Source organism: Flavobacterium sp. JLP (assembly GCF_015350755.1).
Lineage (GTDB): Bacteria > Bacteroidota > Bacteroidia > Flavobacteriales > Flavobacteriaceae > Flavobacterium.
The window spans coordinates 115,343-173,013 of sequence record NZ_JADKPS010000003.1 but is presented as its reverse complement, the minus strand read 5'-3'; the positions used below and the strand labels follow the sequence as shown (position 1 = coordinate 173,013).

The 57,671-nt window shown below is 33.4% G+C and carries 57 protein-coding genes and 2 tRNA genes (2 of these 59 running past the window's edge); 19 read left to right on the top strand and 40 right to left on the bottom strand.

Features of this window, described 5'->3' with window-relative positions; all coding sequences use genetic code 11:
• From IRZ83_RS10215 to recF, 6 genes are all read right to left on the bottom strand, one after another.
• A protein-coding gene (locus IRZ83_RS10215; protein ID WP_194568506.1) for a GNAT family N-acetyltransferase crosses the window boundary here: on the bottom strand, positions 1-350 show its 5' portion. Its footprint begins 118 nt before the window's first position; only the first 350 of its 468 coding nucleotides appear in the window; it begins with the start codon at positions 348-350; its stop codon lies beyond the left edge, outside the window.
• Between the two features lie 546 nt (positions 351-896).
• Complete coding sequence (gene murB, locus IRZ83_RS10210; RefSeq protein ID WP_194568505.1) at positions 897-1,910, bottom strand: UDP-N-acetylmuramate dehydrogenase; 1,014 nt, start codon at positions 1,908-1,910, stop codon at positions 897-899.
• Between the two features lie 170 nt (positions 1,911-2,080).
• Positions 2,081-3,139, bottom strand: coding sequence for a glycosyltransferase (locus IRZ83_RS10205; RefSeq protein ID WP_194568504.1), 1,059 nt, complete (start codon positions 3,137-3,139; stop codon positions 2,081-2,083).
• A gap of 76 nt (positions 3,140-3,215) precedes the next feature.
• A complete protein-coding gene (locus IRZ83_RS10200; protein WP_194568503.1) occupies positions 3,216-3,890 on the bottom strand; it encodes a DUF2461 domain-containing protein in 675 nt (224 codons plus the stop codon).
• Positions 3,891-3,899: 9 nt separating this feature from the next.
• On the bottom strand, positions 3,900-4,601 hold the full coding sequence (locus IRZ83_RS10195) for a thioredoxin domain-containing protein (RefSeq protein WP_194568502.1): 702 nt from the start codon (positions 4,599-4,601) through the stop codon (positions 3,900-3,902).
• A gap of 73 nt (positions 4,602-4,674) precedes the next feature.
• On the bottom strand, positions 4,675-5,754 hold the full coding sequence (gene recF, locus IRZ83_RS10190) for a DNA replication/repair protein RecF (RefSeq protein WP_194568501.1): 1,080 nt from the start codon (positions 5,752-5,754) through the stop codon (positions 4,675-4,677).
• A 368-nt stretch (positions 5,755-6,122) separates the two neighbouring features.
• On the opposite strand from recF, the gene IRZ83_RS10185 reads away from it, so the two are divergent.
• The 6 genes from IRZ83_RS10185 to IRZ83_RS10160 all read left to right on the top strand — a co-directional run bounded on the left by IRZ83_RS10185 (position 6,123) and on the right by IRZ83_RS10160 (position 12,412).
• Entirely contained in the window at positions 6,123-6,902 is a 780-nt protein-coding gene (locus IRZ83_RS10185; RefSeq protein WP_194568500.1) for a tetratricopeptide repeat protein, read from the top strand.
• A 104-nt stretch (positions 6,903-7,006) separates the two neighbouring features.
• Positions 7,007-7,579 carry a 6,7-dimethyl-8-ribityllumazine synthase gene (gene ribH / locus IRZ83_RS10180; protein ID WP_029272226.1) on the top strand — a complete coding sequence of 191 codons (573 nt, stop codon included), beginning with the start codon at positions 7,007-7,009 and terminating at the stop codon, positions 7,577-7,579.
• A 221-nt stretch (positions 7,580-7,800) separates the two neighbouring features.
• Positions 7,801-9,693: a DNA mismatch repair endonuclease MutL gene (mutL, locus tag IRZ83_RS10175; RefSeq protein WP_029272227.1), complete on the top strand. Its 1,893-nt coding sequence runs from the start codon at positions 7,801-7,803 to the stop codon at positions 9,691-9,693.
• Positions 9,690-10,439 (top strand): rhomboid family intramembrane serine protease, encoded by a 750-nt coding sequence (locus tag IRZ83_RS10170; protein ID WP_029272228.1) that lies wholly within the window; start codon positions 9,690-9,692, stop codon positions 10,437-10,439. Before mutL ends, IRZ83_RS10170 begins: the two co-directional genes overlap by 4 nt.
• A 44-nt stretch (positions 10,440-10,483) precedes the next feature.
• The gene (locus IRZ83_RS10165; protein WP_194568499.1) at positions 10,484-11,347 is read left to right on the top strand and encodes a rhomboid family protein; all 864 of its coding nucleotides are present in this window, start codon (positions 10,484-10,486) and stop codon (positions 11,345-11,347) included.
• An 18-nt stretch (positions 11,348-11,365) separates the two neighbouring features.
• Positions 11,366-12,412 (top strand): endonuclease/exonuclease/phosphatase family protein, encoded by a 1,047-nt coding sequence (locus tag IRZ83_RS10160; protein ID WP_029272230.1) that lies wholly within the window; start codon positions 11,366-11,368, stop codon positions 12,410-12,412.
• Between the two features lie 46 nt (positions 12,413-12,458).
• Here IRZ83_RS10160 and IRZ83_RS10155 read toward each other — a convergent pair whose 3' ends face one another.
• From IRZ83_RS10155 to IRZ83_RS10130, 6 genes are all read right to left on the bottom strand, one after another.
• Positions 12,459-13,073 carry a WbqC family protein gene (locus IRZ83_RS10155; protein WP_029272231.1) on the bottom strand — a complete coding sequence of 205 codons (615 nt, stop codon included), beginning with the start codon at positions 13,071-13,073 and terminating at the stop codon, positions 12,459-12,461.
• Between the two features lie 93 nt (positions 13,074-13,166).
• A complete protein-coding gene (gene lepB, locus IRZ83_RS10150; RefSeq protein WP_029272232.1) occupies positions 13,167-14,747 on the bottom strand; it encodes a signal peptidase I in 1,581 nt (526 codons plus the stop codon).
• A 68-nt stretch (positions 14,748-14,815) separates the two neighbouring features.
• The gene (gene dapB / locus IRZ83_RS10145) at positions 14,816-15,544 is read right to left on the bottom strand and encodes a 4-hydroxy-tetrahydrodipicolinate reductase (protein ID WP_194568497.1); all 729 of its coding nucleotides are present in this window, start codon (positions 15,542-15,544) and stop codon (positions 14,816-14,818) included.
• Positions 15,545-15,585: 41 nt separating this feature from the next.
• Complete coding sequence (locus IRZ83_RS10140) at positions 15,586-16,146, bottom strand: DUF5683 domain-containing protein (RefSeq protein ID WP_051662742.1); 561 nt, start codon at positions 16,144-16,146, stop codon at positions 15,586-15,588.
• On the bottom strand, positions 16,146-17,048 hold the full coding sequence (locus IRZ83_RS10135; protein ID WP_029272235.1) for a ParB/RepB/Spo0J family partition protein: 903 nt from the start codon (positions 17,046-17,048) through the stop codon (positions 16,146-16,148). The genes IRZ83_RS10140 and IRZ83_RS10135 overlap by 1 nt, the downstream gene beginning before the upstream one ends.
• Before the next feature lie 5 nt (positions 17,049-17,053).
• Complete coding sequence (locus tag IRZ83_RS10130) at positions 17,054-17,821, bottom strand: ParA family protein (RefSeq protein WP_029272236.1); 768 nt, start codon at positions 17,819-17,821, stop codon at positions 17,054-17,056.
• A 333-nt stretch (positions 17,822-18,154) separates the two neighbouring features.
• Here IRZ83_RS10130 and IRZ83_RS10125 point away from each other — a divergent pair.
• A tRNA-Pro gene (locus IRZ83_RS10125) sits at positions 18,155-18,229 on the top strand.
• 229 nt (positions 18,230-18,458) lie between these two features.
• On the top strand, positions 18,459-19,406 hold the full coding sequence (trxB, locus tag IRZ83_RS10120) for a thioredoxin-disulfide reductase (protein WP_029272237.1): 948 nt from the start codon (positions 18,459-18,461) through the stop codon (positions 19,404-19,406).
• A 119-nt stretch (positions 19,407-19,525) separates the two neighbouring features.
• Here trxB and IRZ83_RS10115 read toward each other — a convergent pair whose 3' ends face one another.
• From IRZ83_RS10115 to IRZ83_RS10095, 5 genes are all read right to left on the bottom strand, one after another.
• Positions 19,526-20,389, bottom strand: a complete 864-nt coding sequence (locus IRZ83_RS10115; protein ID WP_317174561.1) for a GIN domain-containing protein — start codon at positions 20,387-20,389, stop codon at positions 19,526-19,528.
• An 84-nt stretch (positions 20,390-20,473) separates the two neighbouring features.
• Complete coding sequence (locus tag IRZ83_RS10110) at positions 20,474-21,208, bottom strand: head GIN domain-containing protein (protein ID WP_029272239.1); 735 nt, start codon at positions 21,206-21,208, stop codon at positions 20,474-20,476.
• Between the two features lie 11 nt (positions 21,209-21,219).
• Positions 21,220-22,959 carry a PspC domain-containing protein gene (locus tag IRZ83_RS10105; RefSeq protein ID WP_029272240.1) on the bottom strand — a complete coding sequence of 580 codons (1,740 nt, stop codon included), beginning with the start codon at positions 22,957-22,959 and terminating at the stop codon, positions 21,220-21,222.
• A gap of 2 nt (positions 22,960-22,961) precedes the next feature.
• Positions 22,962-23,294: a PadR family transcriptional regulator gene (locus tag IRZ83_RS10100; protein ID WP_017498072.1), complete on the bottom strand. Its 333-nt coding sequence runs from the start codon at positions 23,292-23,294 to the stop codon at positions 22,962-22,964.
• A gap of 127 nt (positions 23,295-23,421) precedes the next feature.
• Positions 23,422-23,877, bottom strand: a complete 456-nt coding sequence (locus IRZ83_RS10095; RefSeq protein ID WP_194568493.1) for a DUF4870 domain-containing protein — start codon at positions 23,875-23,877, stop codon at positions 23,422-23,424.
• 255 nt (positions 23,878-24,132) lie between these two features.
• Between IRZ83_RS10095 and IRZ83_RS10090 the strand changes: the two genes are divergently transcribed.
• On the top strand, positions 24,133-24,585 hold the full coding sequence (locus tag IRZ83_RS10090) for a DUF4442 domain-containing protein (RefSeq protein ID WP_194568491.1): 453 nt from the start codon (positions 24,133-24,135) through the stop codon (positions 24,583-24,585).
• A 75-nt stretch (positions 24,586-24,660) separates the two neighbouring features.
• On the opposite strand, the gene IRZ83_RS10085 is transcribed toward IRZ83_RS10090, so the two are convergent.
• The 7 genes from IRZ83_RS10085 to IRZ83_RS10055 all read right to left on the bottom strand — a co-directional run bounded on the left by IRZ83_RS10085 (position 24,661) and on the right by IRZ83_RS10055 (position 32,533).
• Positions 24,661-24,906, bottom strand: a complete 246-nt coding sequence (locus IRZ83_RS10085) for a hypothetical protein (protein ID WP_029272243.1) — start codon at positions 24,904-24,906, stop codon at positions 24,661-24,663.
• Between the two features lie 185 nt (positions 24,907-25,091).
• Positions 25,092-27,329 carry a multicopper oxidase domain-containing protein gene (locus IRZ83_RS10080; protein WP_194568489.1) on the bottom strand — a complete coding sequence of 746 codons (2,238 nt, stop codon included), beginning with the start codon at positions 27,327-27,329 and terminating at the stop codon, positions 25,092-25,094.
• A 9-nt stretch (positions 27,330-27,338) separates the two neighbouring features.
• A complete protein-coding gene (locus IRZ83_RS10075; RefSeq protein ID WP_194568480.1) occupies positions 27,339-29,867 on the bottom strand; it encodes a heavy metal translocating P-type ATPase in 2,529 nt (842 codons plus the stop codon).
• A gap of 190 nt (positions 29,868-30,057) precedes the next feature.
• Positions 30,058-30,618, bottom strand: a complete 561-nt coding sequence (locus tag IRZ83_RS10070) for a helix-turn-helix domain-containing protein (protein WP_194568478.1) — start codon at positions 30,616-30,618, stop codon at positions 30,058-30,060.
• Between the two features lie 2 nt (positions 30,619-30,620).
• Complete coding sequence (locus IRZ83_RS10065; RefSeq protein WP_194568476.1) at positions 30,621-31,148, bottom strand: DUF3347 domain-containing protein; 528 nt, start codon at positions 31,146-31,148, stop codon at positions 30,621-30,623.
• Between the two features lie 94 nt (positions 31,149-31,242).
• On the bottom strand, positions 31,243-31,629 hold the full coding sequence (locus IRZ83_RS10060) for a hypothetical protein (protein ID WP_194568474.1): 387 nt from the start codon (positions 31,627-31,629) through the stop codon (positions 31,243-31,245).
• Between the two features lie 70 nt (positions 31,630-31,699).
• Positions 31,700-32,533: an AraC family transcriptional regulator gene (locus IRZ83_RS10055; RefSeq protein WP_029272249.1), complete on the bottom strand. Its 834-nt coding sequence runs from the start codon at positions 32,531-32,533 to the stop codon at positions 31,700-31,702.
• A gap of 102 nt (positions 32,534-32,635) precedes the next feature.
• Between IRZ83_RS10055 and IRZ83_RS10050 the strand changes: the two genes are divergently transcribed.
• The 4 genes from IRZ83_RS10050 to IRZ83_RS10035 all read left to right on the top strand — a co-directional run bounded on the left by IRZ83_RS10050 (position 32,636) and on the right by IRZ83_RS10035 (position 40,965).
• Positions 32,636-33,802 (top strand): MFS transporter, encoded by a 1,167-nt coding sequence (locus tag IRZ83_RS10050; protein WP_194568472.1) that lies wholly within the window; start codon positions 32,636-32,638, stop codon positions 33,800-33,802.
• A 555-nt stretch (positions 33,803-34,357) separates the two neighbouring features.
• The gene (locus IRZ83_RS10045; protein ID WP_029272251.1) at positions 34,358-37,561 is read left to right on the top strand and encodes a SusC/RagA family TonB-linked outer membrane protein; all 3,204 of its coding nucleotides are present in this window, start codon (positions 34,358-34,360) and stop codon (positions 37,559-37,561) included.
• A gap of 16 nt (positions 37,562-37,577) precedes the next feature.
• Entirely contained in the window at positions 37,578-39,359 is a 1,782-nt protein-coding gene (locus tag IRZ83_RS10040) for a RagB/SusD family nutrient uptake outer membrane protein (RefSeq protein WP_194568470.1), read from the top strand.
• Between the two features lie 37 nt (positions 39,360-39,396).
• Positions 39,397-40,965, top strand: a complete 1,569-nt coding sequence (locus IRZ83_RS10035) for a DUF4957 domain-containing protein (RefSeq protein WP_194568468.1) — start codon at positions 39,397-39,399, stop codon at positions 40,963-40,965.
• 111 nt (positions 40,966-41,076) lie between these two features.
• Here IRZ83_RS10035 and IRZ83_RS10030 read toward each other — a convergent pair whose 3' ends face one another.
• From IRZ83_RS10030 to IRZ83_RS10010, 5 genes are all read right to left on the bottom strand, one after another.
• Positions 41,077-41,649 (bottom strand): pentapeptide repeat-containing protein, encoded by a 573-nt coding sequence (locus IRZ83_RS10030; RefSeq protein ID WP_194568466.1) that lies wholly within the window; start codon positions 41,647-41,649, stop codon positions 41,077-41,079.
• 42 nt (positions 41,650-41,691) lie between these two features.
• Positions 41,692-41,892 carry a hypothetical protein gene (locus IRZ83_RS10025; protein WP_194568464.1) on the bottom strand — a complete coding sequence of 67 codons (201 nt, stop codon included), beginning with the start codon at positions 41,890-41,892 and terminating at the stop codon, positions 41,692-41,694.
• 71 nt (positions 41,893-41,963) lie between these two features.
• Entirely contained in the window at positions 41,964-42,884 is a 921-nt protein-coding gene (locus IRZ83_RS10020) for a helix-turn-helix domain-containing protein (protein ID WP_194568462.1), read from the bottom strand.
• A gap of 25 nt (positions 42,885-42,909) precedes the next feature.
• Positions 42,910-43,317 carry a hypothetical protein gene (locus IRZ83_RS10015; protein WP_194568460.1) on the bottom strand — a complete coding sequence of 136 codons (408 nt, stop codon included), beginning with the start codon at positions 43,315-43,317 and terminating at the stop codon, positions 42,910-42,912.
• Positions 43,318-43,359: 42 nt separating this feature from the next.
• Positions 43,360-43,923, bottom strand: a complete 564-nt coding sequence (locus IRZ83_RS10010) for a DUF6642 family protein (protein WP_194568458.1) — start codon at positions 43,921-43,923, stop codon at positions 43,360-43,362.
• 323 nt (positions 43,924-44,246) lie between these two features.
• Here IRZ83_RS10010 and IRZ83_RS10005 point away from each other — a divergent pair, with 323 nt between their 5' ends.
• A complete protein-coding gene (locus IRZ83_RS10005; protein ID WP_194568456.1) occupies positions 44,247-45,506 on the top strand; it encodes a putative DNA modification/repair radical SAM protein in 1,260 nt (419 codons plus the stop codon).
• A gap of 4 nt (positions 45,507-45,510) precedes the next feature.
• The gene (locus IRZ83_RS10000; protein WP_194568454.1) at positions 45,511-46,296 is read left to right on the top strand and encodes a TIGR03915 family putative DNA repair protein; all 786 of its coding nucleotides are present in this window, start codon (positions 45,511-45,513) and stop codon (positions 46,294-46,296) included.
• 20 nt (positions 46,297-46,316) lie between these two features.
• On the opposite strand, the gene IRZ83_RS09995 is transcribed toward IRZ83_RS10000, so the two are convergent.
• The 3 genes from IRZ83_RS09995 to IRZ83_RS09985 form a co-directional block, all read right to left on the bottom strand.
• On the bottom strand, positions 46,317-46,679 hold the full coding sequence (locus IRZ83_RS09995) for a nuclear transport factor 2 family protein (RefSeq protein WP_194568452.1): 363 nt from the start codon (positions 46,677-46,679) through the stop codon (positions 46,317-46,319).
• A 102-nt stretch (positions 46,680-46,781) separates the two neighbouring features.
• Complete coding sequence (locus IRZ83_RS09990) at positions 46,782-47,864, bottom strand: serine hydrolase domain-containing protein (protein ID WP_228520678.1); 1,083 nt, start codon at positions 47,862-47,864, stop codon at positions 46,782-46,784.
• A gap of 50 nt (positions 47,865-47,914) precedes the next feature.
• Positions 47,915-48,310, bottom strand: a complete 396-nt coding sequence (locus IRZ83_RS09985) for a VOC family protein (RefSeq protein ID WP_194568449.1) — start codon at positions 48,308-48,310, stop codon at positions 47,915-47,917.
• A gap of 274 nt (positions 48,311-48,584) precedes the next feature.
• Here IRZ83_RS09985 and IRZ83_RS09980 point away from each other — a divergent pair, with 274 nt between their 5' ends.
• Entirely contained in the window at positions 48,585-49,244 is a 660-nt protein-coding gene (locus tag IRZ83_RS09980) for a GNAT family N-acetyltransferase (RefSeq protein WP_228520677.1), read from the top strand.
• Between the two features lie 44 nt (positions 49,245-49,288).
• Here the strand turns inward: IRZ83_RS09980 and IRZ83_RS09975 are convergent, their stop codons facing one another.
• The 3 genes from IRZ83_RS09975 to IRZ83_RS09965 form a co-directional block, all read right to left on the bottom strand.
• Positions 49,289-49,543 carry a hypothetical protein gene (locus tag IRZ83_RS09975; RefSeq protein ID WP_194568448.1) on the bottom strand — a complete coding sequence of 85 codons (255 nt, stop codon included), beginning with the start codon at positions 49,541-49,543 and terminating at the stop codon, positions 49,289-49,291.
• Positions 49,544-49,683: 140 nt separating this feature from the next.
• Positions 49,684-50,904, bottom strand: a complete 1,221-nt coding sequence (locus IRZ83_RS09970; protein ID WP_194568447.1) for a DUF763 domain-containing protein — start codon at positions 50,902-50,904, stop codon at positions 49,684-49,686.
• Between the two features lie 428 nt (positions 50,905-51,332).
• Entirely contained in the window at positions 51,333-51,938 is a 606-nt protein-coding gene (locus IRZ83_RS09965) for an FMN-dependent NADH-azoreductase (protein WP_194568446.1), read from the bottom strand.
• A gap of 187 nt (positions 51,939-52,125) precedes the next feature.
• On the opposite strand from IRZ83_RS09965, the gene IRZ83_RS09960 reads away from it, so the two are divergent.
• Positions 52,126-52,497, top strand: a complete 372-nt coding sequence (locus IRZ83_RS09960) for a winged helix-turn-helix transcriptional regulator (protein ID WP_029272268.1) — start codon at positions 52,126-52,128, stop codon at positions 52,495-52,497.
• A 278-nt stretch (positions 52,498-52,775) separates the two neighbouring features.
• On the opposite strand, the gene IRZ83_RS09955 is transcribed toward IRZ83_RS09960, so the two are convergent.
• Positions 52,776-52,849, bottom strand: a tRNA-Met gene (locus IRZ83_RS09955).
• Positions 52,850-53,000: 151 nt separating this feature from the next.
• Here IRZ83_RS09955 and IRZ83_RS09950 point away from each other — a divergent pair.
• Both IRZ83_RS09950 and IRZ83_RS09945 read left to right on the top strand, forming a co-directional pair.
• Positions 53,001-53,393 carry an START-like domain-containing protein gene (locus tag IRZ83_RS09950; protein ID WP_026984135.1) on the top strand — a complete coding sequence of 131 codons (393 nt, stop codon included), beginning with the start codon at positions 53,001-53,003 and terminating at the stop codon, positions 53,391-53,393.
• 54 nt (positions 53,394-53,447) lie between these two features.
• Positions 53,448-54,287: an aminotransferase class IV gene (locus IRZ83_RS09945; protein WP_194568445.1), complete on the top strand. Its 840-nt coding sequence runs from the start codon at positions 53,448-53,450 to the stop codon at positions 54,285-54,287.
• Here IRZ83_RS09945 and IRZ83_RS09940 read toward each other — a convergent pair.
• The 4 genes from IRZ83_RS09940 to IRZ83_RS09925 form a co-directional block, all read right to left on the bottom strand.
• Entirely contained in the window at positions 54,284-54,844 is a 561-nt protein-coding gene (locus IRZ83_RS09940; protein ID WP_029272278.1) for a YqgE/AlgH family protein, read from the bottom strand. The genes IRZ83_RS09945 and IRZ83_RS09940 overlap by 4 nt on opposite strands.
• Before the next feature lie 128 nt (positions 54,845-54,972).
• Complete coding sequence (locus IRZ83_RS09935) at positions 54,973-55,245, bottom strand: HU family DNA-binding protein (RefSeq protein ID WP_017498096.1); 273 nt, start codon at positions 55,243-55,245, stop codon at positions 54,973-54,975.
• 181 nt (positions 55,246-55,426) lie between these two features.
• On the bottom strand, positions 55,427-56,374 hold the full coding sequence (gene fmt / locus IRZ83_RS09930; protein WP_194568444.1) for a methionyl-tRNA formyltransferase: 948 nt from the start codon (positions 56,372-56,374) through the stop codon (positions 55,427-55,429).
• Positions 56,374-57,671, bottom strand: the 3' portion of a protein-coding gene (locus IRZ83_RS09925; RefSeq protein WP_194568443.1) for an ATP-dependent DNA helicase RecQ. Its footprint extends 598 nt past the window's final position; only the last 1,298 of its 1,896 coding nucleotides appear in the window; the start codon falls outside the window, past its right edge — the gene reads right to left on this strand; the stop codon is at positions 56,374-56,376. Before IRZ83_RS09925 ends, fmt begins: the two co-directional genes overlap by 1 nt.

Below are 57,671 nucleotides of genomic sequence, written 5' to 3'. Positions count from 1 at the left end.
TTTTTTACTCGTGTTTCTAAAACCAGTTTTGTATAGCCAATTTCAATTGCCTGCTGTTCTAAAAATGATAAAATAGTTTGTCCAATTCTCTTTCGAGGATATTTCGAATACATTCGTTTAACTTCTCCAATATTTTCTTTGATTGGCCTGATTGCACCACAGCCGACAATTTCATTATCTATTTCGGCTACAACAAATACAAATTTCGGATTATTGTGTTCCCAATCTGTGAAAGAATTTTTTCCATCGCTTCCAAAACGAAGATAAAGATTTGCCGACAATTCTTCGATAATTGCTGCAACTTTTTCGTTATTTGGATTGGTTATTTTTATGAAAATGTTTTCTGTCACTATTTTAAATTTCAAAGGTTTTTTCTGAAATTAATAAGTTTAAATTATAACTTAAATATAAAAGAATAAATCCAATACAACTAAAAGTTGTTCCTCCAATTAAATATCTTGTTTTAGAGTTATTAGAAAAAAGTAATCCAAAATCATTAAAACTGATCGAAAGCAGAGGTTCAAGTAAAAAGAAAAAAAACAAAGATGTAAATAGAGTGCTTAAAAAGGTATTTAGAATTGAGATTTTGTTTTTCCAATTAATTAAAGCAATTAATAATACTCCAATTAATAGCCCGTAATATTTCCAAAAAAATACACTAGATAAAAAATCAAACACATTTTCTTTACCAGCATATAATTCAAGCCAACATTGTGATTTTTGTCTCTGATACGAAAGATATTCATGGGCACAATTGTATTTCTCAAAAACAGAAAAAATTTTAATTTGAAAAAAGCCATTTAGAAGGAAAATTATTCCAAACACTTGTATTAAAATTATGGTGATATTAAATTTTTTCATTTATGAATTTAAATAAGATCAGTAAAGTTTCTGTTTTAAATCACATTCACTTCAGCCTCAATATGAATTCCAAAAGTTTCAAAAACAGTTTTTTGAACATCTTTCGAAACAGCTAAAATTTCCTGGCCGGTTGCATTTCCGTAATTCACTAAAACCAAAGCTTGATTTTTATGAACACCAGCGTCGCCAAAACGTTTTCCTTTAAAACCAGCTTGTTCTATTAGCCATCCAGCCGGAACTTTTACTTCGGTTTCTGAAACTTCATAATATTTCATTTCCGGAAACTTTTGATGAATTTTTTCGAAATCAGATTTTAAAAGAATCGGGTTTTTAAAGAAACTGCCACTATTTCCTAGTTCTTTCGGATCTGGGAGTTTGCTTTGTCTGATGGCGATTACAGCATTGCTGACATCTTTTAAAGTTGGAATTGCAACATTATTTTTCGCTAATTCAGCTGTAATATCTCCATAAGAGGTATTTATTTTATGATTGCGTTTCGTTAATTTATAAACTACAGAAGTTATAATGTATTGATCTTTAACTTCATTTTTAAAAATACTCTCACGATATCCAAAATTACATTCGGCATTTACAAAAGTTTTTATTTCTTGAGTTTGAATATTTATAGCTTCGCACGAAACGAAAGTGTCTTTTATTTCAGTTCCGTAAGCACCAATATTTTGAACGGGAGTTGTACCAACATTTCCTGGAATTAAAGACATGTTTTCTAATCCGCCAAAATTATTTTCAATAGTATAAAGTACGAAATCGTGCCAAGTTTCGCCGGCCTGGCTTTCGACCCAAACAAAATCATCGTCTTCTTTAATGATTTTTTTGCCTTTTAAATCGATATGAATTACCAAAGCATCAATATCTTGGGTTAAAAGCATATTGCTTCCGCCGCCAAGAATAAATTTTTTCTCGTTTTTATTATTTTCTAAAATAGTTTTCAGTTCATCAACAGTATGAACTGCAACAAATTGTTTTGCTTTGGCTTCAATGCCAAAAGTATTGTAGTTTTTTAAAGAAAAATTGGATTGGATTTCCATATAAAAGGCTTTTTTAATCTGAGTTCAAAAGTAAGGATTATAATTTTTGGTTTTACTGCAAAGGCACAAAGTTTGCGCAAAGTTCGTTAAGTTTTTTGCCACAGATTAACACAGATTAGAAGAATTTCTTGAAATCTGTTAAATCCTAATATCTGTGTTTGAATTTTAGGTTAGCCGTTTCGCGAATCTAGTAGCTCATGATATTTATCTGCAATAATCTTCATATTAATGTCATAATTAGCATTTTCCTCCACAAATTTTCTATTTCGAATAATAGCCTGATTTCTGGATTCAGTATTTTCAAAAGACCATATTAATTCTTCTGCCAGCATTTCAATATTGTCAATTTCAATTAATTGACCGTTTTCGCGATGTTTAATCCAGCTTTGATTTCCTGCAATATCTGAAACCACAGGATAACAGCCGCAAGCCATAGCTTCGAATAAAGATGCAGAGACGCCTTCGGTAATCGGCATGCTAATATAAACGTTTGATTGCTGTAATAATTTTGGAAGCTCGGTATTAGGAATTCTTCCTGTAAAAATCACTTTATTTTCGATTTGTAAATCTTTGGCTAAATCTTTTAAAAATTGCAGTCTGGTTCCGTCGCCAACAATTGTCAATGAAAAATCTATTCTTTTTTGATACAAAATTGCAAAAGCCTTTAAAATAGAATCGTGACGATATTCGGGTTGCAGAGAACGCGTAACAATCGCTTCAATTTTATTTGAATTATTAATGGAATAAGAAAAAAGCGATAAATCAATTCCTTTTGGGAGAACTAAAACTTTGGTCATATCAACTCCAATTTCTCTCATCGAAATTGTCATTACAGGTCCCCAAGCATGAATTAAATCGGCTTTTTTGAAAGCGTGTTTTTGAATGATTTTTTTAAAAGGCAATAAAACAGAACCTTCTGGCCACAAATCAGTTCGGCCTTGCTGTGCAATTGCAACTGGATGCATGCCTGAAATTCCTGCAAGAAAACCGTAACTGGTTGTTCTTTCGGCAATAATCATATCTGGTTTTTGTTGGCGAATTATTTTTCGGATCGAAATAGGAGCGAAGACATATTCTAAAATACGCTTGAAACGATTCATTTTTGAATTATTTGGCGTTTGAAGTTCCCAGGTTGTAATTTCAAAATTGCCAAATTCTTTAAGGCCTTTCATCCACGTAATCGCATCAGCGCGATACGATTCTCCCAGAAAAAGTATTTTTCTTTTCATTTGATAAATGAATTTTGTCGCCACGAATTCACAAATTAGTAGTGAAAATTTGTGAATTCGTGGCGATTTGTCTTTTTTATTCTTCCGTTTCTAAAGCGCGGTTTATGAATTCGTTCAAAGGTTTTAAAGCGATTAATTTCTTGCTCATTTTAGCAACAAAATCTTTTTGAGTCACTTCGGTAATGTCATATTTTTGAGTTGCCGTGAAACTTTTTAATTTTAAAAACTCAATTGCAGGATGGTCTTTTTCATAACCTCTTGGTGGATTTTTAAGCGAATTGTTTTCGTTTATATCTAAATTTCCAAATTCTTTTTTGAAGTTTTTATCGGTTAAAATCGCTTCTAAATCATCATGGAAATAAGCAATTTCTTTACGGACTTTTTTTAAATCTTCTGCCTCTGGCGAATAAAATCCACCGGCAATAAAACTCGCTCCTTTTTCGATATGTACATAATATCCGGAGCGGTTAGCCCCTTTTGCTCCGGCAGACATCCAAACGCCCAAATGTGCTTTGTAAGGTGATTTATCTTTAGAAAAACGAATATCGCGGTTAATTCTAAAGGTACAATTTTTAACCTCCAACAATTCTAATGAAGGATCAAGCGGTTTCATGACGTCTAGAAAATCGCTCACCAATTGATGATAATCTTTTTTGAAGATCTCGTATCGTTTTTTATTGTCCTGAAACCAATCTCTATTATTATTCTTTTTTAAATCGTCTAAAAATTGCAATGATTCTTTCGTTAACATATTTGGTATTTATTGCAGTTGTTTTTTTAAGTTTTCTTCAGTGGTTAAACCTATTATTTTGTTTTGGACAGCTTTGTTTTCGTATATTAAAATAGTAGGAAGCTGATTAATTTTAAGCGTTTCGGCTAAAGTTTTGTTTTTATCGACATCAATTCGAACCACAACAACTTTGTCTGTCATTTCTTTTTGCATTCTTAAAATAGATGGTTCCATTTGTTTGCATGGTCCGCACCATTCGGCATAAAAATCAACTAAAACTTTTTTATCTGTATTTAATAAATCATTAAAGTCATTCATTGTCATTCCAATTAGCGCTGTCGACGGACTGGATAATCCTTCTTCGTTCCAGCCTAGTATGCCACCATCTAATTCGTAAACATTTGTAAACCCTAATTCGCTTAATTTTTTAGAAGCTTTTTTGCTTCTTCCTCCGCTTAAGCAATATACAAAAACAGATTTCGATTTGTCGTAAGCTAGAGTTGCATTTTCTGCAAAATTTTCGTTGTTCCAGTTTATGTTTCTGGCATTTTCAATATGTTCAGATTCAAATTCATCAGGAGTTCGAACATCTAAAATCTGAGGATTTTTGGTTGTTTTTATTTTTGCTGCAAATTCTTTTGGCGCTAGTGTTTCAAAAGTTTTTGCTTTCTGGTTATGGCATGCAAATAACAAAGACAGCATTATCACGAATAAAATTTGGGGGAATTTCATAATTGTGGATTTTAAAAATAGTACAGCTAATGTAATGATTTTTCATTTTTGAATTCCGATTATAGTGATAAATCTATAGATTGAATATCTTATAACTCTGATGTGTAGATTTTACAATCGCTTCAGTACGTTCCGGATGTGTGTCTGAAATAAAAAGCTGCCCGAAAGTTTCGCTGTTAACCATTTCGATAATTTTAGCAACTCGGCTTTCATCTAATTTGTCAAAAATATCATCAAAAAGAAGCAGTGGTTTTACGCCGCTTTGTTTTTTCAGAAATTCAAATTGAGCCAATTTCAAAGCAATCAGAAATGATTTTTGCTGTCCTTGTGATCCAAATTTCTTTATTGGGTGTGAATCTATCTCAAAAGACAAATCGTCTTTATGAATTCCAACGCTTGTGTAATGAAGCGCACGATCTTTATTAATGTTTTCCTGTAAAAGCTTCAATAAGTCTTTTTCGTATAAATGACTTTCGTAAACCAACTGCACCGTTTCTTCAGATCCGGTTATTGCCTGATGATGTATATTAAATATAGGTATAAACTGTTCCAGAAAATCTTTTCGCTTTTCAAAAATAGATTGTCCAAAACTATTTAGCTGCTCATTATATATAGATAAGGTATCGTTGTCAAAAGTATGATTGAGTGCAAAATACTTTAAAAGAGCATTTCGCTGTACAATTACTTTTTGATATTGAATAAGCTGATGCAAGTAAGCCGAATCTAATTGTGAAATCACACTGTCCATAAATTTACGGCGCGTTTCGCTTCCTTCCACAATTAAATCGCGGTCGGCTGGAGAAATAATAACTAACGGAATAAAACCAATATGATCTGAGAATTTATCGTAAGCCTTGCCATTTCTTTTTAAAACTTTCTTTTGCCCTTTTTTTAAACTGCAGACAATTTGCTCTGCTCTGTCATTTTTTTCTAATTCGGCATCAATTACAAAAAATTCTTCGCCATGCTTGATATTTTGTACAGCAAGCGGATTAAAATAGCTTTTTCCGTAAGCTAAATGATAAATTGCATCGAGCACATTGGTTTTGCCAATTCCGTTTTTGCCGACAAAACAATTAATCTTGCGGTCGAAATCAAAACTGACTTCGGAGAAATTTTTATAATTGAATAAAGAAATTTTGTTTAAATGCATTTTTACGAGACTCTAAAGATAAAATTTGATGTTAAAGGTTGATTTTTATGCCACAGATTGAATGATTTTAAACGTTTTCTTTTGAAATATAGGTTTAATCAGTGTTGATCTGTGAAATATGTGGCTAAAATTGTGGTTCTAGCCTAGAAAAAGTCAAGTTTTAAACAGCAAAAATTTGAGGGTGCAAATTATCGAAAATTATCGATATAAAAGGCTTTTAGCGCGTTTCTACATGAATTATTTTACTGCTCAAGCGAAAGCAGTTACGACTATTGAAATTATTTTTTCTAAAATAGATATAAAATTGATTTTTTTTACTTCAGTTTCAATAAAAATTTTATTTTTGCCGTTCACTAAATTAATTTTAAATGGCTACTTACAATAAAAGAGGATATAAGACACCAAAGGAAAAGGAAGTTAAAGAAGTAAATGAAGAACAACAGGTAGTAATTGATGAAAAAGACAGTACAACAGCTGGTGTTTTTTCTAAATTAGATGAAACTGCTTCAAGAACTGAGGATTGGGTGGCTAAAAATCAAAAAATCATTATTGGTTTAGTTGCTGGTATTGCAATTGCTACTATTGGATATTTAGCTTACCAAAAATTTATAGAAGCTCCTAAGCAAGACGAAGCTGCAAACGAAATGTTTGTTGCTCAACAAAACTTTCAAAAAGCTACTGATGGTGTAGCTAGCGATTCATTATACAAATTAGCATTAAATGGTTCCGAAGGAAAATTCGGATTCGTAAAAATTGCTGAAGAATATTCTGGAACTGACGCTGGAAATCTAGCAAACTACTATGCTGGTATGGCATATTTGAATACAGGTAAATTTGATGATGCAATTAAATATCTAGGTGAATTTAAATCTGATGATTTAATTTTAAGTGCATTAGCAAAAGGGGCAATTGGAGATGCTTATTCTCAAAAAAATCAGCAAAAAGAGGCTTTAGATTATTATGTAAAAGCAGCTGAATCTAACAAAAACGATTTTACAACACCTCGTTTCTTATTAAAAGCTGGAAAAACGGCATTGGCTTTAGGTCAAAAAGAAGATGCTTTGAAATATTTAACAGATATTAAAGAAAACTACGACGCAACTCCAGAAGCAGCTTCTGTTGATGCATTGATTGGATTAGCGCAATAAAAATTTTAGTTCCGACGCTTCGGAATAGATTTAGTACCGAAATTTCGGGATAGATTTGTATTTTTACAATCTGAATGTAAAATCAAAAATCTAAAATAGTACAGATGGCTACCGAAAATAAAAATTTATCAGAATACGATAAAAACACGATCCCAAATGCGAAAGACTTTCGATTTGGGATTGTTGTTTCTGAATGGAATGAAAATATAACAGAAGGACTTTACAATGGCGCTTTTGATGCCTTAATTGATTGTGATGTTCCAGCTCAGCAAATTATTCGCTGGAATGTTCCAGGGAGTTTTGAACTGATTTATGGGGCAAAAAAAATGTTGCAGACGCAAAATGTAGATGCAGTTATTGTAATTGGATGCGTTATCCAAGGAGAAACTAAACATTTTGATTTTGTTTGTGAAGGCGTTACACAAGGAATTAAAGATTTGAACGTTCAGACTGATATTCCGGTTATTTTTTGTGTGCTGACAGATAATACGATGCAGCAGTCAATTGACAGAAGTGGAGGAATTCACGGAAACAAAGGAACTGAAGCAGCAATTGCGGCAATCAAAATGGCTTATATTCGTCAGCAGGCTTCAATGTCGCATCCGTTTAATCAGCCTTTATTGGCTTCAGGAGCAATTCAGATTGAGGAAACACCAAGAAAGATTGAGAAAGAATAAAACAACATTTGTTTTAAAAATACTAAGAACCTGTACTTTGCAAAATAGTACAGGTTTTTTGTTTTTTTTATGATGACAGTTATTCAAAAACCCAAGAGAAATTCATTAAATTTGTACACCTTGGTTTTAAAAAACCAGAAATGAATGAATAAATAAACCAGAGATTTTTACAGATTTTTTCTGTTTAGAATTGAAGGGCAACCCTTAACCCAAATTTTTTAATGTCGAGTATTATTCAATTACTTCCTGATCACGTTGCTAATCAAATTGCCGCTGGAGAAGTGGTTCAAAGACCTGCTTCGGTTGTGAAAGAGCTTTTAGAAAATGCTGTTGATGCAAAAGCAACCGACATTAAATTGATTATTAAAGATGCCGGAAAATCATTAGTTCAGGTTATTGATAATGGTATGGGAATGAGTGTGACAGATGCGCGTTTGTGTTTTGAGCGTCATGCGACTTCAAAAATCCGTCAGGCTGAAGATTTATTTTCATTATGTACCAAAGGTTTTCGAGGAGAAGCTTTGGCATCTATTGCGGCAATTGCCCATATGGAAATGAAAACCAAGCAAGATCAAGAAGAACTCGGAACTCACATTATAATCGAAGGAAGTAAATTTGTTTCTCAAGAAGTTGCTGTTTTGCCAAAAGGAACTTCATTTGCAGTTAAAAACTTGTTTTTTAATATTCCGGCTAGACGTAATTTTTTAAAATCAGATACAGTTGAATTTCGACATGTAATGGATGAATTCCAGCGTGTTGCTTTGGCGCATCCTAACATTCATTTTACATTTTATCATAACGGAAGCGAAATGTATAATTTGCCTGCTGCAGGTTATCGTCAGCGCGTTGTGGGGATGTTTGCCGGCAAAACAAATGAAAAATTAGTTCCGGTTAATGAAGATACTGAGATTATAAATGTTCAAGGATTTGTGTGCAAACCTGAATTCGCTAAGAAAAACAGGGGTGAACAGTTCTTTTTTGTAAACGACCGTTTTATTAAAAGCGGTTATCTGCATCATGCCGTTATGGCAGCATATGACGGACTTTTGAAAGATGGTTCGCAGCCAAGTTATTTTTTATACCTGCAAGTACCGCCAAATACTATTGATATCAATATTCATCCAACTAAAACAGAAATTAAGTTTGATGATGAACAGGCTTTGTATGCTATTTTAAGAGCTTCGATCAAGCATAGTTTGGGTCAGTTTAATGTTGCACCTGTTCTAGATTTTGATCGTGATGCAAATTTAGACACACCATATCATTATAAAGATTTAGAAGCTGAAACACCAACAATCCAAGTTGACGGAACATTTAATCCGTTTACAGACGACAAAACAAATCAGCATTATTCTAAAGCAAGTTCAGGATCTGGTTTTAGTTCTGGATCAAATTCTTATTCAGGATATTCGAAAAGAGTAGAACCTACAGCAAGCTGGGAAAGTTTGTACGTTGGTTTGGATACAGAAAATATCGAAAGTTCACCTTTTACTTTTGAAAATGAAGAAGTAACTTCGTCCTTATTTAATGATAATGAAGTTGAACAAGCAAGTCAGGGAACGTATCAAATTCATAAAAAATATATTGTTTCGCCTATAAAATCAGGAATGGTTATTGTCGATCAGCAACGTGCGCATCAGCGTATTCTATACGAGCAGTTTTTGCTGAATATGACGGTAAATCAAGCTTCAAGCCAGCAATTGCTGTTTCCTCTGAATTTATTTTACTCTTCAGATGAAATGACATTAATTGAAGAATTAAAACCTTCATTAGAAACAACAGGTTTTGTTTTTGAAGAAGCTCAGACAGATCATATTGTCATTTCAGGAATTCCTGTAAATATTACTGAAAGTGAAGTTTCAATGGTAATCGAACAGTTATTGAGTGATTTGCAAGACGGAATTCCGGCAAGCAGTTACAGCCAGAATGATACAATTGCCAAATCGATGGCAAAAAGTTTAGCGGTTAAAACAGGCTCTTATTTAACCGAAAAAGAACAAGATAATTTAGTAAACGGATTGTTTGCCTGTAAAGATCCAAATATTTCACCTTTTCAAAAACCTACCTTCATCACGATGCGTGTTGAAGATATAGATAAAAAGTTTGCCATATGATGAACATGACTCCCGTAGTAAAACAATTATTGATAATTAATATTATATTTTTTATTGGCTCACAATTAGTGCCGGTATCTTATGAATATTTGGCTATGTTTTTTCCTGAAAACCCAAATTTCAGAGCTTGGCAGCCAATAACACATATGTTTATGCATGGCGGTATTATGCATATTGCCTTCAATATGATTGCTATGGTTTCTTTTGGATCAGCATTAGAACATTTCTGGGGCGGTAAAAAATTCTTGTTTTTTTACATTTCTTGTGGGTTGGGTTCTGCGTTATTGCATACAGCGGTGAATTATTATTCTTTTCAGGATACATTAAGTACTTTGATGGCTAATGGATATCAAAAAGATGAGATTTTAAAACTTTTAAGTGAAGGAAAAATAGATACAAGATGGCAGGAACTAGTTTCTGTTTCGCAATTTAATAGTTTTACAGATGCTTATATTGGCACAGTTGTCGGAGCTTCTGGAGCTATCTATGGATTATTAACCGCATTTGCTTTTATGTTCCCTAATGCAGAATTGGCGTTAATGTTTATTCCGATTCCTATTAAAGCTAAATATTTTGTTCCCGGTATTTTAGCTGTTGATCTATTTTTAGGATTTAAAGGAAGTTCGTTATTTGGAAGCGGAGGTACTGGTATTGCACATTTTGCTCACATTGGCGGAGCATTAACAGGTTTTTTAATTATGTGGTACTGGAAAAAAAATCAGTTTAATAGTAATCGTTGGAATTAATTTTTAATTTTATTATCTGAACAACAAAAACCAAAAAAGCATTTATGAATATTCTTGACGATTTAAAATTACAATATAAGTTAGGAGGTATAGCAATGCGTGTCATTTACTGGAACATTGCGTGTTTCCTGATTGCATTAGTTTTTTTCTATCAATATTCTGGCGGTGGTTTCGATTATCCAAGCTGGCTATCTTTGTCTTCAGATCCAAATGTATTTTTATTTAAGCCTTGGACATTTTTAACCTATGCATTTTTTCATTCGTCATTTTTGCATTTGTTTTTTAATATGATGGTTTTGAATTTTGCAAGTAATTTATTTCTAACTTTTTTTACTCAAAAACAATATTTAGGATTGTATATCTTGGGAGCCATTTTTTCAGGAGTTACCTTTGCATTGAGTTATTATTTTTTAAATCTTTCTGCTCCTATAGTTGGAGCTTCTGCTGCAATTATGGCAATTTTAGCAGCAGTAACTACCTATCAGCCTTTAATGGATGTGCGTTTGATGTTTCTAGGAAATGTTAAGCTTTGGCACATTACAGCTGTAATTTTAATTTTAGATTTAATGCAGCTTCGCTTAGATAATACAGGCGGGCATATTTCGCATTTGGCTGGAGCATTGTTTGGATTTATTTATATGAAATCACTTCAAAACGGAACTGATTTGAGTATTTTAATCTCCAGAACGTTAGATTTCTTTGCTAATCTATTTAAAAAATCCCCTTCGACCCCATTCACAAAAGTTCATAAGAATTACAAAAAACCTACTGAAAGAGTTGCATCAAGAATTGTTACGAAAGATAAAACGCAACAGCAAATTGATGAGATTTTAGACAAAATAAGCCAGTCTGGCTATGATTGTTTAACAAAAGAAGAAAAAGAGTTTTTATTTAAAGCTGGAAAATAATCCTTTTAGCAAAAAAATATGAAAAACCTTTCGTGGTTTAATAAGATAATGTTCTTTTTGAATATAGTGCTTACTGTACTGACATTTAGTATCTATATTTTGCCCTTCTTAGCACCTAAGAGCTTTCCGCTTTTATCGGTGCTTACGCTGTTTATGCCTGCTTTTTTTGTGCTAAATGGCTTGTTTTTTGTCTACTGGGCTATTCAGTTTAAAAAGCGTCTTATTTTATCTGGATTAGTATTGCTGACTGGAATTACGTTTATCAGCAAGTTTTATAAATTTTCGGCTAAAGAATATGTTAAAGACGAAAAAGATTTCTCAATCATGAGTTATAACGTGCGTCTTTTTAATGTTTTCAAATGGTTGGATCGTGATGATATTCCGTCTAATATTAAAGCTTTTATAGACGAAAAAGATCCTGATATTTTATGTATTCAAGAATATTCAAACTCGGCGCATATTGATTTAAAAGTATATCCGCACCGCTATATTTTTATTGATGGAAACAAGATTAAAACTGGCCAGGCTATTTTTTCAAAATTTCCTATTTTATATGAAGGAAATATCATTTTCCCAAATTCGGATAACAATGTAATTTACGCTGATATAAAACGCGGAAAAGACATCATTCGTGTTTATAATATGCACTTGCAGTCTATAAAGATTTCACCTGATGTAAATGAAATTTCTGATGATATTGACAATGTAAATCAGCGTAAGTCACAGCTTATCTATACCCGAATAAGCAAAGGATTTAGGCAACAGCAAGAGCAGGCTGAAATATTTAAGGAAAATATAAAAGAATGCAAAAATCCTATTATAATTTGTGGAGACATGAATAACAGTCCGTTTTCATATGTTTACCGAAATATAAAAGGAAAACTAAAAGATACTTTTGAAGAAGCAGGAGAAGGTTTTGGAGCAACGTATAAATTCCGCTATTATCCAGCGCGAATTGATTATATTTTTTCGGATAGTAAAATGAAAGTAAAACAATTTGAAAGTTTTTCAGATTTCGAAAATTCAGATCATTATCCAATTATGACAAGGCTTTCAATGGAGTAAATTTAATTGGAATTCCAATAATGGAAATCTAAATTCCCAAAATAATTTATACTATTTTCTGCGCTTTTAAATAATCCATTGCAAATTTACCTTCATTAAAAAGTAAGTCTAAGACGCTTAAATTGTTTATAAATCCATGTTTGTCATCAAATACCTGAGTGTATTTTTCGAATGTATTAGGATCTTTTTTTCCATTTGCCAAACTTCTAAAATCGGTCATTTTTTGAGCATCTACGAAGTATTCTGTTGTTTTGCTGAATTCTAATTTCATTCTTAAGCATTTTGTAACAATGTCTAAGACTTCCATATTTAAATCCATTAAGAAAGTGTGTTTTTTTTCGAAAACAGGTCGAATATCATCTTCAAAAAATTCAAAGAAAGGAGAGCTCCTATAGCCTGCTTCTAAGGATTTGAAGTGTTGTTTTTGCCAATCAAATTCATTTTCAATCAAAACGTCTTTTGTTTTCTGATGCGCTGCTTTTGAATGTTTAACCGGAATATTTAATAATTGAATCCCATTCGGACTATAGATGTAAGTACGGTTTCTATTGGTCTGTTTCTGAAAATTATCTTCCATTTCAAAAGTTATATTTTCAGATTGCGCCATAACTGCAAAGTGACTAATCGATGGAAAATAAGTAGGAAGTAATAGGGAGTTCATGATTTTATTTTTGTTTAAAAGTTTCAGGTTTCAAGTTTCAAGTTTTTACAAAACCTGAAACTTGAAACCTGAAACAAAAATAACTTATTTTATTTATGCTTTATTTTCTTTTCTTTTTTTCCAGAAATACTCACCAACAAAATAAGCGGCAAGCAGAATTAAGAAGTATTTAAAGTAAGATTGAGGTTGACCTTCGCCATCAACAGTAGTAAAAACTCTATCCCAACGAACTTTGTTAATGCCTTTTCCGTTTGTATCCCAGCTCATCCAAATAAAAACGGGCTTTCCTACAATGTGGTTTTCAGGAACGTAACCCCAGTAACGGCTGTCTTCAGAGTTATGACGGTTGTCTCCCATCATCCAATAGTAATTTTGTTTGAAGGTGTAAGTAGTTGTTGGTTTTCCATTAATTAAAAATTTAGAACCTTGTAACTCTAGTGTGTTTCCTTCATAATTGGTAATGATTTCTTTATAGAAAGGCAAAGATTCATTTGTCAAAGCTACCGTTTTTCCTGCTTCAGGAATATAAATAGGACCCATGTTGTCTTGGCTCCATTTATTGATATGAGGGTAAATTGCATTGTCGTTTCCTTTATCAATTTTTCTGATTACTGCAGTAACGCCAGGAGTATTTTTAAATCTTTCAGCTCCAGCTTCAGTTAATGCTCCTAAATAAAGTGTATCTCTTTTTTGGATTGTGTTTCCTGCAGCATCCATTTCAGTTCTGAAACCTGCACGATCAGTAATGTCTAATTCTTTGAAAATTGTTTCAAAATCAATTGGCGTTTTTTCGTCTAAAGCAACAGTATAAGAATACTGAGGTTTAGCTCTTTCTGGCAAAACTAATTTTTTTCCATTGATAAAAACATAACCATCTTTAATTGATAAGCTGTCTCCAGGAATACCAACACATCTTTTTACGTAATTTGATCTTTTGTCAATTGGTTTTATAACACCTGGTCTTCCTTTTGGCTCATAGAAATAATGAACAGTATCTGCTGGCCAGTTAAAAACAACAATGTCGCAACGTTTTATTTTTTCTAGTGCTGGCAATCTAAAATAGGGCAATTGTGGCCAGCTTAAGTATGATTTTCTTTTTGTTAATGGTATAGAGTCATGAACCATTGGTAATGCAACAGTCGTCATAGGAACTCTTGGTCCGTAATTTACTTTGCTCACGAATAAAAAGTCACCAATTAATAGTGATTTTTCTAACGAGGATGTCGGAATTGTATAAGGCTGTACTATGTATGTATGTACTAAAGTTGCTACGATAATCGCAAAAAGCAACGAACTTATGGTGTCTGCAGTTTTATTTTCTGGAGTCAGTTTTCGGTTTGCGTTGTATTCTAATTTCTGAGTATAATTTACATAATAGATATAAAATCCTAGAGTAAATATTCCAAGGAAAGTATCTAAAGTTGATTTTTTACCAAAAGTTCTTAAAGTTTCTACCCAAACAACCGGAAACATTATTAGATTGATAATCGGAATAAAAAGCAATAAAGTCCACCAAGTTGGTCGGCCAATTATTTTCATTAAAACTATTGAGTTATATACAGGAATCGCTGCTTCCCAGCTTTTTCTTCCTGCTGCTTGGTACAATTTCCAAGTTCCGATAAAATGAATTACCTGAACGGCTAAGAAAAAAACAAACCAAAGATATAGTGTCATAATATGTTGTTTAAAGTTTCAGGTTTCAGGTTATTTGATTTTTAAAATAAGCCTAAACCTTAATCTGATTATTTTAAGTTTAATACATCTTTCATGCTGTAAATACCTGTTTTTCCAACAAGCCATTCAGCAGCAATAACAGCTCCAAGAGCAAATCCTTCACGATTGTGTGCAGTGTGTTTTAATTCAATACTGTCTACAGCAGAATCGTAAGTTACAGTGTGTGTTCCGGGAACGTCGCCGATTCTTTTTGCTTCAATATAAATTTGCTTCGCCTGTTCGCTATCGCTCTGGTCATTTGCTGCAGCTTGATCTAATGTCCAATTTGTATAGTTGCTGTTTTCGATAACGCCTTTTGCCAAAGAAATTGCAGTTCCGCTTGGAGCATCTAGTTTTTGAGTATGATGAATTTCTTCCATCGTTACTTTATATGAATCGAATTGTGCCATTATTTTAGCTAAATATTCATTCAATTCAAAGAAAATATTAACTCCTAAACTAAAATTTGAACTAGAAATGAATCCTCCCTTTTTTTCGTTGCAAAGTGCAACCATTTCATCAAAATGCTCTAACCATCCCGTTGTTCCGGAAACTACAGGAACATTTGCGTGAAAACAGTTAGAAATGTTGTCAACGGCGGCAGTAGGAACGCTAAAATCAATTGCTACATCAGCTGTCGAAAGTCCTTCATAAGTGTTAGATTCGTCTTTTTTTAAGACAATTTCATGACCTCTTTCTAAAGCAATTCGTTCAATTACTTTCCCCATTTTTCCATATCCTAAAAGCGCAATTTTCATTTTGTATTTTTTTTTGAATTTTAAATAGCATGAAAAGCTATTTAAAAAGTGTAATTAAAAGTTAGTCCAACATTTGGTTTAAACGTTACATCGTTGGGATAAATTTCTGGACGAAGTGATAATCTTTCGTTTACGTTAAATTGAATCAAAGCGGCATCAACATTGGCGTCTATGATGTTTAAAGCATAAAACCCTACGACGAATAAGGCTGATAAATCCCTGTTTCTCTGATAAAATTTTTGACCGGCAATAAGTCGGCTATCATCTAGAAACTCGTATTTATCATCATTGTAGCCTTCTAATCTGCGTTTGTAAGCGTCTCGATAATCGTGGTATTTTTTGTTATTATCGATGTAAAAATAAAGACTGGTTCCGATTGCTCCGTAAACTAGCGGGATTTTCCAGTATTTTTTATTGTATGCTTGGCCCAGACCTGGCAAAATTGCAGAATAGAATGCTGCTTTTGCTGGTGTAAGCGGGTCTATTTCTTCCATCTTAGTGGTGTCTTTAGCGACCAAAACCGCGTCTGTTTTTGCCTGAGCAAAAAGAGAAACGGTTCCTATGAGAAAGAACAATAGACTTATGGGGACAATCTTATTCACTATCCGTTTATTAATTTTATAATTCTATTAAAGTCGGCTTCAGAATTAAAAGGAATTGTAATTTTTCCTTTTCCGTTGCCTGCGACTTTTACATCAACTTTCGCACCAAAATAATCGTTGAAAGTGTTCTTTTGCGTTTCTTTAACCACAAATGAAGAATCAGCTTTTGGCTTTCCTTCTGTTTTTGGTTTTAAGCTTTCATGATAATTTTTAACTAAGGTCTCTGTTTCACGTACAGATAAATTTTGACTTACGATTTTTTGATAGATATCGGTTTGAATGTCTAAATCTTCAATATTGATGATTGCTCTACCGTGGCCCATACTGATAAAACCGTCACGAATTCCAGTTTGAATAATCGGATCTAGTTTTAATAGACGTAAATAGTTAGCAATTGTAGAACGCTTTTTTCCAACGCGCTCACTCATTTGTTCTTGAGTTAATTGAATTTCATCAATTAAACGCTGGTACGAAAGTGCAATTTCTATAGGGTCTAAGTCATGACGCTGAATATTTTCAACCAAAGCCATAACCAGCGACTCATTATCATTTGCAATACGAATATAAGCAGGAACATGGGTTAAGCCAACTAAAGTAGAAGCGCGCAAACGGCGCTCTCCAGAAATTAACTGGTATTTGTTGAAATCTAATTTACGAACAGTAATAGGCTGGATCACACCAAGTTCTTTAATAGAAGTGGCTAACTCGCGTAATGATTCTTCATTAAAATTGCTTCTAGGCTGAAACGGATTTATTTCTATAGCACTTATTTCAAGCTCAATGATATTTCCAACAACCTTGTCAGCATTTTTGTCTTCTACTGATGTAATGTCGTTTTCCGGATCTTTTAATAATGCCGATAATCCTCTTCCTAAGGCTTGTTTTTTAATTGCTTTTGTCATAAAAACTATTTACTGTTTTTCTTTATAATTTCTTGAGCTAAGTTAATGTAATTAACTGCTCCTTTGCTGGTTGCGTCATAATTAATGATGCTTTCGCCAAAACTTGGAGCCTCGCTTAATTTTACATTTCGCTGAATAACGGTATCAAAAACCATATCGTTAAAGTGTTTTTGAACCTCTTCGACAACCTGATTTGACAAACGTAATCTAGAATCGTACATTGTAAGTAATAATCCTTCAATGTCAAGATCTGGGTTGTGTATTTTTTGAATACTTTTTATGGTGTTCAATAATTTTCCTAACCCTTCAAGAGCGAAATATTCGCATTGAATAGGAATAACTACAGAATCAGCCGCTGTTAAAGCATTTAAGGTTAATAGACCAAGAGAAGGAGCACAGTCGATGATGATATAATCATATTCGTCTTTTACGCTTTCTAATGCTTTTTTAAGCATATATTCTCTGTTTTCTTTATCAACCAATTCGATTTCGATGGCAACAAGGTCAATGTGAGCAGGTATCACATCAACATTTGGAGCTGAACACTGAACAATAGTTTCTTTTGGGGTGTGACTATGTTCAAGTATTTGATAAGTGCCGATTTCAACAGATTCTACGTCAATCCCAAGACCAGACGTAGCATTTGCCTGAGGATCAGCATCAATCAATAATACTTTCTTTTCTAAAACACCTAATGAGGCTGCAAGATTTACCGATGTAGTAGTTTTTCCAACGCCTCCTTTTTGATTAGCAATCGCAATGATTTTGCCCATTTATTTTCTGAATTTTGAACCGTAAAAATACAATTATTTATGGTTTCTGAAAATCTATTTTGTTAACATTTGCTAAACTTTGGGAAGCCGTTGTTTTGTGCGTGTTTTACTGATTTTTATTTTTGTTATTTCAAAAAATACCAGCAAATTTTTGTTGTGTTTAATCTTAAATTTATGAAAAAAAAGAGCCATTTTAGAATTTAAATCTGCTAATGCGAATTTTAAATCCTGTCCTTTCTTTTGGCATTAATTTTTTGGCTGAAATAAAAATATTTCTTATTTCTTAAATTGTTTTGGATAAGCAAAAAATAGTTATATATTTGCACCCGCTTTCGGGGTGTAGCGTAGCCCGGTTATCGCGCCTGCTTTGGGAGCAGGAGGCCGCAGGTTCGAATCCTGCCACCCCGACAAAAAGTCTTTTCATTTAGTTGAAAAGACTTTTTTTATTTTAGACTGTTTGATATTCTTTATCTTTAAATGATCAACAGAATAATAGTTAGACAAAAAACACCTGTTTTTCTTTTTTGGCTTATTTGATATTCTCTATTTTAGAATAGCAAAAACTGATTAACGGAGTTCTTTTTTCCAACAATAAAAACTTACTTTTGCACCATCAAATTATTAATATAACTATATTATGTCAGATACAATCGAAAAAATTAAATGCCTTATTATAGGTTCTGGTCCTGCAGGTTATACTGCAGCAATTTATGCAGCCAGAGCAAACATGAATCCAGTATTATATCAAGGAATGCAGCCTGGTGGTCAATTGACTACAACTAACGAAGTAGAAAATTTTCCGGGTTATGTTGATGGCGTTACAGGACCTGAAATGATGGTTCAGTTACAGGAGCAAGCAAAACGTTTTGGTGCTGATATTCGTGACGGCTGGGCTACAAAAGTTGATTTTTCAGGAGATATTCATAAAGTTTGGATTAACGATTCAATCGAATTACACTGCGAAACTGTTATCATTTCGACAGGTGCTTCGGCTAAATATTTAGGCTTGCCTTCAGAACAGCATTATCTGCAAATGGGCGGAGGAGTTTCTGCTTGTGCTGTTTGCGACGGATTTTTCTACCGCAATCAAGAAGTTGTAATTGTTGGTGCAGGAGATTCTGCTTGTGAAGAGGCACATTACTTATCTAAACTTTGTAAAAAAGTAACGATGCTGGTAAGAAGCGAAAAATTCAGAGCTTCTAAAATTATGGAAGAACGCGTTCGCAAAACTGAAAATATTGAGATTTTAATGAATCACGATACTGTTGAAGTTTTAGGTGATAATCAAGTTGTGCACGCTATTAAAGCATTAAATAAAACTACAGGAACAGTTATCGAAATTCCAGCAACTGGATTTTTTGTTGCGATTGGCCACAAACCAAATACAGATATTTTTAAAGATTACATCACTCTTGATGAAACTGGTTATATCATAAATACTCCAGGAAGATCTAATACAAATGTTGATGGCGTTTTTGTAGCTGGTGATGCTGCTGATCATGTATATCGTCAAGCTATTACTGCTGCAGGGACAGGATGTATGGCGGCGCTTGATGCTGAACGTTATTTAGCTTCTAAAGAATAATAATTGTTTTAAGGTTTCAGGTTTTGTTAAGAGCTGAACTTTGAACGTTATAAAAGTAAAAAGTCCTATTCTTATTTGAATAGGACTTTTTTATTTGTACATCTTTAAGTGCTATATTCTTATAAAGTTGTTGTCGCCGTTTTTGTTTTCATTCCTCCTGGTTTCTTGATCAATTTTGCTTCTTCGCTAAAACGCGTCAGTTCAATTTTTGGATCACCAAACAATGAAAGCTCTGCTTTGTCTCCAACAGCGATTGAAATAGAAGTTTCGCCTAAAATGACAGCCATTGCAGCACCTTCAGCAGTAACATTTGCCTCTTTCAAAGTAAATTTTGTTCCAGTGAAAACCGAATTATTATCTAAACGAATAGTTGCTTTCTCTGCAATTCCCTCTAAAGTCGCATTGGATTTTTGATACAAATCGCATTTGAATTTTATGGCAGAAACTAATGATTTGATAGTCGCATTTTTGCTCAATTGCAAAGCAGCTTCGTCAGCTTTTAAGTTGATTTCGGATTTTGATTTGTCATCTGCAATTAAACTGAATTTTTTTGAATTAACATTCAGATATAATTTTGAGTAATCAACACTGTTAAAAGTAATATCATCTAGCTTTAGTTCCTGAATGGCATAAATAACAGCGTCATTTTTTGCAATTACTTTGTTTAGTGAACCTGTATAAGTAACATGTACAGCCAATTTTTTGAAAATTGTACTTTCTTTTGAAGTATAAAGGCGAAGTGTTTTTTCTCTTAAATCCATCCCGATTATCTCATGAAGATTGTCATCTGCTTCAATTTTAATTTCATTTTTTTCTCCAAGTTCTAAGTAAACTTCTAAATTATCATCGACTTCGATGGCATCAAAACTTCCGACTTCTTTTATAGAAGTTGTTACAATTTTAGTTCCTTTTACTTTTTCTCTTTTTTGTGCAAAAGTTAATGTGGTAACTAATAATAGGAGTAAGGCAATACTATTTTTCATTAATTCTAGATTTGATTTTGACAAATATAAAAAAATCATCCACTTTTGATGAATGATTTTCTTTATATTTAACAGATATGTTTGTTATTCTTGGCTGATGGTTCCTCCTGAATTTGAAGTTTTTTCAATTGTTTTAGGAGTTGTATCATAATTGATGTTTCCGCCGCTTGATGCTTCTGCTTTCAAACTTACAATAGGATGCACATTTACGCTTCCGCCGCTTGATGCTTCTGCATGTACATCATTTGCAAGTAATTTTTGTGCATTAATGCTTGCGCCACTAGAGGCTGAAGTTTTGATTTTTAATGCTTTTCCTTCAATATTAATTGAGCTTCCACTTCCAGAATCAGCAGTAATATTATCCGATTCTATATTTACATCCATTGTAGCTGCGCTTGAAGTTTCTAGATCTATATCTTGTCCTTGAAGTACATTTTTGCTTTGTACAGATGCTGCGCTTGACGCTTCTAATTTATCAATAATAGGCATTTTTACAGTCACCTTTTTCTTTGTAACATCTCTAAAAGAACTGAATTTGCATTTAATGATCAAAGTTCCGTTTTCTACTTTTGTTATAATCTCTTTTTGTAGATTATCATCCGCTTCAACAATAATTTCAGTCGAATCAGATTGGATGATTTCAACCTCGATTGCATTGCTTACGGATACATTTTTAAAGTCACCTTCAACAATTCTTTTTTCAGTTGTAACATTGCCGCTGCCTTTAATTGAGTTCACGTTAAAATTACATGAGGCAAACAATAATGCGATAACAGTTGCAATAATAAATTTCGTAATATGAATAATTATTTTAATCATGGCTTTAGTTTTTAGTTGATTTTGATTATAACTCCGTTTTTATCAGTGGTTAGCTTTCCTTTAGTTTTTTTTCCGTTTAAAACTTCTTTTCCGTTTATTTTAATCGAAACTTCTTTGACAGTATCATTGTCAATTGTGTTAACTTCAGTATCATCGCTGTCATAGTCTACATCTCCATGATCATCTTCATCTGCTGGACAATTCAAGCATTTTATTTTAGAACCTTCTACTTTATAGTTGTAATCACCGCTAAAGTGCAGGTTGAAAAAATCATTATCAGAGTCATCGTAATCTTGTACAGATGCATCTGGTTTAAATAATTGGCCTTCTGGCAAGTACAAATATACATCAACTTCTTGACCTCTAAACTTATTTTTTACATCTGTTAAAAAATAATTATCAAGTACTAAATGATTTCCATTTATCTGAAATTTATAATCTATTTTTTCAGCTCTTTGTTTTGCAGCTATAAAAGAATTTCCTCTTGCTGTTTTCTCAATCTGCAAATAAGGAGTCTTTTCATCAGTATGCAATACATGCAAACGAACGTCGTTTGAGTAGATTAATTGATGATTTGCTGAATCCTGAACAAATTCAAATTCTCTATGGTGATCCAAGTCTTTTGCATAATAATCATTGTATCTAAATTTCACATACAAAGTGTCTTTTGCAGTAATCCCTATTGCTTTTTTCTCGATCGTTTTGTTGTCGTATGAAATTTCAGTTGCTTGTTTGATTCCAATACTGATCGCAATTGCAACTGCTATAATCCAAATAGCCAACAAAGTATATTTTGTAATATTCCCGATAGATTTTAAGTTTGGAGATAACAATTTGAAACCTAAAAGCGTTAAAAAGAAGAACGGAATTCCAACTACAAGGAACATTAATAAACCAAATGACCAAATAGGATATTGTGTAAAGTTTCCGGCTTCAATAAAATTCTGCCAAGGAAAATCAATAAAGATATTTGTTCCTAAAGTAAACACTCCAATTAATAATAAAATCAAAGTAGAGATACCGCTCATGATTAAAATTACGCCTAAAAATTTAGCGAAGATTTTAAAAACCGTCATAATAAAGTCTCCAAATGAACTACTTATTCTCTCAGCTCCCGACTTTACTTGGTTTCCCATTGCATCATAATCTGCATTTTTAAATTTGTCAGATAATGACTCAAGTTCTTCACGAACCTTTTTTTCGATATTCGAAATTGTTACTGGTTCCCCTGTCATTTCTAGTTTTTCAGAAGTTGTGACAGCTTCTGGAGTAACAATCCAAAGAACGAAATAAGCTAAAATTCCAGTTCCAAAACCTGCGAACACAAATACTAAGAATACGATTTTTATCCAAACAGCGTCGATTCCAAAATAATGTCCTAAACCAGTTGCAACACCACCAATCATTCCTTTCTCTTTATCACGGTATAATTTTTTGTGTTTTCTTGCACCGTAATCATTAAAAGACTGATTTGTTTTTTCCTCGTCTTCAATAATGTAGTCTTCTGGTTGTCCCATCACTGCAATCACTTCGTCAACGTCTTTCAGTCCAACAACATGTTTTTCGCTTTTTTGTTTTTCTGTTAATAATTCAGAAACGCGCATTTCGATATCTTTAATGATTTCATCTTGTCCAGATGAACTGTTAAGTGATCGTTTTATGGCGTCAAAATAGCGCGTTAATTTTAAGTATGCATCTTCATCGATGTGAAAAAACATGCCTCCTAAGTTTATATTTACTGTTTTGTTCATGACTATTGATTTTGATTGGTGATTAGTTTTACAGCGTCAGACAATTCTGTCCAAGTGCCGCTAAGTTCGTTTAAAAATGTTTGTCCTATTTCGGTTAATCCATAATATTTTCGTGGTGGTCCTGAAGTCGATTCTTCCCAGCGATAATTTAGTAAACCGTCGTTTTTCAATCGGGTTAAGAGCGGATAAACGGTGCCCTCAACAACTAATAATTTTGCGTTTTTTAAAGTGTCTAATATTTCTGAGGTGTACGCGTCTTTTTCTTTCAATACAGATAAGATGCAAAACTCAAGAACACCTTTGCGCATCTGTGCTTTTGTGTTTTCAATGTTCATAATTTCATTTTGTTTTTTTTAGATTGAACAATTCGTTTTTTGATTGATGATGATGATTGATGATTGATTCGAAACTATGCTGATGATGGTCAGGTTTTGTTCGTATATAACTTTTAATTTTAACTGATTACTTTATAAAAGGAATCGTAAGCGGATATTTATATAATTCTCCGTTTGACGCTTTTATCGAAGCATAAATCACTAAAAAGAATTCAACAAATTTCAGCAATCCAAAAAGTAAAACCGCTGTCAGGCCAATACTTATTAATCCAATATTTCCTTGAAAATCAAAATTTCTGATAACGAAATTTTCGTCGTTAAAAACAGCTTCCATCGGAATGTTCTGTAAAAAAACAGTTAAGAAAATCGGTATTGCGATTAAAGCCAAAACTAAAGTGTAAAGCAATAAGCTCAATTGAAAATTCAATGTCTGTTTTCCGTGGTGATTTACAAATTCTGATTTGTCTTTGTAGCTCGTCCAGATTAATATTGGAAAAATATAATTTCCAAAAGGAATGATGTATTGAGTTAATGTACTCAAATGCGTGAACGTTGCAGTGTTCTTTTCTGATGTTGTTTCCATGATGAGTGGTGTTGATGTTTACATGATTAAAAGTATATAGTAATTTCTTATGCAAATATATATCCAAAAGACAGTATCTTGTTTTACATAGTACCAAATATTAACAAAATTTTAACAATGTTAAAGTTTTGATTGCTATTATAATTAGCTGAAAATCATTCTGAATAGCTGATTTTATTGAGTCTTTTGTAAAAACAAATCAATTTATTGTGCGTGCATAGTTTTTTTGTAATTTTACATAAAAAATTAAATCACATGGCAGTTTCAGTTTCTAAACTCAATAAATTTGTATTATTCAAATTACCATCAGCATACATTTGCGGGGTGCGCGTAAAAGCAATCGACAAAGATAGATGTGTAGTAAGTGTAAAACACAGATGGATAAATCAGAATCCGTTTAACTCAATGTATTTTGCCGTTCAGGCCATGGCGGCTGAATTAACAACTGGCGCATTGGTGATTTCGCAAATTCAGGAAAGCGGCAGAAAAATTTCTATGCTAGTAGCGAATAATAAAGGAAACTTTACCAAAAAAGCAACCGGAAGAATAACTTTTGTTTGTAATGACGGGCATTTAATTGCTGATGCTATAAAGAAAACAATTGAAACAGGCGAGGGACAGACCTTCTGGATGAAATCTATAGGAACGGATGAAAAGGGCGTTCAAGTTTCTGAAATGGATTTTGAATGGAGTGTTCGTGTGAAATAATTATCTGATTCAGAATTTTAAATATAAAAAAAGACCTCAAATTATTTGAGGTCTTTTTTGTTGAAATAAATCTAATTATGCTTTTGCACAACAGCTTACTTTACCTTTTCTAGGAATATCCATATTGCATGTTTTCCCGGCTGCTTTACATTTTGCTTTACACTTTTCGATATCCGCAGCGGTCATTTTTTTAGCTTCGGTTGCTTTTTTAGAACAGCAAGACTCTTTTTTTGCGGCTTCTTTTTTTACAACTTTTGCATCTTGTGCGTTAACTCCAATTGAAAATAATGCAATTGTTAGAATTGTGATTATTTTTGTCATTTTGTATGTTTTACTCTTTGTTTTTTGTTTGAAAAATCTTTTGATAGTTCAAATATAATAACATTTAAAAGAGCTGAATATTGTCTGCTAGTTAATGTTTTTATAATAATTTTGATTGCTAATTTTTTGATTAGCTACAGATTAAAAATATTCTTACAGATTTAATTCGTGTAATATGGTTTCGTTTAATAACTCAAATTCATCCCAAAACCAATTCCCATGTCGCTGTCATAATGTGTAGTAATTCCAAAGTTTCTTCCGACTATATATTTTACACCAGCCATATATTCTTTATCTGTATTCCACATTAAATTCATTCGTAAACGTTTGGAAAGCGGAATGTCTTTTCTTTCAAATTGAAGTCGCACATTTCCATCCGTATACACTTCAACTTGCGCTTTTACAAGCATTGGTAGCGTATACTCAACGCCAGCGCTAAAAACAGAACGATTGTCCTTAGTATTTGTTTGTCCAAATAGATTTTGTTCCTGTTCATCCATTCCCATTTTTCTGTAACGCCAGTCAAAACCTATAAAAGGCATAAGCCATTGATTTTTTCCAATGTAACGGCCAACATGCGTTTCCGTTTCATAACCGTGCATGTCATTATACCCCAATCTCCATTCTGTTCCAATGCTCCAACGTGTGTTGCTGTACATGGCTTCTCCGTCGTTTCCGTTTGTTGCAAAATCATTTTCGCCCATAAAATGAAACATTCTATCATCCATTTTTAGCATTTTGTAGGCCATTTCAGGATGATGAATCAACGGATTTGGAACTGAATTTTCGTAACTAAAAATACGGCCCATGCCTGCCATCATGTGATATAGAATGTGACAATGAAAAAACCAATCGCCATCTGCATTTGCCTGAAACTCGATCGTGTCGGTTTCCATTGGCATAATATCGATGACATTTTTTAATGGAGCATAATCGCCGTGCTCATTAATAATTCTGAAATCATGTCCGTGCAAATGCATGGGGTGGCGCATCATAGATCCGTTATACAATACGATACGAACGTTCTCGCCTTTTTTGATTAAGATTTTATCCGTTTCAGAAACTACTTTATTGTCTAAGCTCCAAACATAACGATTCATATTTCCGGATAATTCAAATCGTAATTCTTTTACGGGCGCATCTTTTGGAAGCGTTGTTATGTTTGGAGATTTTAGCATTCCGTAATTCAGCGTTGTAATCTCGGCAGTTTCTGTAGTATCGCTTGACATTTCCATGCCTTCCATATTATGATCAGAATGGTTTTCTGTTTTTTCAGATGTGTCTTCTCCAGAAATTTCAGGATACATTACGGCATTCATATCCATTTTATTGAGGGACATTTTCATGCCCATATCATTCATTTCGCCGTTCATTCTCATCATATCGTTCATCATTTTCATGCCTTCAAAATATTTTAATTTTGGAAGATGAGAAACGGGCTGTTTAATTCCATTTCCTAAAAACAAAGAAGCTGATCCTGTTCTGTCTTCGGCTGTAGCCAAAAAAGCATAAGATTTATTGTCTTCCGGAATCGTAACCACAACATCATAAGTTTCAGAAACAGCAATGATTAATCGATCGACTTCTACAGGTTCAACATCATTGCCATCGCTGGCCACAACCGTTATTTTTCCACCGCCGTAAGTCAGCCAGAAATAACTTGAAGCACCTCCGTTTGCAATTCGCAATCTGACTTTTTCGCCAGGTTTAAATTGCGAAAGCTGTGCTTCATTTTTTCCATTAATTAAAAACTTTTCATAATAAACATCACTGACATCCATCGCGTTCATGCGTTTCCATTCGTTGGTGACTTTTGTTGAGAATTGTCCTTTTTTAATAGCTTCAGCATAACTTTGAGTAGTTCCTTTTTTTATGGCAAACCAATCGTTGGCATTGTGAAGCATTCGTTGGATATTCTCTGGCTTGAGATCCGTCCATTCGCTTAAAATTACAGGAACTGTTGGTAAATCGTCAATGCCTTTTCTAAAAGTTGGATCATCTTTCTTTTTGTTGATGATAAAAAGTCCATACAAACCAATTTGTTCCTGCAATCCAGAATGGCTGTGATACCAATAGGTTCCGTTTTGAATAATCGGGAAAGTATATTTATGAATTGTACCGGGCTTAATTGGCATTTGGGTCAGATACGGAACTCCATCTTCTTTGTTTGGAAGAAATAGGCCATGCCAATGCAGTGCTGTATCTTCGTTTTTTAAATCGTTGTGGACATAAATTTCAGCAATATCACCTTCTGTAAAAGTTAAGGTCGGCATCGGAATTTTTCCATTAACAGTAAGAGCATGTTTTTGTTTTCCGGAGAAATTCGCAATCGTATCGCGAACGTGTAAATCGTAACGAACAATTTTTTGTGCTTTTGCTGTCATGGCGATCAAAAAGGCAATATATATAATATGTAATTTCATTTTTAATTTTTAAAGGTTTAGATTTCTTAACCGCAAAGCATTTGCAATTACCGAAACCGAACTTAAGCTCATTGCTAAAGCAGCTAACATTGGAGAAAGTAAAATCCCGAATGCAGGATATAAAATTCCTGCCGCAATTGGAATTCCCAGAATATTATATACAAAAGCAAAAAATAGATTTTGTTTTATGTTTCTCATTACTGCATAACTCAATTTCTTTGCTTTTACAATTCCGGCTAAGTCGCCTTTTACCAGAGTTATTTTTGCACTTTGTATGGCAACATCAGTTCCGGTTCCCATGGCTATTCCAATATCGGCTTGTGCTAAAGCCGGAGCATCATTAATTCCGTCACCAGCCATTGCTACAATTTTACCCTCAGACTGCAAGCGCTGAATTTCTTTTAGCTTGTCTTCTGGAAGGCAATCCGCTTTGAAAGAACTTAAATGCAGTTGATCCGCAACAGCTTTGCCTGTATTTTTATTATCTCCAGTCAGCATAATTACCTCAACACCTTGATCAATTAAATCTTTAATGGCTTTGATACTGCTTTTTTTAATAGCATCTGTAATGGTAATATACCCTGTAATACTATTGTTTATTGCGATGTATGAAACCGTTTTTCCTAAATTTTGCTCGGCTGTAATTTTGCTTTCAAAATCATCAGATATCGAAGCGTTGATCTGAATCATCAGTTTTTTATTTCCTAATGCTATTTTTACATTATTAACTGTTCCTAAAACTCCTTTTCCGGCAACAGCTTCAAAATCAGTAACTTCGAACAAAGATTGCTTTTTTTCTTTAGCATAATTTACAACCGCCTGTGCCAAAGGATGTTCGCTGTTTTGATTTAGCGAAGCAATGTTTTGCAACAGAATATCTTCGTTGTTATCGATTGCATAAATTTTTTCTACAGTTGGTTTTCCTTCTGTAATTGTTCCGGTTTTATCTGTAATTAAAACATCAATTTTACTCATGTTTTCTAGTGCTTCGGCATTTTTTATCAAAATTCCGTGCTGTGCGCCTTTTCCAACGCCAACCATAACAGACATTGGTGTTGCCAATCCTAAAGCACAAGGGCAGGCAATAATTAAAACAGCGATTGCATTTATTAATCCGTAAATATAAGAAGGCTCTGGACCAAATTTAGCCCAAAGAATAAAAGTCAATATAGAAATAGCAACAACTGTTGGAACGAAATATTTTGCTACACGGTCTGCCAATTTCTGTATAGGAGCTCTAGAACGGCTGGCATCATTTACCATTTTAATGATCTGTGAAAGCAATGTTTCAGATCCTACTTTTTCGGCAATCATAACAAATGATTTTGTTCCGTTTATCGTTCCTGAAATTACATTGTCTCCAATTTTTTTGTCGACCGGAATTGGTTCGCCAGTGATCATTGCTTCATCAATACTACTTTCGCCAGATGTAATTTTTCCGTCAACCGGAATTTTTTCACCTGGTTTTACTCTCAGCAAATCACCTTTTTTAATATCGTGAATTGAAATTGTTTTGTCATTTCCGTTTTCTACCAACGTCGCTTCGGTTGGAGCCAATTTTAGTAATTCTTTTATAGCTCCGTTTGTTTGTCCGTGAGCTTTGGCTTCCAATAATTGACCTAGCAAAACCAGTGTTATGATAACTGTTGCTGCTTCAAAATAAAGATGAATAGTTCCGTGATGCGATTTAAATTCTGATGGAAAGAGATCTGGAAAGAACATCCCGGCAACGCTGAATAAAAAAGCAACGCTTGTTCCTAATCCTATTAAGGTGAACATGTTTAAATTCCAGCTAATAATTGATTTCCAGGCACGAATAAAAAACATCCAGCCAGCATAAAAAAGCACTGGAATTGAAAATAAAAACTGAACCCAATTCCATTTTTCTATCGACATTATAGAAAAAAGGGGATTATTAGGGATCATTTCCGACATTGAAATAATAAAGATTGGAATCGTAAATAGAATTGCAATCTTCATTTTTTTTAATAAGTCGGTATAGGTTTTATTTTCTTCAGATTCAGAAGCCTGAACGGCAACCAAATCCATTCCGCAAATTGGGCATTCACCAGGTTTATCAGAAATGATTTCAGGATGCATAGGACAGGTAAATTGTGTTCCAATTTCGATTTGAGGCACTAAATCCATTCCGCAAACAGGACAATCTCCTGGCTTGTTATAGGTTTTATTTCCTTCACAATGCATTGGGCAATAAAATACTCCCGTAGTATTATGATGCGTTAGAATTGTTTTATGTTCATGAATTTCAGCAATATCCTTTTTTTGACTTGAGCAACAAGATTTAATAGGTACTGCTGCTGTATTTTTAGAAGAAGTCATTTCAATAGTATACTTTCCCGCTTCTGATAATGCTTTTTGCAGTTTTTCAGTCGAAATATGGTTCTCCATTTTTATGGTTGCCAACGGGGGATTTAAAGTCACCTCGGCTTGAATTCCTTCAACAGTATTCAGCGTTTTTTCAACTTTTTTACGACAGCCATCACATGACATTCCTGAAATTATATATTGGTGAGTCATTGTTTTATTTTTTAGGATTACAATGCAAATTTGCGAACTAAGCCTGAGTTCGGTTTGTATAATTTTGGGAATGATTTGCAAGATTTACAAATTTTTTAACCGTAAAGATTTACGCAAGACATACAAGTGAAAAACAAGAAATCTTAGCGTACCGAGGCTTCGGGATTGCGTTTAAATACCACAGCTAAATCTACAAATTCTCAATCTGAATTCGTTTTTTATCCTTCAATTGTTTGAAATAAGTAGGAGTAAAACCAGTGATTTTTTTGAATTGGTTGCTCAAATGTGCCACATTGCTATAATTTAAAATATCAGCAATTTCGCTTAACGAGAGTTCATTATAAATTAAAAGCTCTTTTACCTTCTCTATTTTTTGGCTTATAAAATACTTTTCTATAGTTGTATTTTCTATTTCCGAAAATAAATTACTTAAAGTATTATAATCCTGATGGAGGTTTTCTGCCAAATAATCAGATAGATTGATTTTGAGTTCATTGTTTTTATGATGAACCAAATCAATAATCAAAGTTTTTATTTTTTCGATTGTTTTGCTTTTTTTGTCATCAATTAAATCAAAACCCAAAGCATGGAGATGTGTTAAAAGTATACTTTTTTGATCTTCGGTAATCGAATCCTGCAGTTCAACTTCGCCTAGTTCCACAGAAATAGTGTGAAGTCCGAGTTTTTCGAACTCAGACTTCACAACCATTTTACATCGACTACACACCATGTTTTTGATGTATAGCTTCATGGTTATTTGATGGTTTCTACAACATTTCCGCAAGTCAACATGGAAGATCCGTAGTATGGATTCTTAACTGCTTTTTCTTTGCTCAACCAATCTGCATCTGCCATTGGACAATATTGCTTGTAGACAACCTGATTAGATTTTGAAACTTTAATTAAGTCGTAAGTACTTTTTGAAAGTGATTTGAAAGTATCGCGTTGTTTTTTAAGATCTGAAGTTGCTGAAATACTTTTAGCATCTGCAGTTAGTTTTTTTACAACTTTCATCCAGGCAGTATGCTCATCTGCTTTTAATTTATCCATTTTTACGGCAGTAATGGCAGTCAATAAATCTTTGGCTTTCGCCGAAGTTAATTTGGCATCGCTTTTTATCAATGCGTCTTTTACTGTAAAATAAGCATCATAAATAGTTTGTAACTGACTTGAATCAATGACGTCATTTGTTATTTCTGATTGTTTCGAATTTGCCTGAATGTTATTTGCAGAGAATAATAATATGATTGCTATTGCTATAGTTGCTATTGAATTTTTCATTTTGATAATTTTATATAGTTTAAATAATTTTTCTTAGAGTCTTAGTGCCTTTTTTGGCAATTACTAGACCCACTTATGGCTGTCAAAAATGTAATTATTTTATTTTTGGTGGCGCCCAAATAGAAGTAAAACCATCAGAAATGCTGTCAGTTTTATGATATGAAATAGATTTATTTAAAGAGAAATTAAATAGATTGTTATGGAAATCAAATTCGTTTATGGTAATCAGGCTAAATTGTAAAGATGTTGATGTACAACTAGAATGATCACACTTTCCGTTACAGCCATGCTGATCTTTTTTAGAATCTTGTTTTTTCTGACAGCAATCTTTTTTACAGGAATTTTGAGCTTCTCCTTTTGAATTTTCTTTCTTTTCGCAAGAAGATTTTTCAGAAGTTCGACCACACGCATAACCAGAAGTTGGCAGTACGAATAAACCAATCGTTATGATTAATAATAATATGTGGATTTTTTTCGCCAATGTAAATGCTTTTGAATTACAAATTTAGATATTTTTTATTGGAGTAACTACTTATTTAAGATTTCTATAATCAAGTTTTCTTAAAATCTGTAGGTTTCATGTTTTTTCTCTTTTTAAAATAGTTAGACAAATGACTTTCATCTGTAAAACCAAACTCATAAGCAATTTGTTTAATCGGTAGTTGATTGTTATGAATACGTTTTTCGATTAAAGTAGTTCTCAAATTATGAATATAATCCCGATAACTAATTGCGAACGTTCTTTTGAAATAAGCACTAAAATAAGTTTCCGCAATATTAAAATGATTTGCAATAACTTTAATCTGTACCATTTTAGGGTTGTAAATATTCTGATGAATATAAGAAGTGATTTGTTCGTTATCAATAGAATTTCCCTTAACTACAACATTCATCCCACGCAAAGTTTCCTTTATTAATCCAAAAATTGAAAGAATCTGATAAAAAACAATAGGCGAGGTAGAAACATCCGTTTTGCAATTATAGGCGGCAATGTTTTCGATAGTATTTTTCAGTATTGTTTTGCAAGGATCATCTAATTTTAAAACCCTTTCTTTTAGTGTTTTATCGCGCATGAAACTCTCTGGAGTATGAATTAAAAACTCATCGCAAGTAAGGTTCTGCTTCGAGTTGAAATAGTTGTCAGTAAATTTAATATAGAAAAATCGAGTACTTTTTTTAATATCAAAATAATGTTCATCTTCTGGTGAAATTACAAACAAATCTCCCGTTTTATAAGGCAATAAGTTGTTATTCAAATGATGAACTCCGTTTCCTTTTTTAATATAGATGATTTCGTAGTAAGTATGCGTATGTGGAGGAAGGTGAAATTTCTCATCTTCAAATTCATCTATAACCAGAGTTTTAAATTGATTTAATATCGGCATAACTTAAATTTACAAGTTTATATCGCAAATATACAACTTATTTTAAGGTAAGCGGTGGTAAATTTGCACTACAGAAAGTCTAATACTTTCGAGTAAAATCAAATGAAAAAAAGTCTTATTGCACTCTCATTAGGAGGTTTGACAATCGGTATTACCGAGTTTGTTATGATGGGTTTGTTGCCAGATATTGCCTCAGATATGAAAGTTTCGATTCCGGTAGCCGGATATTTAATTTCTGCTTATGCTTTGGGAGTTGTAATTGGTGCTCCATTATTGGTTATTCTTGGAAGAAATTTTGCTCCAAAAAAAATGCTTTTAATTTTAGCATTAATGTTAACGGTTTTTAATGCGCTTTCGATTATTGCGCCAACTTATAACTTTTTATTTGCTTCCAGATTTCTTTCCGGATTACCGCACGGCGCTTTCTTTGGTGTTGGAGCTGTAGTCGCAAGCCGTTTGGCAGATAAAGGCAAAGAAGCACAAGCCATTGCTATTATGTTTTCAGGATTAACATTGGCAAACTTAATAGGCGTGCCGATTGGTACTTATATAGGACATCATTTTATTTGGCGTTATACGTTTATATTAATAGCAATTGTAGGTTTGCTTACATTTTTATTTATTTCTTTATGGATGCCAAAATTAGATAAAGGAGAAACTGTCAATATGAAAACGCAGTTGTTGTTTTTTAAAAAGACAGAAGCTTGGCTCATTATCGGTATTACAGCAATTGGATTTGGAGGATTATTTGCCTGGATTAGCTATATCGCTCCTTTATTAATTAATGTGTCTAAATTTTCTGCAGAAGATGTTTCTTATATTTTAATATTAGCTGGACTCGGAATGGTTGTCGGAAACTTTGCCGGAGGAAAACTAGCCGATAAATTTTCGCCAGCACCAACCACAATAGCTTTGTTGTTTGTAATGTCTATCGATTTAATTTTAGTTTACTTTTTCTCATTTAACCAATACGCTTCTTTATTGCTGACATTTTTGACTGGCGCAATTTCATTTTCAGTTATTGCACCAATACAAATGCTAATGATTAGAACTGCAACAGGCGCAGAGATGATTGCCTCGGCTTCGCTTCAAGGAAGTTTTAATATAGGTAACGCCTTAGGTGCTTTTTTAGGCGGATTGCCTTTAGCGGCAGGTTATAGTTTTGCTTCGCCAAATCTTATTGGTGTTGGCATGTCGATTATCGGAATGATCATTACTTTGGTTTTAATGCGAAAACACAAAGCTAACTTGCAGTTGCAGAGCGCTTAAAAAATCAACTTTTAAAAAATATAAACCCTTAAACATAAAGTTTGAGGGTTTTTTTGTGCCTTTCCGAAACCTAAATTCATTCTAAAAAATTTAATCTGTAAGAATTGATTGGTTTATTTCTTTTTGTAGTATAGTTGCTTTTCTTTTTAAAACAAAACGTACTGGCTGATAATACAATAATTATTTTTCATGTAATCGATTGTTTTTTTAATAAAAATGAAACAAATCAATATTTAGGAATAATATATTTAATATTTTTTCATAATATAAATTACATATGTCGTATAAAAAACAACCTTTATTTTTGATATATAATTTTTTTTAGCAAATTTTTATGAATTTTAATTTTTTATATGAAAAAAATATTTATGTTTGTGTAATCGATTACAAGATTGGCTACAATGTTAAAATAAAAAATTTAAATTTTAACGAAATCGATTGAAAAACCGTACTGCTATTGATGTAAGAAAGTTTTAAACTGTAAGAAATTAAAAAATTAGAATAAAAAAAACCACTAAAAACCATAAAACCAATTAATAACTTAAACAATAAACCATGAATTTTAAAGATTTATTTAATAAAGGAGCAAACTATTGTTTTGTTTTCTTGTTGTGCTTATTGATGAGCAATCGAATGAGTGCGCAGAATGTAACACTAGAAGGTACCGTAAAAGATGCTCAAGGTTTAGGCCTTCCGGGTGTTAATGTACTTGAGAAAGGAACAAAGAATGGGACTTCTACAGATTTTGACGGGCACTATAGATTAAAGCTTACAAATACCAAAGGAGTAATCTCTTTTTCATTTATAGGTTTTAAAACAAAAGAAGTTCCTGCAACTGGAAAAACTAAAATTGATGTTGTTTTGTCTGAAGACTCTAATAACTTAAATGAAGTTGTGGTTGTTGGATATTCTAGTGTTAAAAAACAAGATTTAACAGGTGCAGTTTCTGTAGTTTCTGGGAATGACTTAAGAAAAAATCCCGTAGCTAATTTAGCAGAAGCGCTTACTGGGCGTGTTGCCGGAGTTCAGGTAACGTCTTCTGAAGGTTCTCCAGATTCTGAAATCAAAATTAGAATTCGTGGCGGCGGATCATTAACACAAGACAGTGCGCCGCTTATTTTAGTAGACGGATTTCCTGTAAATAGTATGAACGACGTTCCGGCTGCCGATGTAGAATCTCAAACTATTTTGAAAGACGCCTCGTCAACTGCAATTTATGGTTCTAGAGGAGCAAATGGAGTAATTTTGATTACTACAAAAAGAGGTAAAAACGGAACAATATCGGTAAACTATAATATGTTCTATGGTATGAAAACCATGGCAAAACAAATTGATGTTCTTGATCCGCAAGATTTTGTAAAATGGCAATATGAATATGCATTATTAGATAATGACATTCCATCATACGAAAAATATTTTGGAAGCTACCAAGACAGAGATTTATATAATGGTGTAAAAGGTGATAATTGGCAGAAACAAATTTACGGACGTACTGGCGAAGTTCAAAGCCGTGATTTAGGAATACGTGGTGGTTCTGATAAAATCAACTTTAATTTTAATTATGCTCATTACGATGAAAAAGCGATCATGATTGGTTCAGATTTTAAAAGAAATAACCTTTCGCTGGCTTTAAACAGCAAAGCTTCTGATAAAATCGATCTTGCTTTTACAATGCGTTACGCAGATACAGAAATAAACGGAGGCGGACTTAACGAACAAAAAGAAGTTTCTTCTGCAGATGCTCGTTTGCGTCATGCGGTTGGTTATTCTCCAATTCCATTGCCTGGATTAACAACAGATAATACAGATGAAGCTGTTTCTAGCTATCTTGTAAATCCTTTTGTTGCAACAGCAGATACAGATCGTCAGCAAAACAGAAAAGTATTTAATATGCTTGGAAGTTTTTCTTGGAAAATAATTAAAGATCTTCAGTTTAAATCAGAATTCGGATTAGATAATTTCTATTATCAAGATTATCGTTTTTACGGAAGAAGCACATATTATGTAAATAACGTTCCTGCATCTGAAAACCAAGGTATGCCGGCACTTACTATCGGAGATCGTAAAGATTACAGATTTAGAAATGCAAACACGCTTACTTACGATTTTAGTAAGTTTCTTGGAGAAAATCATCATTTGAAAGTTCTTGCAGGAGAAGAGATGATCAATTCTACTTCAAATCAAGTAATGACTGTACTTCATGGTTTTCCAAAGTTTTTTGATTTTGATCAATCAAAAAAATTAACAACACAAGGAAAACCAAATTCTGTTGATAATTACTATAGTCCAGATGATAAATTGCTTTCGTTTTTTGGAAGTATGAATTATGACTACAAAGATCGCTACTTGTTTACAGCAACTTACCGTGCGGATGGTTCTAGCAGATTCTTAGGAGATAATCGTTGGGGATATTTTCCGGCAGCTGCTGTAGCTTGGAAAATTTCTTCTGAGAATTTCTTGAAAGATGTATCTTGGATCAACTTGCTTAAACTTAGATTAAGTTATGGAGAAGCTGGAAACAATAATATTCCGGTAGGACAAACAGTTCAAAATTTTGAATCTTCTACTACAACATGGATCAATGGTGTTGGAAGTTATTGGGCAGCATCAAAAACATTGGCTAATCCTGATTTGAAATGGGAAACGACAGTAACTCAAAACTTAGGTCTTGATTTTGATTTCTTTAAAGGCCGTGTAACGGGATCGCTAGAAGCTTATAAAAATGTTACTAAAGATCTTTTAATCAATTTTCCAGTTCCAGGAACAGGTTATGATTTTCAATACAGAAATATGGGGGAAACTCAAAATAAAGGTTTTGAGGCTACTGTAAATCTTGCGATAATAGAAAAACCTAATTACGGATTAAGCTTTTCTTTTAATATTGGTGTAAACGAAAATAAAATCAATTCACTTGGTGTAATGAGCAACTTTGGTGCTAATACAAACTGGGCATCTACTCAAATTGGAAATGATTTCGCAGTAAACGTTGGTTCTCCAATTGGTTTAATGTATGGTTATAAAAACGATGGCCGTTATGAAGTTTCTGACTTTGATTATAACGGAACAGCTTATACTTTGAAAGCTGGAGTTGCAAATGCTTCAACTGTAGTTGGAAATGTGCAGCCAGGTTATATGAAATTAAAAGATCTAAATGGTGATGGTGTTGTTAATAACAGTGATCAAACTGTGATTGGAAATGCTAATCCAAAAAGTTCTGGAGGTTTTGCAATCAATGCTAATGCTTACGGATTTGATCTTTCGGCTGGTTTTAACTACAGCATTGGAAATGACATCTACAACGCAAACAAAATTGAGTTTACAACTTCTAACCAAAACGGACAATACAGAAACTTAAGTTCAGAAATGGCAGATGGAAAAAGATGGACAAATCTTAATGTTGAAACAGGCCAATTAGTAACAGATCCTACTGCTTTAGCAGCATTAAATGCTAACACAACAATGTGGTCACCGTATATGAATCGATTTGTTTTTAGTGACTGGGCTGTTGAAGATGGTTCTTTCTTAAGACTTAATACTTTAACATTAGGTTATACTGCACCAAATTCATTTATTAATGCAGTGGGCGCAACTAAATTGAGATTTTACCTGACAGCTACAAACGTTTTTGTTATTACAAACTATTCAGGTCCAGATCCAGAGGTTTCTACAAGAAGAAATACGCCTCTTACGCCAGGAGTTGATTATTCAGCTTATCCGCGCAGCAGACAATTGGTTTTTGGTTTAAACCTAAGTTTTTAATTAAATAATTATCAAGATGAAACATAAAATAATAATAGCAGGTCTAATCATAACAAGTCTTTTTACTTCTTGTCAAGAAGATTATTTAGATGCACCAGCACAATCAACACTAGACGAGTCAGTAATTTTTTCTACAGCAGGACTAGCTGAAGGCGCAGTAAACGGAATAAAAGTACCTTTTGCTGAGACAAACTCTTATAGAGGCCGTTTTCTTCCTTTTTACGGATTAAATACAGATGTTGAATGGTACAATACATCTCAAACAGCTGGTGATGCAGCAGATTTATGTGTATACGATGCAAAACCTATAAATTCACAAATGAATACAACCAACAATGCTTGGGCTATGATGTATTCAGGAATTGAACGTGCTAATATCTGTATTCGCGGTTTGCGCCAATATGGCGATCCTAGACCAGGAACAGATCTTGGTTATTTATTAGGAGAAGCATTAACATTGAGAGCTATTTATTACGCAGATTTAATTAAAGCTTGGGGCGATGTTCCAGCTCGTTTTGAACCAATTAATTCGGCAACAATTTATTTGGCTAAATCAAGTCGTGATGTGGTTTACAAACAAATTATTGCAGATTTAGGAGAAGCTTCTGCTTTGGTTCCATGGCCAAATGAAACAGCTAAAACAAGTACAGTAGAAAGAATCAATAAAGCTTTTGTAAAAGGATTTCGCGCTCGTTTAGCTTTGGCAGCAAGTGGTTTTCAGCAATATCCTGACGGAATTAGAAGAAGTACAGATCCTGAACTTTCTGTTGGAAATATGTATAGATTGGCTTTAGATGAATCTCGTGCTGTAATTTCTAGCGGAAAAGCCAGTTTAGAATCTTCATTCGAAACTTTTTGGAGAAAATACAATCAAGAAAATACTACAGCAGGCGGAGAATCTCTTTGGGAACTTCCTTTTGCAGATGGTAGAGGAAGAATGTTGTTCAGTTTTGCTGTTCGTCATACAACTAATGACCAGTTTCATGCTAATGGCGCTAACCGCGGAGGAACTGCAGGACCGCTTCCGTTTGTATTTTATGATTATGATCAAGCCGATTCTCGCCGTAATGTAACTTGCGTTCCTTACAAATGGGGTACAGCTGTAAATAATGTTGCTAAACAAGAATTAGGAGCGTTAAATACTTGGTATTTTGGAAAGTATCGTTATGAGTGGATGACTCGTTTCGTTACCTCAACAAATGATGATGGTGTAAATAAAATCTATATGCGCTACGCTGAGGTACTTCTTATCGCTGCTGAAGCGGCAAATGAATTAGAAGGGCCAGGCGCAGCGGCACCGTATTTAAAAGAAATCCGCAGAAGAGCTTTTGCGCCAGCAGTTCAAGCTGTAAAAGTAGATGCTTATGTAAATGCCTTAACAAGCAAAGAGGCAATGTTTAACGCCCTTGTTGAAGAAAATAAATTTGAATTTACTGGCGAAATGGAGCGTAAGCAAGCACTTATTCGTTGGAATTTGCTTAAAGCAAAATTAGATCAGGCAAAACAAAAAATGACAAATTTAGCAGCACATACAGGAGAGTATGCAGATGTTCCAGCAACTTTATATTATAAATTTAAGGCAGACAACGTAACTCTTGATATCTATGGGTTAAACAGAGGCGAAACAACAAATCCAGGAACAGATTACACTTCAGTAGCTTGGAATAATTTAATTGATACTAAGATAAATTCACTGTATAAAACAGGTGTTAATCCTGACAACAGACAGTTCTGGCCAATCTGGCAAGTATTTCTTGACGGAAGCAACGGGAAATTAGTTAATGATTACGGTTATTAAGAATCTTAGAAAAAATTAATTATAAATTATAATTGTTATGAAAACAAAATATATAGTAAAAGGATTAATAGCCACATTCTTGCTCGCTTTTGCAGTTTCAAGCTGCGAAAGTTATACAGATGAATTGTTAGATGGTTTAGGAAATACAAGAGAATTTTCTCCTATATCACTTACGGCAAAAGTAAAAAATCAAACTACTGTTGAACTTAATTGGACAGTAAACGAAGCTGCAGATCATTATGTAGTAGAGTTTAGCGCAGATGATGCTGAGTTTAAAACAATTTATAAAACAGTTGAAGTTACTGCAGCACAATTACCGGTATCTGTTGCCTTAGAAGGTGAAACTGTTTATTCTATCAGAGTAAAAGCAATTACAACTGGATTAGCAGATTCAAAATGGTCTGTAATAACAGCAACTACTTTATCTGAACAGCTTTTCTTACCGGTACAGCCAGTAGATATCGAAGCAAAACAAGTTACTTTAAGATGGACGCCTAATAGTAATGTTACTCAAATTACAGTTGCGCCAGGCGGTATTGCACACACTATTACGGCTGCAGAAAAAACAGCAGGAGTTGCAGTAATAACTGGACTTACAGGAGAAACTGCTTATACGGCTACATTGCTTAACGGAGCAAAAAAGAGAGGCACAGCCACTTTTACAACTGGAATCGACATCGGAACTGGTATTTTAGTTAAACCTACAGATGACTTGAATGCAGCAATTTCGGCAGCAAACCCAGGTGCAGTATTAGTTTTGATGCCAGGTGATTATACCGTTTTTACAGCGGAGTATATTTTAACAAAACCAATTACGATTAGAGGTTTGAGAAGTTATGATAAGCCATTAATTCATGGTAAATTCACTCTTAATGCTGGAGCAACTTCGCTAAGTTTAATTGATTTAGATATCAATGGAGATAAAACACAGACAGATGTTGTAAAATACAATGAAGTAAGTGCAGGATATGGAGCTCTTTTAATTAGTGGTTGTAATATTCATGATTTTGCAAAATCATTGATATCACAATCTGTTACAGGAAGCACTAAAATTGCTTCTGCTACAATCGAAAACTCTATTGTTACAAATGTATTGACTACTGGTGGAGATTTTATCGATTTTAGAACTTCAAATTTAGCTTCTTTAACACTTAAAAACAGTACTTTCAATAATTGTGCTGTAGCCCGTGATTTTATCCGTATCGATAACGCAGCTGGTCTAACAGGAACTGGTTTAACAACTAATGTATTGATTGATGCTTGTACGATTTCTAATAAAGGTATGACAGCAACAAATAGAATTTTATATGTTCGTTTTAATGCTAATGCATCTATAGTAAGAAATACAATATTTGCTGATACTCCTGGAATCTATTCAAACCAAAATGGTACTGCAACAGCAACAACACCGCCAACGTTTACAGCTAATAATTACTTCAATTCAAGTTTATTATACACAGTTGGTGCCGCTGCCATTACAGTTGATAAATCAACAACCTATACGACATTGAATCCACAATTTACAAATGCAGCTGCTGGAGACTTTACAATAAGTAATCAAGCGTTAAAAGATGCTAAAGTGGGAGATCCACGTTGGATTAAATAATATTTTTACAGTTAGTTTAGTAAAAAGGGATGCAGTTTTGCATCCCTTTTTTATTTTTATATAGCGTGTGGTTTAAATCCGTCTACTCCGCGTACCATTGACACCAACAATTTATTCAATATCCAAATCAAATTTTTCTAGTAATCCTGCCAGTGCAGCATGCGACACTCTAGTTCTTTTGATTTTGTTTTCAGAAGGATCAAAAGCGTAATTCCTTGAACTTCTAAAGTCTGTTTTTTCCAAGATGCATTCCACGAAAGTGGCATTAGACAAATCGCAGTTTTTAAAGATTGCCAGAGACAAATCGGTATTCGAGAAATCAACATCTTTTAAGGAACAATCAATGAATTGGGTTTTCTTTAATTTTTTATAAATGAAAGTCGAATAATCTAAAAGACAATCATGAAAATTCATCGAAAATAAAAAACTGTTGCTTGAGCTGAAGTCTAATCCCATTAATTTACAGCCAATAAATGTGATATTTTTTAAACCTGTATTTTTAAGAACGGCCAATGAAAGATTACAGTTTTTAAACGTACAATCTAAAAAGTCAATCGAACTGAAATCGCTTTTTGAGAAGTTGCAATTGATGAACTCGCAATTTACAAATTCGTTATCCGTTAGTTTTTGATCCGAATGATCAATCGTGTCAAAAGTTTTGTTTTGATGCAGTGCAGCTTCCATAAATAATTAAGTTGAGGTTGAAGAGGATTTGGCTAAGCCGATTTATTCTAATTCGATACAGTCAAAAATGTTGTTTTGAAGAAGTAATTCCGAAATTTCGATTTCGCTGTCGATTCTTAAAATGTTATCACAATCTTCAAGATCAAAATTCCACGAAGCATCTGGCGGCAATTCCTGAAGAACTGTTGCTGCTAACTCTAATTTGGATTTTGTATCAACTGAAGTTTTAAAAACATAAATCATAATCTGCTCTTTTTTTATGGTGCAAATTTCAATAAATGCTTTTTGAGTTGATAGGATTCTGTAATCAATAATTAGGATTTATCAATCAATTTTCGGTATTGAATAGGAGTAAGATCTTCGTGTTTTTTAAAGAAACGGCTAAAATAAGATTGATCTTCATGACCAACATGCATTGCTATTTCGCTAACCGAAAGCGTAGTTTGATATAATAAATATTTGGCTTCAAGCAATATGGTTTCATCAATCCATTTTGTGGCCGACTTGCCGGTTGCAGTTTTAACTGATTTGTTGAGATGATTCGGCGAAACATTCAGCAATGAAGCATAAAACTTTACCTGATGATTTATTTTAAGATTGGCGTAAATGAGTTCTTTAAACTTAGCCGAAAGCGCCATTGCAGCTGTTCCGTTTTTAGAAGTTTTTACAGCATTTTTATTCATTTCACAAAACAACGCCATTAAATAAGACTGAACAAGTTCTAAATTAGAAATACCATTTTCAACATATTCAACTTGTAATCGATGAAATAAATTGAAAATAAAGAACGCATTTGTTTCTGAAAAAGCAATATTTGGAGTACCGCCAATTTTTAGAAAATCAAAATCGTGGATCATTTCGCCGTTGGCATATTTTCCAATTAAAACATCAGGATGAAACTGACATATATAACCAACATGCTTACTGTTAATGTGTTCTATTGAGAAAATCTGCCCAGCCGGAACCACAATAATTTCGTTTGGATTTGTTAAGTATTCTTCAAAGCCAATTTTAATTACATGAACGCCCGAAGTTATGAAAATAATGGTATGACAACTGTGTTTAGAAGGCGGAACAGGATGCTGCAATTGCATTGTTTCTTCCATCTTCAAGCAAAAAAAACGTTCTGAATTTGATGTAAAAAGCTGATTTGCCGGATTATCTAAACCAAGAAATTTTTCTCTAAATCCCTTCGCTCCGTACGTTTTTACTTTTTCAGCTGTTTTGTCTTTCATTTATCGGGAGAAGATTCGCTCTTGTTTAGTTTTCAGAATCAATATCAAATTTAAAGAAATCAAATAAACCGAAAAGAATTAACCAAGCAGCAAAAATGTATACCAGCACTTTTTTATAATCAAATTTATTGTAGTTCATCGCACGAAGCCACTCGTCTTCGGGTTCAGATAATTTATAGTACACAATAAACAGCCCCAAACCTAATGCGGCAAGCCCTGCAATATACTTAAGAATCATGTTAGGTTTAGATTTTTTGATTTCTCCATAAAAAATGATAGAGGAAACAATTACAAATAAAAGCAACAACAGATCTGTATTTATAAAATTATGATAATGTATGCATATTCTCCAAAGATCTGCTAGACCAACAATAATTAAAAGGGCTCTGGAAGTGACCCAAAAAGGATAGGAAGAAGCATAAAGTTGTTTCATATAAATGGGTTGGTTAGTTTAAATTAATTGGTTTATTTTTTGTCAATAATACAATCTAAAATCGAGTAATTGGCACAAAGCATAATGTTTTTGGTACAATTCTTCAACAACTTCCACAAGATCGTCATTGTCTTGATACAGGCTAAAAAAAGCTTTGTCGATTGTACTTGAACTAGCTATTTTATTGTAAGTAGATCCGTAGCCCGAAATCGCGCGCGCACCAGTAATGTCAAGAAAATATTGGGCTTCTTCTTCGTTTAAATCTAATATTTTCTTATTCGCAAAATGAATGATTTTCCCTTTCATTTTTCCTTCAAAAAGTTCTGCAATTTCTTCAAGGCTGTAATAATAATCGTGAAGACAGATATTGTTAGGTTCTCCTGGCATTACGAGATAAATAATTTCATAATCCTTAAAATTATGATCTTCGTAAAGCAGTACATTCAAACTTTCTTCTAAGCCTTCGATGGTATCGCAGGTTTTATAAATACTCGCAATGCCTTGATCGATAGCAATTTCCTCTAAGTTTCGAACCACTTGAGTTTCTAAATAAGTATCTACATCAGGAACGCCTTCCAGACAGAAAATAAATTTATCATTATCCATAAGAGTACACTTTCAGGTTGGAATTAGTGATGAAAGACTCACTTTGTTTTGGTTCTAACAAAAGTATTTTTTTATGAGGAAAAACAGTTATAGGATTAACATTTTAACTTGTTTTTTTGAATGGTTGAGCGTTTTTAAATTTTAGCAGAAAGAAGTAACCGCGCTAAAATGAAAATAATTATAATGAAATGATATAAAATATTTTAAAAATATTGCATCAAATAGATACAATTTGGAACAACTATTACATCGCCTTTTCCGCACCAAATCACTAGTTTTGAATTACTGAATATACATTTCAAAAGCAATAAAAAAAAGTCAAAATGGTGAACGAGAGAGTGATGGAGAAGTTAGGCATATTAGCAGATGCTGCAAAATATGATGTTTCGTGCGCGTCTAGTGGCAGCAAGCGAGAGAATAAAAACAAAGGAATTGGAGATGCTAAAGGCTACGGAATTTGTCATGCTTTTACAGAAGACGGACGCTGTGTTTCCCTGCTCAAAATTTTACTTACAAACCACTGCATTTTTGACTGCGCCTATTGTGTCAGCAGAAAAAGCAATGATATTAAACGTGCTGCTTTTACCGTTCAGGAAGTGGTAGATCTTACTATTGGTTTTTATAGAAGAAATTATATTGAAGGTTTATTTTTAAGCTCCGGTATTTTTGATAATGCAGATTATACAATGGAACGTTTGGTTCGAATTGCCAAGAAATTGCGTTTAGAAGAAAATTTTAACGGCTATATTCACTTAAAAGCAATTCCAGGCGCAAGTGACGAATTGATGAAAGAAGCCGGAATTTACGCTGACCGTTTAAGTGTAAATGTAGAAATGCCAACAGAGCAAAGTCTTAAATTACTAGCGCCGGATAAAAATCATATTGATGTGATTAAACCGATGGAATATCTTAAAAATGAAATTATCGGTTACAAAGAAGAAAAGAAACTCAATTATAAAGCGCCGTCTTTTGCTCCGGCAGGTCAAAGCACACAAATGGTAATTGGCGCAACAAAAGAAAGCGATCTTGAAATTCTTGGAATGGCCGATTATTTTTATCAGCAAATGAATATGCGACGCGTTTATTATTCTGGATATGTCCCAATTAGTAATGATAACCGCCTTCCTGCTATTGGAACACCAGTGCCGATTATACGTGAAAACCGTTTGTATCAAGCCGACTGGCTGATTCGTTTTTACGGATTCAATGTAAATGAAATCGTTGGTTTTAATCAGCCAAATCTTGATTTGGATATTGATCCAAAATTGGGATGGGCTTTGCGTAATTTAGATCAGTTTCCGGTTGATATTAATACCGCCGATTTAGAACTTATAAAACGAATTCCGGGAATTGGTTATTTAAGCGCTAAAAAGATTGTTGCTGCAAGACAGTTCAAAAAACTTGTTCCGTATGATTTAAAGAAGTTAGGAATAGCCTATACGCGTGCTAAATATTTTTTGGCTTTTGCAACGCCGTTTCAAATGCAGAGAGATTTTACTTCCATACAAATCAAAGATCAGATTTTAAATATTCAAAAAAGTAAATACAAAAACGATTTCTCGAACCAGCTTGCCTTATTTTAATAAAATGACACAGATAATTTATGACGGAACTTACGAAGGCTGGCTTACTGCCGTATTCGAAATTTATGAATATAAATTAGAAGATATTGTTTTTGCAAAAAATGAAGCTTCTGCTGCTTTGCTTTTTTCTACTTCTCATTATGTTATAACTGATGAATCAAAAGCAAACCGTGTTTTAAGCGGCCTGAAGAAACGCCTTTCGGCAGAAGGATTTGCAGCTCTTTATAAAGCATTTTTATCAGATGTAAACGAGATTGAAGAAATAATGCTTCGGTTTGCAAAACATGTTTTATCAAGTTCAAAAAATGTGGAAGAAGATTTTAGCAACAATGCCGTTTGGGATCTCAGAAAAGCAACCCGATTGACCAGAAAAGAAGCACATAGAATGGAAGCTTTTGTTCGTTTTAAGCTCACGAAAGATGAATTATATTATGCTATAATTGAGCCCGACTGCGATGTTTTGCCACTCATAGAAAATCATTTTAGAAAACGCTACGCAGATCAGCGCTGGTTAATTTATGATACAAAACGTAAATACGGAATTTATTATGATCTTGAAAATACTTCAACAATACAGCTGCAGTTTAATCCGGGAGCGAGTTCATCTAAATTTTTAACTGAGATATGCGATGAACAGGAAGAGTTTTTTCAGGAGCTGTGGCGACACTATTTTACCCATGTAAATATTGAATCGCGAAAAAATATGAAAGTTCATTTGCAGCATATGCCAAAACGTTATTGGAAATATTTGACAGAGAAAATTCCGAATATAAAGAAAGAGGCTCGTTAAGGCCTCTTTCTTTATTCTAATTAATTATTTTCAACCAGTTCAATATCCATTGTTTTGATCAATCCATCTTTAAAAGTATAGACATGTTTTACTAATCCGTCAAACATTAATCCGCCTTGCAAATCTTTTACATTTTGATGCACCTTAACTTCTAAGCTTCCGTTTTCTCTTTCATTAAAACCAACAGGCTCAACTTTCGGGTTTATTTCAGTCCATTGTCTGGTCCAATATTCCTTAATTTCATTATGTCCGCTAATATAACCGCCCTCCCAAGCTTTAGACCATTGTACATCTTCCTGCATTGTCGATAATGCGTTATCAATGTTTCTTTCATTAAAAGAATTATAGGCTTTCTTGATGGTATCTTCGAATTGATTTTTCATTACTTTTTAAATTGAATTAATAAAAGTTGTTTTACAGATTAAGCTAATGTACAATCTTTTTAGTTTCTGTTTTGAAGAAATTTTTCTGAAATTATAATGCTTCTAGCTGCCAAGATCCGGAATATAAAATTTTGCTATTTCTTCAATTATGTCCTGTGGAGCACTTCCGGTAAGATTTGTAAAAAGTAGTATGGTGAGATTATCTTTAGTATAAATTACAAAAGCGGCACGGCCTCCACCAATAGGAGCAACTGCAGGATGTTTTTTCCTATTTATCACTGGCCAGCCCAATGCGTAGGCATTTAAAATTCCTCCAAAGCCATCAAAGGTTCCATTGTTTAATTTTACAGGGTTCCAGATTTCATTTATCTTTTCTTTGTCTTTTAGAAGTTTTCCCGACTGTAAAGCAAGAATCCATTTTGTCATTTCTTCGGCTGTTGTAAAAGCACCAGCATCAGCTTTCATTTTTGTCGGAAATTCTTCGTGTGTCTCTACTAACTTATTGGTTTTACTATATTCATTTGTTATTTTGTCTTGAAAATAATACGAATAAGTAGGACTTTTGTTTTTAATGACATCATAGGAATTTGCATAATATATTGAAGTCATTCCAGCCAAATCAAATTGATTTTTACGAACAAAAGTTTCAAAATCTAGTCCGCTGCATTTTTCAATAATATGCTGTAAAATGAAATAATTTGTGGCATTGTAATAGAATTTTTCTCCTGCATTAGATAGTAAAGGCAGTTTTTTGACTTTAAACCAAGCCGAATCCTGACCCTTTCCTCCAATTAAATCTCTTTCATCTTCAATATCAGGAAGGCCAGAAGTATGACTCAGTAATTGCTTGATTGTGATTTTATTCCAAGATGCTGGAATCGAATCTATGTAAAGAGAAATAGAATCCTGAATATTAAGTTTATTTTGTTCTTCTAATTGCATTATGGCTACGCTGGTAAAAACTTTTGCAATAGAATTTATTGAAAAAATGGTATTGGTTTTTACAGGCATTGAAAAGGATACGTTTGCAATACCAAATGCTTTTGAAAGAAGAATTTTTTTATCTTTAATAATTACTAACTGACAGCCAGGAATTTTTTGTTTTTTCATTTCGGCTCCTAGATAATTTATCACTTTAATCGTTTTATCTTGTGCTGAAATATAATTTTGACTAACAAAAAACATACAAAATATTAAAAATCTTATTTTCATAACAGAGTGGTATTTTTTTGAGTTTACATTCCCGGCCAATAAAGAAAATTGAATTTATGACCATCTGGATCTGCAAAACCAAATGTATATCCTTTTTCGAATTTTTCTGGTTCAGAATAAATTTTTCCTCCAGCTTCTTTAACTTTAAGATACCATTGATCCACTTCTTCTATGCTTTTGGCAGAAATTGAAAAAATTATTTCAGTTTCGTTTTCAAGATTGGCAGCTTTGCTTCTCGCACTTTCTTCAAATCTAGTTTTTATAAAGAAATTAATAACAAATTTACCTTTGCTAAATAAAATACTAGATAATTCATGCGTACGATTTCCGTTGGTTTTAAAACCCAAATCGGTGTAAAATTTGGTTGTTCTGTCTAAATCATTCGAGGCAAGATTTGCCCATATCATTTCAGGTTCCATAAGCGTAAATTTTAGATTATTTGCGGTAACTAAGTTATGAATTAATGTTTTTCTATAGTTTTATATTGTAGGTATTTGCTTTTCTTTCAAAATGATAAAATCATATCATTTTGATAAGGAAACTGGTAAGTCTAAACGATGCTTTTTCTGATTAAGTATTTGTTTGTGAGTATTTTGTGTTTTTGTAAAGTTTTGTTGATACCGTTGGTATATAATTTGGATAGAAGGATTTTATACTTTCAAATTTACTAATAAATAGTAAGTACACTAAAATATGAAAACGCAAAAACGTACTATAGATTTTTTGAGCAAAGATTTTCTATCGGGTAAACCAATTCAAAAAGAAACAACCATATTACTCAACAGTCAAACGAATGAAGAACTTTTAGATTTCACGATTGACGTTGCTAATTCTGAACATGTTTTTTGGGTAAAAGAGATTTGCGAAGTTACATTGTCATCTGCATTAGCTCGCGGAACAGGCATTTCAGGTCGGTCAGCAGCATCGCTTGAGGAAAAAATGAAAAAAGGCGAAGCTGTTATTGCTTTTGCATCAAATGGCAAATGGGCAGGATTCTCGTTTATCTCTTCTTGGGAAAATGGGCGATATGTTTCTAATTCCGGATTGATAGTTGCGCCTGAATTCAGACATACAGGTTTGGCAAAAAATATTAAAAGAAAAATTTTTGAGCTGAGCCGTCAAAAATATCCAGAAGCAAGCATATTCAGCTTGACAACAGGCTCGGCAGTAATGAAAATGAATCATGAGCTCGGTTTTGAGCCGGTTACTTACGCAGACTTAACTGCCGATGAACTTTTTTGGGAAGGATGTAAATCTTGTGTCAATTGCCCTATATTAATGAATAAAGAAAGGAAAAACTGTTTGTGTACAGCAATGCTGTTTAATCCAAAACAGAATAATCGTAATGTTTAAATTAGATTTTCAATCAGTTGAATTTGAACGTCAATAACTTGCTGTTATTCCTGTTCTAAATTATCAACAGCAGAAATCTGATCCAATATATTGGTTTGGTTTGGCGAAATGTAATTTTTTATTTCAGGAGCGGTTTCCTTCTTAAAAAGAATGTCTAATGCATTATAAAGTCGTAATAAAACCTCTCTATCCTCTTTTTCAATCTCTAAGGCAGTGTTGAAATTAAAAACATAATTATTCGAATTGCGTACTTCTACTTTTATCGTTTTAGATGTGATTTTGAATTTGACGATATCCATATTGTTATAAATTTATTAGTTTGCAAAAATGCTATTTTAATGGCAGTTACTGCGGTTATTTTTGTGTTTTTTTTATTTGAATAAAAATTTGTCTGAATAATCAAAGCATTCATAATATTTGCGGGAATCTGTAATCAAACTTAAAATAATTCCAGCTGATTATTGGGATTAATTGGTTTGTTTTTTGGAGGCTTTGCATCGCCAAAAATAGTTCGTCCGCCGTATTGGTGTGATTCGTGTCTTTCTCTTTGAATCAGTGCATCAAAGTTAGCATTAGGCGTAAAGCTTTCTTCAGCTTTTCTTGAGATTTCAGATAACTTTTGAATCGCTTGAATTTTGTCACTGTTGCCTATTTTGGCACGATTAATTGCTCTTTGTAAAGTATCAATGGTCTCATCATAAATTTTTACGGGAACAGGAAATGGATGCCCGTCTTTTCCACCGTGAGCAAAAGAAAAACGCGCTGGATCTTCAAATCGGGTAGGAGTGCCGTAAATTATTTCACTTACCAATGCTAATGATTGCAGTGCTCTTGGTCCCATTCCTTTTAAAAGCAAAAGTTCTTCAAAATCTTCTGGTTTATTTTCGTGAGTTGCCCAAAGCATTGCGCCAAGTCTTTTCATATTAACATCTTCCATCCTGACATCGTGATGCGCGGGCATAGAAAGGTATTGCATCTCTTTCATAATTTTTGTGGGAGACTCTTTTGATAATTCTAAAATTCCTTCTCTCGATTTTGTTGCTGCCTGAGCGGTAAGATTTAAAATAGAACCTTGATTTTCACCATAAATAAAAGTATGCGGCTCATTTATAAAAGATTTTAAATCTTGTGAATGCCAATGATATCGTCGCGCAGTTTTAGAATTGGGATTCATGCCTTGCTGAATAACAGCCCATTGTCCTTTATTATCAACGATAAAATTATGCTGGTACAATTGAAATCCGTCTTGAATTGCTGTATTGTCAACTTTAGCAGTAAGTTTACTGCAATTCGCAAGATTGTTGCCGTCAAGACCTGTTTTTTCGCCTACAGCTAAAAGTTCTTGTGGAGTTAACATTGAATGTTTGCCTTTTCCTCCGCAGATATATATGCCAAGTTCTTTTGAATGCGGGTTTACTGATTTTTTTAATGCTCCAAGTACAGAAGTTGTAATTCCAGATGAATGCCAGTCCATTCCCATCACAGCGCCAAAACTCTGAAACCAGAAAGGATTACTAAGCTTGCTTATCACTTCAGAGGTTGAAAACTCCAAAGCAATCGTTTCTACAATAGCAAAACCAAGTTTAGACATTCGTTCGGCAAGCCATAATGGAACATGTCCATAATGTAAAGGAAGATCTGCTGTGCCGGAACGTTTCATTTGTTAGATTTGTATTTACACAAAAATACGTAAAATACTTTTAAATGCTTTTTAGGATAATATTTTTACTTTTCAAGTTTTTATACGGATGAAAAATAACTTTAAGCCTAATTGATTCAAATTTCCTGCCGGATTAGAAGTGAATTTTAAAAACAAACCCTTAAAAATTTCTGTTTAAGGGTTTGTTTTTTGTAGCGAGGACGTGAGTTAAACCATTAACCCGCTCCGCTAAGAGTTCCTTTTGAAAAGCTGCTCAAATATCTTTGACTTTGCGAAATTTTTAGTTCTGTTTTTTATATAGAATCAACAAACTGTATTTTATAATTTATATTAAATTTTGGTTTAAACTCAGAGGCATTTGCGCAACATTGCTGATGAAGACTTTGCTTTTGATAGAATTAAAAGTGTAACATAGATTTTACAATGGATTAATCAATTACAATACTGTCAATTGCATTTTCCATCGCAGTTTCTTTTATTCCCGGAACTTTTAGTCCTTCAGCTCGAATAGCTATTAAATCACTCATGCCCAAAAAGCCAAGAAAGGCTTGTAAATATGGAACTACAAAATCATTGGCTTTGCCGGGACCTTCTGAATAGACACCACCAGAGGTCATAGCAACATATACTTTTTTATCTCTAACCATTCCAATAGGTCGCCCGTCTTCACCATATCCAAAAGTTACTCCGGGTCTGGTAATATGATCAATCCAGGCTTTTAAAGTTGAAGGTATTGTAAAATTGTAAAGAGGAGCTCCAATAACAATGATGTCTGCATTAAATAATTGTTTTAATAAATCATCAGAAAAGCGGATAGATTCTTTTTGTTCTTCGTTTAATAAATTAGGAGGAGAAAATAAGCTGCGAAGAGAATCAGGATTAAGATGTGGAATTTCATTTTCTGCCAGATTAAGTTCTTCAACCGTGCTGCCGGGATACTTTTTCTGAATTTTTTCTACAATAAGCTGTCCAAGCTTAATACTATAAGATTGATTTCCTTGAATGCTTGACATTAAGTGAAGAATGTGTTTCATAATTTAGAGATATAAAATTTAAAAATTAAAACCCGAATGTGTCAAAATCGTATGTTCATTTTGACTTAAAAGCATGACTTTGTTTTAAGGTTTACTTAAGGCAAAGCTAAGAGTATCAGCTATGCAAAAGATAGTAGTTACCTAAAGGAAATCAGTTACTTTTAGGAAAGTTTGTATCTTTACAGCTATGAAAACAATTGAAAAAGAAGTACTTCCAACACAAGATGAATGTGCAGGATCGCTTAAAAACATACTGGATGCCCTGTATGTTTTAAATGGCAAATGGAAAATTGCTTTGATTCTAAGTCTTGTGCAGTCTCCTAAACGGTTTAATGAAATTCGTAAAGAAATTGCAGGAATCTCTCCCAAAATACTGGCAAAAGAACTAAAAGATTTGGAACTAAATGATTTTATTAAACGTACTGTTTATCCAACAACCCCAGTAAGTATTATTTATGAAGCAACAGATTACAGCCGAACTTTAAAAAGTGTAATTCGTGAACTCAGTGCGTGGGGTGAGCAGCACAGAGAAAAGGTGAAAGAAAGTATGAGAAAATAATAAATTGATTCTATTTCCACGCTCCGGGAAGAGTTCCTTTTGAAAAGCTGTGCAAATGTCTCTGACTTTGCGCAATTTTTTTGCTTGTTAGAAATTGTAAACGTTATAAAAGTCTTGGCGATGAAGACTTTGTGGAATGGGGGGATCGTTTTGCTTTTCAAGTTTTTATGCAGATGAAAAACAATTTTAAGCTTAACTAATTCAAATTTCCTGCTAGATAAGAAGTAAATTCCAATAAAAAACCCTTAAACATTTCTGTTTAAGGGTTTTGCCTTTTGTAGCGAGGACGGGAGTTGAACCCGTGACCTCAGGGTTATGAATCCTGCGCTCTAACCAACTGAGCTACCTCGCCTGGACTGCTATCAATGAATTCCTGATTGCGGGTGCAAAGATAGAAATAATATTAAAGCTTACAAGAATAAAATGAAGAAAAAAAAATATTTTTAAAAACGCATTGTTTTTGGACATATATTCTTATATTTCGAAAAAATTTAAAGTAGCACATGGATCCAAAAATACGTTACGAAATCGAGTTTCCTATAAATTCTTCGCCACAATTATTATATCAATATATATCAACGCCGTCAGGTTTGTCAGAATGGTTTGCAGACAATGTAAACTCAAGAGGCGAATTTTTTACTTTCATCTGGAATGACTCGCAAGAAAAAGCGCGTTTGGCTTCTAAAAAAACGGGAGAAAAAGTTAAATTTAAATGGGTTGACGAAAGCAGTAAGGATACTGAATATTTTTTTGAACTTCATATCTTAGTCGATGAATTGACGAAAGATGTGTCGTTGATGGTTGTCGATTTCGCTGAAAAAGAAGAAGTAGGAGAGGCTAAACAATTGTGGGAGAATCAGATCTCTGACCTGAAACATCTTATAGGATCTGTTTAGTAAATCTCTATTTTATACCTTATATTTGCCCTGAACAAAATTCAGGGTTTTTTTATGATCAATTTTAACGGAAACATAGCTGCGCAGGAAGAGAATATATTAACTCAAAATCGTGCTTTTTTGTATGGAGATGGGGTTTTTGAAACACTAAAAATAATCAACAGCAAAATATTGTTTCTCGAAGATCATTATTTTAGGCTAATGGCTTCAATGCGTGTTGTCAGAATGGAAATCCCCATGAACTTTACCATGGAATTCTTTGAAGAACAAGTTTTAAATCTTGTAAAACAAAACGGAATTTCGGACTCAGCAAGAGCAAGGATTACCGTTTTTAGAAATGATGGCGGTTTGTATCTTCCTACAACAAATGAAGTTTCGTATTTAATTCACGCAACTGCTCTTGAAAACGCTTCTTACGGTTTAAATACGGCTGAATATGAAGTTGATTTGTACAAAGATTTCTATGTAACCAAACAATTATTATCGTCGATTAAAACGACAAATAAAATGATAAACGTAACCGGAAGCATTTTTGCTCACGAAAACGGTTTGGCTAACTGCCTTTTAGTAAATGATACTAAAAATGTTGTTGAAGGCTTACAAGGCAATCTATTTATGCTGACAGGCAAAAAATTAATTACACCTCCAATTTCTGAAGGCTGTCTAAACGGAATTATGCGTAAGCAGATTCTAGCCATAGCTAAAAAAGTAGAAGGCATAGAAGTAGCTGAAGAAGTAATTTCGCCTTTTGATCTTCAAAAAGCAGACGAATTATTCTTGACAAATGTAATCACAGGGATACAGCCGATAAGTAAATATCGAAAAAAGGAGTTTACAAGCAATCTGGCTCATTTATTAGTGCAGAAACTAAATGAATCCATTTCTGAAAATTAATTCAGATATGGATTTTCAGGTGCATTAGACCAAATAAGATAATCGCCACCGAGCTCAATAATTTGCTCTTTCCAAAAATGAGTGGTCGATTTGCCAATAATCTTGTTTTTGTAATTATTATCAGCAATGATCCAGGAGTTTCCCTGCATTTCACTTTCAAGCTGGTTTTCGTCCCAACCGGTATATCCTAAGAAAAAACGAATGTTATTTTTACTGATAGATCCGTCGTTAATTAAGTCTTTAGTTGATTCAAAATCACCTCCCCAATAAATTCCATTAGAAATCTCTACGCTATTCGGGATTAATTCAGGAATATTGTGAATGAAATATAGATTGTCCTGTTCCACAGGGCCTCCATTATATATCTTAAACGAAGCATCGATCTCAGGTATCAAATCATTAATAGTGTACTTTAATGGCTTATTAATGATAAAACCTATTGATCCTTCTTTGTTGTGGTCTGCTAATAAAATTACCGATCTATTAAATGATAAATCTCCAATTATCGAAGGCTCGGCAATAAGCAGGTGTCCTTTTTTTAATTTTTCTGAAATCATACGGCTACAATTTTTATTAAATTTAATCATAAAATTTTTAAAAACCCAAATAAAATCGTTAAACCGCACAAAAAAACCCTCCATAAGGAGGGTTTTGATTATATTATAAGTTTAGAGAACTTTCTTACTTAGTTCACTGCACCTTCTAACTCAGCTCCAGCTTTGAATTTTACAACATTCTTAGCAGCGATTTGAATAGTTTTTCCTGTTTGAGGGTTTCTACCGTCTCTAGCAGCTCTAGCAGATACTGACCAAGATCCAAAACCTACTAATGAAACTCTACCACCTTTTTTCAAAGTAGCTCCTACGTTTCCTAAAAATGATTCTAAAGCCAATTTTGCCGCAGCTTTTGTGATTCCTGCATCAGCAGCGATAGCATCGATTAATTCTGATTTGTTCATAATAATTAGTTATTAATTGTTGGTTAAAAAAAATTGTTAATACACAAATTTAGTAGGAAATCCGTTCCTTGCAAGTGTTTTCTTTATTTTTAGTAAAAATTGTTAATAACTTGCTTTTTTTGTTCATAACGCAGGTTGTTCGTCGATCAAAAAACAGGTAGAAACCCCTGTTTTACTGACCTTAATAGACCTTTGCCGTATCAGAAAAAGTTATCCCATTTAGCAATTCTGCAACCTGCATTCTCTTTTTTCCAGGTAATTGCAAACTTAAAAGCTGTAAAAAGCCATCTTGAACTGCAACTTTGATTTCTTTTTTACTGCAAATCAAGCTTCCAGTCTCAAAAGAATGCGATTCTAAAACGAGTTTTGCTTCGTATATTTTGATGTTTTGTTCTTCATTTTTGTCTTTTAAAAAGCACCAAGAAGCCGGATAGGGACTTAAGCCCCGAATCAAATTATTGATTTCTGCTCCAGATTTTGACCAATCGATCTTACAATTTTCCTTGTTGAGTTTGTATGCCGTTTTAATTTCAGCATCATCTTCTTGAATTGTTGTAGTTACGTTTCTGTTTTCAATTACTTTTAAGGTATCAATTACAGTTTTACTTCCCAATAACATTAATCTGTCATGCAATTGTCCAGCATTTTCTTCCGGTTCAATAGCAATTTCCGAATTTAAGATCATGGCTCCAGTATCAATTTTATCATCAATAAAGAAAGTAGTAACTCCAGTTTTGGTTTCACCATTAATGATGGCCCAATTTATTGGTGCCGCACCGCGATAATTTGGCAATAAAGAAGCATGAAGATTAAAAGTTCCTAAACTTGGCATTTCCCAAACAACTTTTGGCAGCATTCTAAACGCAACGACAATTTGCAAATTTGCATTCAAAGCTTTTAATTCGGCTAAAAAACTTTCGTCTTTTAAATTGGTTGGCTGTAATAGAGTAAGATTGTTTGCAAGCGCATATTCTTTTACTGCCGAATATTTTATTTTTTGTCCGCGTCCAGCTGGTTTATCTGCAGCTGTAATAACGCCAACAACATCGTAATTGTTTTTAATAATGGTATCCAAAATGCCGACAGCAAATTCTGGGGTTCCCATAAAAATAATTCTCAATTTTTCCATTATGATTTTAAAGTGTATTTATTATTCGCTTGTATGATGATATAATTGTTCTCTAATAATTCCTGAAGTGCCAATATAACATCATTGGTGTCCAGCTTTATTTTGGTCTGAATTTCTCTGGAAGTTAAAGCAGCTGTTTTTAATAAGGAGAGAATTTTATCTGCAATAGAATCAGCTTCGGTAATTTTTCCTTTTTGTGTAATACAATAAGAGCAGACACCGCAATTAGAAGTGGTTTCTTCTCCAAAATAGTCCAAAATTAATCGGTTCTTGCAGGTTTTTTTATCCTTTATATAATGTAGTACAGATAAAAGCTGGTCTTTTTTAAGCTGATTTTGTTTTTCAAGATATTTTGAAACTCTATTTATAGTTCGGTCATCTTCACGAACTTCATTAAATAATATTGTAGCGTCGTTATTTTTAGCTTTATAATCGATGATTTCCTTTTCTCTTAATTTTTCTAAAACTGCCGAAACTTGCTCTTCGGTATGATTTGATTTTTTTGCAATCAATGAAATATTAAAAGGTGTTTTCATTTCATAAACTCCAGGATAAGTTCTCAAAATGGCCAAAATAATTTCTTCGTCATTCGGATTTAAACTCATATACCGAATCACTTCTTTCGACTCAATTAAAAACTGCATCGTAATTTTTTCTGAGAATTCCTGCGACATTGTAATGATTCCCTGCTGGTTTAAAAACTGCAAAGCATTATATGTTTTAAGAGTAGGAAAATCGTATTTCTGGCAAAAATGATTCAGTTTAAAAGAAAATGAATCGTCTAAGCCTTCGCCATAAGCAATCTGAAAATAGTTGCAAAGCTTGACGTACATAGTATTCAGAAACTTTTTATCTGGCAGAATACTTAAAAATTGCTGTTCAGATTGATTGCTGTCTGAAGAATTCGTCAAAACAACAGAAAAAGATTTTTCACCATTTCGTCCCGCTCTTCCAGATTCCTGATAATAATTTTCGATGTTTTCAGGAAGCTGTGTATGAATAACTGTTTTTACATTGTCTTTGTCAATTCCCATTCCGAATGCATTTGTGGCTACAATAACCTGCGCTTGTTCAGACATCCACAATTGCATGTTTTTGTCTTTTTCTTTAGCCGAAAGTCCACCGTGATAATACGTTGCACTAAAACCTAATGATTGCAATTGCGTCGACATGTTCAGGCACGATTTTCTATTTCGGACATATATAATAGAAGGCTGTGGGTTTTTCTTTAAAATTTGCTCAACTCGGTACAATTTATCTTCGACTTCAAAAACCATGTAGGCAATATTTTTTCTTT

Coding starts and splice junctions, on each gene's coding strand:
- IRZ83_RS09970 (WP_194568447.1), bottom strand. CDS start 50,904: ATGAAACGTTCCGGCACAGCAGATCTTCCTTTACATTATGGACATGTT.
- IRZ83_RS09990 (WP_228520678.1), bottom strand. CDS start 47,864: ATGTTTTTTGTTAGTCAAAATTATATTTCAGCACAAGATAAAACGATT.
- IRZ83_RS09995 (WP_194568452.1), bottom strand. CDS start 46,679: ATGAAAAATCAATTCGAAGATACCATCAAGAAAGCCTATAATTCTTTT.
- IRZ83_RS10045 (WP_029272251.1), top strand. CDS start 34,358: ATGAATTTTAAAGATTTATTTAATAAAGGAGCAAACTATTGTTTTGTT.
- IRZ83_RS09965 (WP_194568446.1), bottom strand. CDS start 51,938: ATGAAACACATTCTTCACTTAATGTCAAGCATTCAAGGAAATCAATCT.
- IRZ83_RS10080 (WP_194568489.1), bottom strand. CDS start 27,329: ATGAAATTACATATTATATATATTGCCTTTTTGATCGCCATGACAGCA.
- IRZ83_RS10035 (WP_194568468.1), top strand. CDS start 39,397: ATGAAAACAAAATATATAGTAAAAGGATTAATAGCCACATTCTTGCTC.
- IRZ83_RS10160 (WP_029272230.1), top strand. CDS start 11,366: ATGAAAAACCTTTCGTGGTTTAATAAGATAATGTTCTTTTTGAATATA.
- murB (WP_194568505.1), bottom strand. CDS start 1,910: ATGGAAATCCAATCCAATTTTTCTTTAAAAAACTACAATACTTTTGGC.
- IRZ83_RS10015 (WP_194568460.1), bottom strand. CDS start 43,317: ATGAAACAACTTTATGCTTCTTCCTATCCTTTTTGGGTCACTTCCAGA.
- IRZ83_RS10055 (WP_029272249.1), bottom strand. CDS start 32,533: ATGCCGATATTAAATCAATTTAAAACTCTGGTTATAGATGAATTTGAA.
- IRZ83_RS10010 (WP_194568458.1), bottom strand. CDS start 43,923: ATGGATAATGATAAATTTATTTTCTGTCTGGAAGGCGTTCCTGATGTA.
- IRZ83_RS10025 (WP_194568464.1), bottom strand. CDS start 41,892: ATGATTTATGTTTTTAAAACTTCAGTTGATACAAAATCCAAATTAGAG.
- IRZ83_RS10100 (WP_017498072.1), bottom strand. CDS start 23,294: ATGAACATTGAAAACACAAAAGCACAGATGCGCAAAGGTGTTCTTGAG.
- IRZ83_RS10075 (WP_194568480.1), bottom strand. CDS start 29,867: ATGACTCACCAATATATAATTTCAGGAATGTCATGTGATGGCTGTCGT.
- IRZ83_RS09980 (WP_228520677.1), top strand. CDS start 48,585: ATGAAAACGCAAAAACGTACTATAGATTTTTTGAGCAAAGATTTTCTA.
- IRZ83_RS10185 (WP_194568500.1), top strand. CDS start 6,123: ATGGCTACTTACAATAAAAGAGGATATAAGACACCAAAGGAAAAGGAA.
- IRZ83_RS10090 (WP_194568491.1), top strand. CDS start 24,133: ATGGCAGTTTCAGTTTCTAAACTCAATAAATTTGTATTATTCAAATTA.
- IRZ83_RS10050 (WP_194568472.1), top strand. CDS start 32,636: ATGAAAAAAAGTCTTATTGCACTCTCATTAGGAGGTTTGACAATCGGT.
- IRZ83_RS09975 (WP_194568448.1), bottom strand. CDS start 49,543: ATGGATATCGTCAAATTCAAAATCACATCTAAAACGATAAAAGTAGAA.
- IRZ83_RS10105 (WP_029272240.1), bottom strand. CDS start 22,959: ATGAACAAAACAGTAAATATAAACTTAGGAGGCATGTTTTTTCACATC.
- IRZ83_RS10195 (WP_194568502.1), bottom strand. CDS start 4,601: ATGAAATTCCCCCAAATTTTATTCGTGATAATGCTGTCTTTGTTATTT.
- lepB (WP_029272232.1), bottom strand. CDS start 14,747: ATGACACTATATCTTTGGTTTGTTTTTTTCTTAGCCGTTCAGGTAATT.
- IRZ83_RS10070 (WP_194568478.1), bottom strand. CDS start 30,618: ATGAAGCTATACATCAAAAACATGGTGTGTAGTCGATGTAAAATGGTT.
- ribH (WP_029272226.1), top strand. CDS start 7,007: ATGGCTACCGAAAATAAAAATTTATCAGAATACGATAAAAACACGATC.
- fmt (WP_194568444.1), bottom strand. CDS start 56,374: ATGGAAAAATTGAGAATTATTTTTATGGGAACCCCAGAATTTGCTGTC.
- IRZ83_RS09950 (WP_026984135.1), top strand. CDS start 53,001: ATGGATCCAAAAATACGTTACGAAATCGAGTTTCCTATAAATTCTTCG.
- trxB (WP_029272237.1), top strand. CDS start 18,459: ATGTCAGATACAATCGAAAAAATTAAATGCCTTATTATAGGTTCTGGT.
- IRZ83_RS10155 (WP_029272231.1), bottom strand. CDS start 13,073: ATGAACTCCCTATTACTTCCTACTTATTTTCCATCGATTAGTCACTTT.
- IRZ83_RS10085 (WP_029272243.1), bottom strand. CDS start 24,906: ATGACAAAAATAATCACAATTCTAACAATTGCATTATTTTCAATTGGA.
- IRZ83_RS10115 (WP_317174561.1), bottom strand. CDS start 20,389: ATGAAAAATAGTATTGCCTTACTCCTATTATTAGTTACCACATTAACT.
- IRZ83_RS09945 (WP_194568445.1), top strand. CDS start 53,448: ATGATCAATTTTAACGGAAACATAGCTGCGCAGGAAGAGAATATATTA.
- IRZ83_RS10205 (WP_194568504.1), bottom strand. CDS start 3,139: ATGAAAAGAAAAATACTTTTTCTGGGAGAATCGTATCGCGCTGATGCG.
- IRZ83_RS10030 (WP_194568466.1), bottom strand. CDS start 41,649: ATGGAAGCTGCACTGCATCAAAACAAAACTTTTGACACGATTGATCAT.
- recF (WP_194568501.1), bottom strand. CDS start 5,754: ATGCATTTAAACAAAATTTCTTTATTCAATTATAAAAATTTCTCCGAA.
- IRZ83_RS10170 (WP_029272228.1), top strand. CDS start 9,690: ATGATGAACATGACTCCCGTAGTAAAACAATTATTGATAATTAATATT.
- IRZ83_RS09935 (WP_017498096.1), bottom strand. CDS start 55,245: ATGAACAAATCAGAATTAATCGATGCTATCGCTGCTGATGCAGGAATC.
- IRZ83_RS10065 (WP_194568476.1), bottom strand. CDS start 31,148: ATGAAAAATTCAATAGCAACTATAGCAATAGCAATCATATTATTATTC.
- IRZ83_RS10165 (WP_194568499.1), top strand. CDS start 10,484: ATGAATATTCTTGACGATTTAAAATTACAATATAAGTTAGGAGGTATA.
- IRZ83_RS10200 (WP_194568503.1), bottom strand. CDS start 3,890: ATGTTAACGAAAGAATCATTGCAATTTTTAGACGATTTAAAAAAGAAT.
- IRZ83_RS10110 (WP_029272239.1), bottom strand. CDS start 21,208: ATGATTAAAATAATTATTCATATTACGAAATTTATTATTGCAACTGTT.
- mutL (WP_029272227.1), top strand. CDS start 7,801: ATGTCGAGTATTATTCAATTACTTCCTGATCACGTTGCTAATCAAATT.
- IRZ83_RS10040 (WP_194568470.1), top strand. CDS start 37,578: ATGAAACATAAAATAATAATAGCAGGTCTAATCATAACAAGTCTTTTT.
- IRZ83_RS10130 (WP_029272236.1), bottom strand. CDS start 17,821: ATGGGCAAAATCATTGCGATTGCTAATCAAAAAGGAGGCGTTGGAAAA.
- IRZ83_RS10000 (WP_194568454.1), top strand. CDS start 45,511: ATGACACAGATAATTTATGACGGAACTTACGAAGGCTGGCTTACTGCC.
- IRZ83_RS09960 (WP_029272268.1), top strand. CDS start 52,126: ATGAAAACAATTGAAAAAGAAGTACTTCCAACACAAGATGAATGTGCA.
- IRZ83_RS10020 (WP_194568462.1), bottom strand. CDS start 42,884: ATGAAAGACAAAACAGCTGAAAAAGTAAAAACGTACGGAGCGAAGGGA.
- dapB (WP_194568497.1), bottom strand. CDS start 15,544: ATGAAAATTGCGCTTTTAGGATATGGAAAAATGGGGAAAGTAATTGAA.
- IRZ83_RS10095 (WP_194568493.1), bottom strand. CDS start 23,877: ATGGAAACAACATCAGAAAAGAACACTGCAACGTTCACGCATTTGAGT.
- IRZ83_RS09985 (WP_194568449.1), bottom strand. CDS start 48,310: ATGGAACCTGAAATGATATGGGCAAATCTTGCCTCGAATGATTTAGAC.
- IRZ83_RS10135 (WP_029272235.1), bottom strand. CDS start 17,048: ATGACAAAAGCAATTAAAAAACAAGCCTTAGGAAGAGGATTATCGGCA.
- IRZ83_RS09940 (WP_029272278.1), bottom strand. CDS start 54,844: ATGATTTCAGAAAAATTAAAAAAAGGACACCTGCTTATTGCCGAGCCT.
- IRZ83_RS10005 (WP_194568456.1), top strand. CDS start 44,247: ATGGTGAACGAGAGAGTGATGGAGAAGTTAGGCATATTAGCAGATGCT.